At 72.7% G+C, this 56,659-nt stretch carries 50 protein-coding genes and 2 pseudogenes (2 of these 52 only partly in view); 12 read left to right on the forward strand and 40 right to left on the reverse strand.

Annotated features, from left to right (window positions below; all coding sequences use genetic code 11):
• A protein-coding gene (locus TNCT1_RS07775; protein WP_143629780.1) for an SLATT domain-containing protein crosses the window boundary here: on the forward strand, window positions 1-594 show its 3' portion. Its footprint begins 156 nt before the window's first position; the window shows 594 of its 750 coding nt (coding positions 157-750); the start codon falls outside the window, past its left edge; its stop codon occupies window positions 592-594.
• Between the two features lie 20 nt (window positions 595-614).
• Here the strand turns inward: TNCT1_RS07775 and TNCT1_RS07780 are convergent, their stop codons facing one another.
• Window positions 615-2,141 carry a substrate-binding domain-containing protein gene (locus TNCT1_RS07780; RefSeq protein WP_143629782.1) on the reverse strand — a complete coding sequence of 509 codons (1,527 nt, stop codon included), beginning with the start codon at window positions 2,139-2,141 and terminating at the stop codon, window positions 615-617.
• Between the two features lie 1,481 nt (window positions 2,142-3,622).
• Window positions 3,623-5,035: pseudogene (locus TNCT1_RS07785) on the reverse strand (serine/threonine-protein kinase); the annotation flags it as partial.
• Between the two features lie 226 nt (window positions 5,036-5,261).
• Here TNCT1_RS07785 and TNCT1_RS07790 point away from each other — a divergent pair.
• From TNCT1_RS07790 to TNCT1_RS07800, 3 genes are all read left to right on the forward strand, one after another.
• A complete protein-coding gene (locus tag TNCT1_RS07790) occupies window positions 5,262-6,617 on the forward strand; it encodes an aspartate aminotransferase family protein (protein WP_143629796.1) in 1,356 nt (451 codons plus the stop codon).
• A 109-nt stretch (window positions 6,618-6,726) separates the two neighbouring features.
• Window positions 6,727-7,419 carry a GntR family transcriptional regulator gene (locus TNCT1_RS07795; protein ID WP_143629799.1) on the forward strand — a complete coding sequence of 231 codons (693 nt, stop codon included), beginning with the start codon at window positions 6,727-6,729 and terminating at the stop codon, window positions 7,417-7,419.
• A gap of 140 nt (window positions 7,420-7,559) precedes the next feature.
• Window positions 7,560-8,210: a hypothetical protein gene (locus TNCT1_RS07800; protein WP_143629802.1), complete on the forward strand. Its 651-nt coding sequence runs from the start codon at window positions 7,560-7,562 to the stop codon at window positions 8,208-8,210.
• 91 nt (window positions 8,211-8,301) lie between these two features.
• Here TNCT1_RS07800 and TNCT1_RS07805 read toward each other — a convergent pair whose 3' ends face one another.
• A complete protein-coding gene (locus TNCT1_RS07805; RefSeq protein ID WP_143629805.1) occupies window positions 8,302-9,585 on the reverse strand; it encodes an adenylosuccinate synthase in 1,284 nt (427 codons plus the stop codon).
• 197 nt (window positions 9,586-9,782) lie between these two features.
• On the opposite strand from TNCT1_RS07805, the gene TNCT1_RS07810 reads away from it, so the two are divergent.
• The gene (locus tag TNCT1_RS07810) at window positions 9,783-10,637 is read left to right on the forward strand and encodes a diacylglycerol kinase (RefSeq protein ID WP_143629807.1); all 855 of its coding nucleotides are present in this window, start codon (window positions 9,783-9,785) and stop codon (window positions 10,635-10,637) included.
• A gap of 81 nt (window positions 10,638-10,718) precedes the next feature.
• On the opposite strand, the gene TNCT1_RS07815 is transcribed toward TNCT1_RS07810, so the two are convergent.
• Complete coding sequence (locus TNCT1_RS07815; RefSeq protein WP_143629809.1) at window positions 10,719-11,261, reverse strand: GbsR/MarR family transcriptional regulator; 543 nt, start codon at window positions 11,259-11,261, stop codon at window positions 10,719-10,721.
• Between the two features lie 114 nt (window positions 11,262-11,375).
• On the opposite strand from TNCT1_RS07815, the gene TNCT1_RS07820 reads away from it, so the two are divergent.
• Complete coding sequence (locus tag TNCT1_RS07820) at window positions 11,376-12,290, forward strand: ABC transporter ATP-binding protein (protein ID WP_143629812.1); 915 nt, start codon at window positions 11,376-11,378, stop codon at window positions 12,288-12,290.
• Complete coding sequence (locus TNCT1_RS07825) at window positions 12,287-13,888, forward strand: ABC transporter permease (protein WP_143629814.1); 1,602 nt, start codon at window positions 12,287-12,289, stop codon at window positions 13,886-13,888. Before TNCT1_RS07820 ends, TNCT1_RS07825 begins: the two co-directional genes overlap by 4 nt.
• Window positions 13,889-13,977: 89 nt before the next feature.
• Here the strand turns inward: TNCT1_RS07825 and TNCT1_RS07830 are convergent, their stop codons facing one another.
• The 16 genes from TNCT1_RS07830 to TNCT1_RS07905 all read right to left on the reverse strand — a co-directional run bounded on the left by TNCT1_RS07830 (window position 13,978) and on the right by TNCT1_RS07905 (window position 31,155).
• Window positions 13,978-15,198 (reverse strand): cytochrome P450, encoded by a 1,221-nt coding sequence (locus TNCT1_RS07830; protein WP_143629816.1) that lies wholly within the window; start codon window positions 15,196-15,198, stop codon window positions 13,978-13,980.
• A 19-nt stretch (window positions 15,199-15,217) separates the two neighbouring features.
• Window positions 15,218-15,883 (reverse strand): response regulator transcription factor, encoded by a 666-nt coding sequence (locus TNCT1_RS07835; RefSeq protein WP_143629818.1) that lies wholly within the window; start codon window positions 15,881-15,883, stop codon window positions 15,218-15,220.
• On the reverse strand, window positions 15,880-17,220 hold the full coding sequence (locus tag TNCT1_RS07840; RefSeq protein ID WP_143629820.1) for a histidine kinase: 1,341 nt from the start codon (window positions 17,218-17,220) through the stop codon (window positions 15,880-15,882). The genes TNCT1_RS07835 and TNCT1_RS07840 overlap by 4 nt, the downstream gene beginning before the upstream one ends.
• A 91-nt stretch (window positions 17,221-17,311) precedes the next feature.
• Window positions 17,312-17,992, reverse strand: coding sequence for a response regulator transcription factor (locus TNCT1_RS07845; RefSeq protein WP_143629823.1), 681 nt, complete (start codon window positions 17,990-17,992; stop codon window positions 17,312-17,314).
• Entirely contained in the window at window positions 17,989-19,371 is a 1,383-nt protein-coding gene (locus tag TNCT1_RS07850) for a sensor histidine kinase (RefSeq protein WP_235902415.1), read from the reverse strand. The genes TNCT1_RS07845 and TNCT1_RS07850 overlap by 4 nt, the downstream gene beginning before the upstream one ends.
• Before the next feature lie 10 nt (window positions 19,372-19,381).
• Window positions 19,382-20,587 (reverse strand): acyltransferase, encoded by a 1,206-nt coding sequence (locus TNCT1_RS07855; protein WP_235902462.1) that lies wholly within the window; start codon window positions 20,585-20,587, stop codon window positions 19,382-19,384.
• Window positions 20,588-20,690: 103 nt separating this feature from the next.
• Window positions 20,691-21,701 (reverse strand): alpha/beta hydrolase, encoded by a 1,011-nt coding sequence (locus TNCT1_RS07860; protein WP_143629827.1) that lies wholly within the window; start codon window positions 21,699-21,701, stop codon window positions 20,691-20,693.
• Between the two features lie 137 nt (window positions 21,702-21,838).
• Entirely contained in the window at window positions 21,839-22,744 is a 906-nt protein-coding gene (locus tag TNCT1_RS07865) for an alpha/beta hydrolase (protein ID WP_143629829.1), read from the reverse strand.
• A gap of 162 nt (window positions 22,745-22,906) precedes the next feature.
• Window positions 22,907-24,103, reverse strand: coding sequence for a kynureninase (gene kynU / locus TNCT1_RS07870; RefSeq protein ID WP_143629831.1), 1,197 nt, complete (start codon window positions 24,101-24,103; stop codon window positions 22,907-22,909).
• Window positions 24,096-24,944, reverse strand: a complete 849-nt coding sequence (locus TNCT1_RS07875) for a tryptophan 2,3-dioxygenase family protein (protein WP_143629833.1) — start codon at window positions 24,942-24,944, stop codon at window positions 24,096-24,098. The genes kynU and TNCT1_RS07875 overlap by 8 nt, the downstream gene beginning before the upstream one ends.
• Window positions 24,945-25,102: 158 nt before the next feature.
• A complete protein-coding gene (locus TNCT1_RS07880; protein ID WP_143629836.1) occupies window positions 25,103-25,516 on the reverse strand; it encodes a DUF3151 domain-containing protein in 414 nt (137 codons plus the stop codon).
• Between the two features lie 720 nt (window positions 25,517-26,236).
• On the reverse strand, window positions 26,237-27,691 hold the full coding sequence (locus TNCT1_RS07885) for an MFS transporter (RefSeq protein ID WP_143629837.1): 1,455 nt from the start codon (window positions 27,689-27,691) through the stop codon (window positions 26,237-26,239).
• 79 nt (window positions 27,692-27,770) lie between these two features.
• Complete coding sequence (gene fbaA / locus TNCT1_RS07890) at window positions 27,771-28,793, reverse strand: class II fructose-bisphosphate aldolase (protein WP_143629839.1); 1,023 nt, start codon at window positions 28,791-28,793, stop codon at window positions 27,771-27,773.
• 156 nt (window positions 28,794-28,949) lie between these two features.
• Complete coding sequence (pyrE, locus tag TNCT1_RS07895; protein WP_143629842.1) at window positions 28,950-29,498, reverse strand: orotate phosphoribosyltransferase; 549 nt, start codon at window positions 29,496-29,498, stop codon at window positions 28,950-28,952.
• Between the two features lie 10 nt (window positions 29,499-29,508).
• Complete coding sequence (locus TNCT1_RS07900) at window positions 29,509-30,297, reverse strand: aldose 1-epimerase (RefSeq protein WP_143629844.1); 789 nt, start codon at window positions 30,295-30,297, stop codon at window positions 29,509-29,511.
• A 99-nt stretch (window positions 30,298-30,396) separates the two neighbouring features.
• Entirely contained in the window at window positions 30,397-31,155 is a 759-nt protein-coding gene (locus TNCT1_RS07905; protein WP_143629846.1) for an SRPBCC domain-containing protein, read from the reverse strand.
• Between the two features lie 176 nt (window positions 31,156-31,331).
• Between TNCT1_RS07905 and TNCT1_RS07910 the strand changes: the two genes are divergently transcribed.
• Complete coding sequence (locus TNCT1_RS07910) at window positions 31,332-33,629, forward strand: SpoIIE family protein phosphatase (protein WP_235902417.1); 2,298 nt, start codon at window positions 31,332-31,334, stop codon at window positions 33,627-33,629.
• Window positions 33,630-33,822: 193 nt separating this feature from the next.
• On the opposite strand, the gene TNCT1_RS07915 is transcribed toward TNCT1_RS07910, so the two are convergent.
• The 14 genes from TNCT1_RS07915 to TNCT1_RS07980 all read right to left on the reverse strand — a co-directional run bounded on the left by TNCT1_RS07915 (window position 33,823) and on the right by TNCT1_RS07980 (window position 43,773).
• Window positions 33,823-35,460 carry a polyamine aminopropyltransferase gene (locus TNCT1_RS07915; protein WP_143629848.1) on the reverse strand — a complete coding sequence of 546 codons (1,638 nt, stop codon included), beginning with the start codon at window positions 35,458-35,460 and terminating at the stop codon, window positions 33,823-33,825.
• A gap of 148 nt (window positions 35,461-35,608) precedes the next feature.
• A complete protein-coding gene (locus TNCT1_RS07920; RefSeq protein WP_143629850.1) occupies window positions 35,609-36,133 on the reverse strand; it encodes a DUF2617 family protein in 525 nt (174 codons plus the stop codon).
• 351 nt (window positions 36,134-36,484) lie between these two features.
• On the reverse strand, window positions 36,485-36,850 hold the full coding sequence (locus TNCT1_RS07925; RefSeq protein WP_143629852.1) for a hypothetical protein: 366 nt from the start codon (window positions 36,848-36,850) through the stop codon (window positions 36,485-36,487).
• A 202-nt stretch (window positions 36,851-37,052) separates the two neighbouring features.
• Window positions 37,053-38,303, reverse strand: coding sequence for a site-specific integrase (locus TNCT1_RS07930; protein WP_143629854.1), 1,251 nt, complete (start codon window positions 38,301-38,303; stop codon window positions 37,053-37,055).
• Window positions 38,303-38,500, reverse strand: a complete 198-nt coding sequence (locus tag TNCT1_RS07935) for an AlpA family transcriptional regulator (protein ID WP_143629856.1) — start codon at window positions 38,498-38,500, stop codon at window positions 38,303-38,305. The genes TNCT1_RS07930 and TNCT1_RS07935 overlap by 1 nt, the downstream gene beginning before the upstream one ends.
• A 2-nt stretch (window positions 38,501-38,502) precedes the next feature.
• Entirely contained in the window at window positions 38,503-39,891 is a 1,389-nt protein-coding gene (gene repSA / locus TNCT1_RS07940; RefSeq protein ID WP_143629858.1) for a replication initiator protein RepSA, read from the reverse strand.
• Between the two features lie 4 nt (window positions 39,892-39,895).
• Window positions 39,896-40,102, reverse strand: a complete 207-nt coding sequence (locus tag TNCT1_RS07945; protein ID WP_143629860.1) for a hypothetical protein — start codon at window positions 40,100-40,102, stop codon at window positions 39,896-39,898.
• Window positions 40,102-40,281 carry a hypothetical protein gene (locus TNCT1_RS36180; RefSeq protein WP_143630433.1) on the reverse strand — a complete coding sequence of 60 codons (180 nt, stop codon included), beginning with the start codon at window positions 40,279-40,281 and terminating at the stop codon, window positions 40,102-40,104. Before TNCT1_RS36180 ends, TNCT1_RS07945 begins: the two co-directional genes overlap by 1 nt.
• A 94-nt stretch (window positions 40,282-40,375) precedes the next feature.
• Window positions 40,376-40,924 (reverse strand): GGDEF domain-containing protein, encoded by a 549-nt coding sequence (locus TNCT1_RS07955; protein ID WP_143629862.1) that lies wholly within the window; start codon window positions 40,922-40,924, stop codon window positions 40,376-40,378.
• 3 nt (window positions 40,925-40,927) lie between these two features.
• Window positions 40,928-41,221, reverse strand: coding sequence for a SpdD protein (locus TNCT1_RS07960; protein WP_143629864.1), 294 nt, complete (start codon window positions 41,219-41,221; stop codon window positions 40,928-40,930).
• A 16-nt stretch (window positions 41,222-41,237) separates the two neighbouring features.
• Window positions 41,238-41,423 (reverse strand): mobile element transfer protein, encoded by a 186-nt coding sequence (locus tag TNCT1_RS07965; protein WP_143629866.1) that lies wholly within the window; start codon window positions 41,421-41,423, stop codon window positions 41,238-41,240.
• A gap of 20 nt (window positions 41,424-41,443) precedes the next feature.
• On the reverse strand, window positions 41,444-42,091 hold the full coding sequence (locus tag TNCT1_RS07970; RefSeq protein WP_143629868.1) for a DUF2637 domain-containing protein: 648 nt from the start codon (window positions 42,089-42,091) through the stop codon (window positions 41,444-41,446).
• 9 nt (window positions 42,092-42,100) lie between these two features.
• Entirely contained in the window at window positions 42,101-43,441 is a 1,341-nt protein-coding gene (locus tag TNCT1_RS07975) for an FtsK/SpoIIIE domain-containing protein (RefSeq protein WP_143629870.1), read from the reverse strand.
• Window positions 43,442-43,443: 2 nt separating this feature from the next.
• Complete coding sequence (locus tag TNCT1_RS07980) at window positions 43,444-43,773, reverse strand: hypothetical protein (protein ID WP_143629872.1); 330 nt, start codon at window positions 43,771-43,773, stop codon at window positions 43,444-43,446.
• Between the two features lie 189 nt (window positions 43,774-43,962).
• Between TNCT1_RS07980 and TNCT1_RS07985 the strand changes: the two genes are divergently transcribed.
• Together TNCT1_RS07985 and TNCT1_RS07990 are read left to right on the forward strand one after the other, a co-directional pair.
• Window positions 43,963-44,721, forward strand: coding sequence for a GntR family transcriptional regulator (locus tag TNCT1_RS07985; protein ID WP_143629873.1), 759 nt, complete (start codon window positions 43,963-43,965; stop codon window positions 44,719-44,721).
• Window positions 44,722-45,272: 551 nt separating this feature from the next.
• Complete coding sequence (locus TNCT1_RS07990; RefSeq protein ID WP_143629875.1) at window positions 45,273-45,887, forward strand: hypothetical protein; 615 nt, start codon at window positions 45,273-45,275, stop codon at window positions 45,885-45,887.
• 63 nt (window positions 45,888-45,950) lie between these two features.
• Here TNCT1_RS07990 and TNCT1_RS07995 read toward each other — a convergent pair whose 3' ends face one another.
• Both TNCT1_RS07995 and TNCT1_RS08000 read right to left on the reverse strand, forming a co-directional pair.
• Window positions 45,951-47,078: an XRE family transcriptional regulator gene (locus TNCT1_RS07995; protein WP_143629877.1), complete on the reverse strand. Its 1,128-nt coding sequence runs from the start codon at window positions 47,076-47,078 to the stop codon at window positions 45,951-45,953.
• Window positions 47,044-47,733, reverse strand: coding sequence for a hypothetical protein (locus TNCT1_RS08000; RefSeq protein ID WP_143629879.1), 690 nt, complete (start codon window positions 47,731-47,733; stop codon window positions 47,044-47,046). The genes TNCT1_RS07995 and TNCT1_RS08000 overlap by 35 nt, the downstream gene beginning before the upstream one ends.
• A 582-nt stretch (window positions 47,734-48,315) precedes the next feature.
• On the opposite strand from TNCT1_RS08000, the gene TNCT1_RS08010 reads away from it, so the two are divergent.
• Window positions 48,316-49,515 (forward strand): pyridoxal phosphate-dependent aminotransferase, encoded by a 1,200-nt coding sequence (locus TNCT1_RS08010; RefSeq protein ID WP_143629881.1) that lies wholly within the window; start codon window positions 48,316-48,318, stop codon window positions 49,513-49,515.
• Between the two features lie 144 nt (window positions 49,516-49,659).
• Here the strand turns inward: TNCT1_RS08010 and TNCT1_RS08015 are convergent, their stop codons facing one another.
• Both TNCT1_RS08015 and TNCT1_RS08020 read right to left on the reverse strand, forming a co-directional pair.
• Window positions 49,660-52,734, reverse strand: coding sequence for an FG-GAP-like repeat-containing protein (locus tag TNCT1_RS08015; RefSeq protein ID WP_143629884.1), 3,075 nt, complete (start codon window positions 52,732-52,734; stop codon window positions 49,660-49,662).
• Window positions 52,735-53,205: 471 nt separating this feature from the next.
• Window positions 53,206-53,760, reverse strand: coding sequence for a Uma2 family endonuclease (locus tag TNCT1_RS08020; protein WP_143629885.1), 555 nt, complete (start codon window positions 53,758-53,760; stop codon window positions 53,206-53,208).
• A 75-nt stretch (window positions 53,761-53,835) separates the two neighbouring features.
• On the opposite strand from TNCT1_RS08020, the pseudogene TNCT1_RS36890 reads away from it, so the two are divergent.
• Window positions 53,836-53,961 (forward strand): annotated as a pseudogene (locus TNCT1_RS36890) (aminotransferase); the annotation flags it as partial.
• Between the two features lie 45 nt (window positions 53,962-54,006).
• Here the strand turns inward: TNCT1_RS36890 and TNCT1_RS08025 are convergent.
• Both TNCT1_RS08025 and clpB read right to left on the reverse strand, forming a co-directional pair.
• Window positions 54,007-54,537 carry a YbjN domain-containing protein gene (locus TNCT1_RS08025; protein ID WP_143629888.1) on the reverse strand — a complete coding sequence of 177 codons (531 nt, stop codon included), beginning with the start codon at window positions 54,535-54,537 and terminating at the stop codon, window positions 54,007-54,009.
• Window positions 54,538-54,707: 170 nt separating this feature from the next.
• Window positions 54,708-56,659: the 3' portion of an ATP-dependent chaperone ClpB gene (gene clpB / locus TNCT1_RS08030; protein WP_143629890.1), read on the reverse strand. It continues 646 nt past the right edge of the window; the window shows 1,952 of its 2,598 coding nt (coding positions 647-2,598); its start codon lies off the right edge, out of view — the gene reads right to left on this strand; the stop codon is at window positions 54,708-54,710.

Raw genomic sequence — 56,659 nt, forward strand, 5'->3', positions numbered from 1 at the left:
GAGCTCGGCGCGCTGCGGACGGCGGCCTGGTACCTGGAGGACCGGGTGTGGAAGCGGCGGGGCGCACGGGCGCTGCGGGCCGGCGCCGCGGCCGGGGCGGTCCTCGGGGCCGCGCTGCCGCTGCTGGACATGACCAGGGTGGTCGGCGGGGTCGCGCCCTGGGGGTATCTGGCGCTGCTGCTCGCGGTGGCCTGTGTCGGCGCCGACCGGTTCTTCGGGGTCACCTCCGGGTGGATAAGGGACGTGGCCACCGCGCAGGCCGTGCAGCGCCGGCTGCAGATGCTGCAGTTCGACTGGGCGTCGGAGAGCGTCCGGGAGGTGCTGGGTCCGGCGGAGGGCACGGCGAGCGAGGCCGCCGAGCGGTGCCTGGGGGTGCTGCGGCGCTTCTCGGAGGACGTGCAGGACCTGGTGCGCACGGAGACGGCCGACTGGATGGTGGCGTTCCGCACGGGGTCGGCGCCGCTCGGCATCCAGGCGGCGGTGGCGCCCGGCATGCGGGTGGAGCCCGCGGCCCCGGGCGGCCGGCACCCCTTGCCGCCCGCGAACGGCGCCCGCCCGAACATGCCCCGCCAGCGGCCGCCCGAGCCGCGGTAGCGCCCGCGGAGCGCCGCGCCTCACCGGCACAGCCGCATGCCCTCCGGCGTCCAGCACGGCACATGGCCGTGGGTGCGGATCACGTCCTGCCCGTTGCCCCGGGTCAGGTACGTCAGGAAGCTCGACGCCAGGGAGTCCGCCGGGGGCTGCCCGTAGGTGTAGGCGTACTCGATCTCGCGGTACGGGTACGTGCTGTGGCCGTGCTCGATCGCGTCCACGGAGGGGGCGCCGGAGTCGAGGGACAGTACGTGCAGGCCCTTGGCCCGGGTGGCCAGGTTGAGTTCGCTGTAGCCGACGGCGCCGGGCAGCTTCGCCACCTCGGCCAGCACCTGGTCGGTGGAGTCGAGCTCGCAGCGGGTCACCGGCGCCGTCGCGTCGTCCTTGTGGACGCAGTCGACGGAGGAGTTCGCCGGCTCGCCGCGGCCCAGTACCCGGCGCTGGAAGACCTGCCGGGTGCCGGAGCCCGCGTCCCGGCTCACCAGCCGCACCGGCACCGGACGGCCGCCCAGCCGGCTCCAGTCGGCGACGTCGCCCCGGTACAGGCGCCGCACGTCCGCCGTCGAGAGGTCCCTCAGGCCCACGTCGTCGTTCACGACCAGCGCGAAGACCGACAGCGCGACGCGGTTCTCCCGCAGCCGGGGCATGTCGGCGCTTCTGGGCCCGTCGGAGAGCGCCAGCAGCGGCGGCGAGCCGTTCTTCGCCTCGGCGCCGGCCGCCTCAAGCTCCCGCAGGCCGGCCGTCGAGCCGTGCGGGTCCACGGTGACGGCCGCGCCCTCGCAGTCCGCCTCGTACTTCCGCGCCACCTCCCGCAGCACCGGCGCGAACGCCGTCGACCCCGTGACGGTCAGCGTGCCCCGCGCGCAGCCGATCGGCGGGGGCGTGTCGTCGCGGGCCACGACGATGGTGGCGAGGGTCAGCACGGACACCGTGAGCATGATGGTGATGAACCGGGAGGCGCGGCTGAACAGCGGCGGTTTGTCGTCGGGTGTGGCGCTGCGGTTGGGGTGGACCTCGCCCTCCCTGATCCCGCCCACGACCCGGATCTCCCGGCCGACGTCCCCGCCGGACAGCAGCACGAGCAGCTTGAAGTGATCGCCCCGGTTCAGCGGGACCCGCGGGATCCGCAGGGTGTTGCCCTCGTAGCCGAAACCGCGCTCGGCGGTGAAGTGGTCCATCAGGTGGTCGGTGTCGGTGGGCTGGGTGACGGACACGCCCCGGACGGTGCGGTCGGTGAACACCGCGGTCAGGCCGTGGCGTTCGGGGCCGGTGTAGTCGTCGCGGTCGATGCCCTGCGAGCCGTCGTTCTCCAGGCGGAGCAGCACGAGGGTCGCGTCGGCCATGTCCGGCGCCTCGTCGAAGAGGCCGAGCCGGCGGTTGGCCCGGCCCGAACGGACGTCGTCGCCTATCGGGTTGTCCATCTGCACCCGGTAGCCGATCCGCTTGCGGCGCGGCACCCGGCGCTCGTACCAGACCATGCCGGCGGACGCGACGATGCCCAGCACCGCCGTGCCGACGGCCACGACGTTCTCCGCGCTCAGCCACTCCATATGGGCGCCCCCGCCACTCCCGGAGCCGTTTGGTGGGGTCACGGTACGCACGCGGAAGGGCGGGAACCGGATCCGTGCGCGGAAGTTCGCCGAACGTTCAACCACCGTGCGGAGAAGGGGATTTCAGCTCACTGACGGGTGTAGGTCAGACTCTCGCCGCCGCCCGCCTTCGCGCGCTTCAGCCGTCCGTCCGGGAGCAGGGTGACCTCGGTGGCCTCACCCGGGGAGCAGGAGGACATCGGGTCGCCGCTGGTGACGGTGGACGGGCCTATCTCCAACGGGCCCTCGCCGTGCGGCTGTTCGGCGAGGGTGGCCTCGAAGACGCAGTGGTAGGTGCCGCCGCCCTCGACGGGGCCGTCCGCGACCAGGGTGAGGACCGTGTCGCCCACGTCGCCCTGCGCGATGGTCAGCTGACGGGTGTTGGCGCCGCCGGTGTTGTCGATGGCGGTCTTCCAGGTGCCGAGGTAGGCGGCGGGGACGGCGCCGTCCGCGGCCGCGGGTGAGGCCGTGCCGGAGGGCGGGGCGGAGTTCGCCGGCGTGGGCGCCCGGGAGGCGCCGGGCGCGCTCGTGGTGCCGGCCGGCGCGGGGGCGGCCGTGTCGCCGCCGTGCCTCATCAGCGCGTACACCGAGCCGCCCGCGCCCAGCGCCACCACCAGCGCGACCACGACGAGCAGGGCGGTGGACCGGCCGCCGGGCCGCGCCGGCTCCGGCTGCCCGGCGAACGGCTGCGGCCCGTGCGGCGGGGTGGCGCCGAGCCCGCCGTACGGGGGGTACGGCTGCTGCGGGTAGCCGTACCCGGCGGAAGCGGGCTGCGGGTGGCCGTACCCGGCGGAAGCGGGCTGGGGGTGCTGCTGGGCCTGCTGCGGGTAACCGTGGCCGTACGGAGCGGGCGAGCCGTACGGGTCCGGGGCGCCGTGTCCCGGAGGGGTCTGGGAGGCTCCGGCGGGCGGGGCCTGCCCGGCCGGCGCGTCAGGCAGGTGCCCGGCGGCCGCTCCGCCACCGTCGGACCGGTCCGCCGGCCTCGGGGCGCCATCGGCCGCGAGCCCGTGCTCGGGCGACATGCCGGACCCGGCCGTCTGCCCGCCGCTCGCACCAGCACCGCCGAGAACGCCACCGGTCCCGGCGCCCGCGCCTCGGTCCGCGGGGAAGGCGACGGCTCCGGCGCCGTCGGGACGGGCACCGGCGGTCGGGCTCGCGAGGGTGGAACCCGCGCCCGCGCCTGCTCCAGCGGAAGGAACCGCGCCCTTGTCCAACAGCCCGCTCGTCCCCTTCCCACCGTGCCCGGCGGCCCGCGCACCACCGGGGCCGGAAACACCCGGGGCACCTGCCGGGTCAGCGGGACCTGCCGGGTCAGCGGGACCTGCCTCGTCGACAGAGTCGTCAGGGTCCCCCGAACCGACCGAGGCGGTCACCCCCTCCGGGTCAGCGCCCGAGGACACCCCCGCACCCTCCACCGGAGGGCGGGCACCACCAGGCCCGCCGGCACCCGAAGCACCCGGCGCATCCCCGACTCCCGAGGTACCCGAACCCGCCGGAGCCCCCGGCCACACCGGCGCGGGCGAGCCCACGGGACCGCCCGCGCCCCCAGCGCCCGGACCGCCCCCGCCCGCCGGGCCACCCGGACCCGAAGGCGCCCCCGCACCCTCCACCGGAGGGCGGGCACCACCAGGCCCGCCGGCACCCGAAGCACCGGGACCCGGCGCACCACCGACTCCCGGGGCACCCGAACCGGCCCGAGCATCCGAACCGCCGGACGCGCGCCCGCCCGCCGGGCCACCCGCACCCGGAGACGCCCCCGCAGCCTCCACCGGAGCCCCCGCACCGCCGGCGCCCGGTGCCGCCCAGCCCGCCGGCGCCCCCGGCACCGCCGACCCGGGCCCCCGCACGCCACCGGCCGCAGCAGCCCCCAGGGCCCCCAGCGCGCTCCCGCCCGCGATGCCGCTCCCCCTCGACGTGCCCGTGTCCGAGCCGCCCTGTGGGTCCTCGGTCTCCAGGAGCCGGACCGCGTGGCGGCCGAGCTGGGCCACCAGGGCGCCGGGGAGCCAGGGGTCGCGGGAGCGGCCCTCGGCCACCGTGTCCTCGGCGCCCGTCCACTCCAGGACCCGGGTCAGCGGAGGGCGGGCGGCGGGGTCCTTGCGCAGGCAGTCGCGGACCAGGTCGGCGATGCCCTCCGGCACCCGCTCCAGGTCGGGCTCCTCCTGGGCGATGCGGAACATCAGGGCGTGCGCCCCGCTGCCGGCGCCGCCGAAGGGCATGACCCCGGTCGCCGCGTAGGCCAGCACGGAGCCGAGGCAGAAGACGTCGCAGGCGGGCGTGACCCGGTCGCCGCGCACCTGTTCCGGCGCCATGAACCCGGGCGACCCCACCAGCGAACCGGTCCGGGTCAGTCCGTCCCCGGCCAGCGTCTCGAGCGCCCGTGCGATGCCGAAGTCGATCACGCGCGGTCCGTCGATCGTCACCAGCACGTTCGACGGCTTGAGGTCGCGGTGGACGATCCCGGCCGCGTGGATGTCCTGCAGCGCGTGCGCGAGTCCCGCCGCGAGGATGCGTACCGACCGCTCGGGCAGTGCCCCGTGGTCGTGCCCGACGACCTGCTGCAGGCTCGGGCCGGCGACGTACCCGGTGGCCACCCAGGGCACCGGCGCCTCGGTGTCCGCGTCCAGCACGGGCGCGGTCCAGTACCCGCCGACGCGCCGCGCGGCCCCCACCTCCTGCCGGAACCGCGCCCGGAACTCCTCGCGCGCGGCCAGCTCCTCGCGGACCAGTTTCACGGCGACGGTCCGGCCCCGGTCCGACCGCGCCAGGAACACCTGCCCCATGCCGCCCGCGCCCAGCCGCGCCAGCAGCCGGTACGCGCCGATCCGCCGCGGGTCCCCCGGTCCCAGCTTGTCCATCCCCGCGCCGCCTTCCCCCCATAGGTCTGCAACGGACCGAAGGATAGTGCGGGGGACAGTGCGGGCGTACCGGCGGCCGTGCCGGCCCGCCTCCACGGTTCGGTGACAGCCGCCGTGCCGGGCCCCGGCCGCCCCGGCCACGTCGACAACATGTCGTGGAATGCCCCCGGCCAGGGAACAGGACGCCGATGTCGCGAGCGCGGCGGGGGCCTCTACCCTCGGGCGCATGACCCCTCAGCCCAATCCCGAAGCCGGTGCCGCAGTGAAGGCCGCGGACCGTGCGCACGTCTTCCACTCCTGGTCCGCGCAGGACCTCATCGACCCGCTCGCCGTGGCCGGCGCCGAGGGGTCGTACTTCTGGGACTACGACGGCAAGCGGTACCTGGACTTCACCAGCGGGCTCGTCTACACCAACATCGGCTACCAGCACCCCAAGGTCGTCGCCGCGATACAGGAGCAGGCGGCGAGGATGACGACCTTCGCGCCCGCCTTCGCGATCGAGGCCCGCTCGGAGGCGGCCCGGCTGATCGCGGAGCGGACCCCCGGCGACCTGGACAAGATCTTCTTCACCAACGGCGGCGCGGACGCCGTCGAGCACGCGGTGCGCATGGCCCGGCTGCACACGGGCCGCCCGAAGGTGCTCTCGGCGTACCGCTCGTACCACGGCGGCACCCAGCAGGCGGTGAACATCACCGGCGACCCGCGCCGCTGGCCCTCCGACAGCGGCAGCGCCGGTGTCGTCCGCTTCTGGGCGCCGTTCCTGTACCGCTCCCGCTTCTACGCCGAGACCGAGGAGCAGGAGACCGCGCGGGCCCTGGAGCACCTGGAGACGACGATCGCCTTCGAGGGGCCGGGAACGATCGCCGCGATCATCCTGGAGACCGTCCCCGGCACCGCGGGGATCATGCTGCCCCCGCCCGGCTACCTGGCCGGCGTCCGCGAGCTGTGCGACAAGTACGGGATCGTCTTCGTCCTGGACGAGGTCATGGCCGGGTTCGGGCGGACCGGCGAGTGGTTCGCGGCCGACCTGTTCGGCGTGGTCCCCGACCTGATGACCTTCGCCAAGGGCGTGAACTCGGGATACGTGCCGCTCGGCGGCGTCGCCATCTCCGCGGAGATCGCCGAGACCTTCGGCAAGCGGCCCTACCCCGGCGGGCTCACCTACTCCGGGCATCCGCTGGCCTGCGCCGCCGCCGTCGCCACCCTCGGCGTGATGGCGGAGGAGGGCGTCGTCGAGAACGCCAAGCGGCTCGGCGAGAGCGTGGTGGGGCCGGCCCTGGCCGAGCTGGCCGCGCGGCACCCGAGCGTGGGCGAGGTCCGCGGCACCGGCATGTTCTGGGCGCTGGACCTGGTGAAGAACCGGGAGACCCGCGAGCCGCTGGTGCCGTACAACGCGGCCGGCGAGGCGAACGCCCCGATGGCCGCCTTCGCGGCCGCCGCCAAGCGGAACGGCCTGTGGCCCTTCGTGAACATGAACCGCACCCACGTGGTGCCGCCGTGCAACATCACGGAGGCCGAGCTGAAGGAGGGTCTCGCGGCCCTGGACTCGGCGCTGGGCACGGCCGACGAGTACACGGAGTAACCGCGCCACGGCTGCCGCCGGGCCGATCCGAACGCGTAAGGTGACGTGCTCGTAAAGAATGACGAATACGTGCGAGTACGTCACCCGCACGCGTGAGGAGAGGCCGACGATGCCCGGCAACGGCACCGTGACGCGCAGCACCCTGCGCCAGCAGATCGCGGACGCGCTGCGCGACGAGGTGCTGGCGGCCCGCCTCACGCCGGGCCGGGCGTTCACCGTCAAGGAGATAGCCGAGCAGTACGGCGTCTCGGCGACGCCGGTCCGCGAGGCGCTGGTCGACCTGTCCGCGCAGGGCATCCTGGAGGCCGACCAGCACCGGGGCTTCCGGGTCCCCGAGTACTCCCTGACCGACTACCGCCGCATGCTCGAGGCCCGCGGCCTGGTCACCGAAGGGATGTTCCAGGCGCTCACCCACGATCACCCTGCCTTCGCCGACATGGACAGCCCGCGGACGAAGGCGGCCCTCGCCGCCGTGCGCCGGCGCGGCGAGGAGGCGCAGCGGGCCGCCGCGGCCGGCGACCTCACCGTGCTGATCGGCTACGACCTGCGTTTCTGGCGCGAGCTGAGCGGGCTGTTCGGCAACCCGTACCTCGCCGACTTCCTGCACCGGCTGCGCGTGCAGTCCTGGGTGTGCGCGGTGCAGCACCTGCGCCGGCTGCCGGACGTCCGGGGCCGGCTGTGGGCCGGGCACACCGAACTCGTCGACGCGCTGGCCCGCCGCGAGGCCGGGGCCGCGCGGGAGATCGTGGCCGCCGCCAACGCGCACTCGCTGGCCCTGCTGGAACGACTGCCGCCGCGATGACGCGGAGCGGTGGGATCCGTGGCGGGCTCTGGGTATGGGACCCGTACGACAGGGGCTTGGCCGGTCCCGTACCGACTACCCTTCCCTGACCACCTTCCGCCGTGCGTGAGACGCGCGCCTGCCGATGCGAGGAGCTCTCTTTGGCCTGTGATCTGTGGCTGGTACCGCTGGTGGACGTGTTGTGCCACACCCCGGACAACCCGTTCGCCGAGGAACTCGCGCACTACAACGACGCGCTGGCCGCGGCCGGGCTCCCGCCGGTGCCGGTGTACCAGTACATGCCGGGCCTGTCCGGTGAGGTCGCCCCGGTGGCCGGCTTCGACTACGACGCGCTGCACTTCCTGCGCCGGGCCTACCTGCTCCAGGTATGCGGGCTGCCGGTGACCCCGGTGGACGAACTCGGCGGCGACTACGAGCAGTTGCTGGAGATGTTCGAGTCGACGGCCCAGCAGTCCCACCTGGTCTGGCACTACGACCACGCGGGCGCGTACGTCCCCGTCGACTTCCCGCACCCGCTGTCCAACGACGAACTCCTCGCCGGCGGCGGCCCGCTGGGCTCCTCGCAGAGCCTGCTGCGCGAGCTGGAGCACGTCGCCCCGTCGATCGGCATCGACCCGGCCAACCCGCCGGCGGCGCCGGAGCCACCCGCCGCCCCCACGGAGCTGGAGGAGCCGGCCGTCCCCGCGCCGTACGACCCCAGCCCGTTCGCCCGGGAGCGGCACGTGTGGCTGGGCCTGCACGCGGCGGCGACCAGGTCGCTGGCCCAGGGCTCGATGATCGTGTTCAGCTGAGGGAACCGTCACCCCGCCGGGGAGCGGACGGCCGGGCGCGGCTGCGCGCCGGCCGTCCCGCCGGAAGTCCGGGCTTCCGGGAAAGGCCCCTCTACAGGAACGAGTTGATCTCGATCGTCTCGTCCCGGCCCGGGCCCACGCCGATCGCGGAGATCGGGGCGCCGGACATCTCCTCCAGCGCCTTGACGTAGTTCTGGGCGTTCTTCGGCAGGTCGGAGAAGGACTTCGCCTTGGTGATGTCCTCGGACCAGCCGGGCAGGGTCTCGTAGACCGGCTTCGCGTGGTGGAAGTCGCTCTGCGAGTACGGGAGTTCCTCGACGCGCTTGCCGTCGATCTCGTACGCCACGCAGACCGGGATCTGCTCCCAGCCGGTGAGCACGTCCAGCTTGGTGAGGAAGAAGTCGGTCAGGCCGTTCACGCGGGTCGCGTAGCGGGCGATGACCGCGTCGAACCAGCCGCAGCGCCGGTCGCGGCCGGTGGTCACACCCCGCTCGCCGCCGATGCGGCGCAGCGCCTCGCCGTCCTCGTCGAACAGCTCCGTCGGGAAGGGGCCCGCGCCGACGCGGGTCGTGTAGGCCTTGAGGATGCCGATGACGCGGCTGATCTTCGTCGGGCCGACGCCGGCGCCCGTGCAGGCGCCGCCCGCGGTCGGGTTGCTGGAGGTGACGAACGGGTAGGTGCCGTGGTCGATGTCCAGGAGGGTGCCCTGGCCGCCCTCGAAGAGGACCACCTTGTCGTCCTCCAGCGCCTGGTTGAGGACCAGGACGGTGTCGGCGACGTACGGCTTGATCTGCTCGGCGTAGCCCAGCAGTTCCTCGACCACCTGGCCGGCGGCGATCGCGCGGCGGTTGTAGAGCTTGGTGAGGATCTGGTTCTTGGCGTCGAGGGCCGCCTCGACCTTCTGGGTCAGGATCGACTCGTCGTAGAGGTCCTGGACCCGGATGCCGACACGGTTGATCTTGTCGGCGTAGGTCGGGCCGATGCCGCGGCCGGTGGTGCCGATCTTGCGCTTGCCGAGGAAGCGTTCCGTCACCTTGTCGACGGTCACGTTGTACGGCGTGATGACGTGCGCGTTACCACTGATCAGGAGCTTTGACGTGTCGACGCCACGCTCGTTCAGACCGCTCAGCTCGGAGAGCAGGACCGACGGGTCGACGACGACACCGTTGCCGATGACCGGCGTACAGCCGGGCGAGAGGATTCCGGAAGGGAGGAGGTGGAGTGCATACTTCTGGTCGCCCACGACGACCGTGTGGCCGGCGTTGTTGCCGCCCTGGTATCGCACTACATAGTCCACCGAGCCACCGAGCAGGTCGGTCGCCTTCCCCTTGCCTTCGTCACCCCACTGAGCACCGAGCAGCACAAGTGCGGGCACGCGCGTACACCCCTTCCGGGCGGGGCATGTCCAAGGTCGGGGGCATGGGCGTAAGGTGCACCGCCGCGTACCACCGCGACCGTTGTCGGCCGCACAACCGTCGGACCGGATGCCCCGGAATAGACGAAGCCCCTGGCGCAATAGCGCAAGGGGCTCTTGCACAAAGATGCTACCCGAGGAAGCGAGGCAGGACCGAGGTGGCGACCTTCGCGACGTCCGATCAGCTGCTGGTGATCATCGATCCGACGGCACGGCAGGGGGACGGGGAGTCCGTACGGATCGCGAAAGACGTGCTCAGCGCGGGTGCGACCACCAAGGTGTGTCTGCCGGAGGGCCCGGAGGAATTCGCCCGGGCACTCGGCCGTCGGGGTTCCCGGCGGCCGGTGGTGATCGGCGACGACCGGGCGCTGGTGCGCGCGGTGGCCCTGCTGCACCGGCACCGGGAGCTCGCCGGATGCGCGCTGGCCGTGGTGCCGGTCGGGGAGGCGGCGCTGGCGGAGTCCCTCGGCGTGCCGGCCGGTCCGGTGGCGGCCGCGCGGGCCGTGCTCGAAGGGGCCGAGCGGCGCCTCGACCTGCTGGTCGACGACAGCGACGGTGTGGTGCTCGGCGCGCTGGGCATCCCGCCGGCGCCGGTCCGGACGGCCGCGGCTCAGCCGGTGGACGCCTCCGGCGGGCACCCCTGGCTGCGTACGCGCTACCGCTCCCTGGTCCGCACGCTGGCCCCGCGGCCCGCCCGGCTCGCCGCGATACCCGCGCCCGGCCCCTCCCGGCTGCGGGTGGAGGTCGACGGGGAGACGGTCGTGGACCTGGACCGGCCGGTGGAGGCGGTGTCGGTGACGCCGGGCGCCGGCGGGACGGCGGCGGTCGAGGTGCGCCCGCTGTCGGGCCCCGGCGCGGCGGCCGCGCCGCTGCTGGTCGCCGGGCGCACGGTGACGGTCGTGGGCGCGGACTTCCGCTACCGGGCGGACGCGATGGTGTCCGGGCCGGTGCGCCGGCGGACGTGGACGGTGCGTGAGGGCGCCTGGGGGCTGACCCTGCCGGTGCCGGGCTAGGTCGTGTCCGCAAAGTCCCGCCTGCCCCGCCCTCCGGGCGGACGACGGGACTTTGCGGACACGATCTAGGGACGCGGGGCGTCACGGGGAGCCGAAGAGCTCCTCCCGGCGGGCACGCCAGCGGACCATCAGCGCGGCGAGTTCGGTGTCGACGAACTCGAAGAAGGCCAGCGTCTCGGCCAGCCGGAGCCCGGCCGGGGTGGTGGCGCCGAGGCTCTCCACGCCCTCCCGCAGGGCGTGCTCCCAACGCTTGATGACGGCCTCGCGGCTGGTCAGAGCTTCGTACCACTGGTCGCCGTGCACCCGGTAGCGCTCCCGGCGCGAGCCGGGTTCGCGCTCCCGCGAGACCATGTGCACCTGCGCCAGGTAGCGCACCGCGCCGGAGACGGCCGCGGGGCTGACGCGCAGCCGCTCGCCCAGTTCGGCCGAGGTCAGGGTGCCGGAGTCGGAGGCGAGCAGCGCGGCGAAGACCCGGGCCGGCATGCGGGGCACGCCCGCCTCGACGAGCTGGGCGGCGAAGTGCTCCACGAACCGGGAGACCGCCTCCGGGTCGCGTTCCGGCGCCCGGGAGGCCTGCCGGTCCGCCGCTCCGGGCCGTTCGGCCCTGTCCGCCCGCTCCGTCATTCCCGGATCATCTCCCCTGATCAGGCCCGCCGTCGCCGCCGCGACGACCCCCAACCGCAGTTTATACGGTTTCTTAACTTCACAAGTTTGTGAAAGAAGCGTAGGTTGCGAAACATGACGAAGGCAGTCACGGTCCGCGGACTCCGCAAGTCCTTCGGCCGTACGCACGCGCTGGACGGCCTGGACCTGGACGTCGAGACCGGTGAGGTCCACGGCTTCCTCGGCCCCAACGGCGCCGGGAAGTCCACCGCCGTCCGCGTCCTGCTCGGCCTGCTGCGCGCCGACGCGGGCACCGCGCGGGTCCTCGGCCGCGACCCGTGGGCCGACGCGGTGGAGGTGCACCGCCGCATCGCCTACGTCCCCGGTGACGTGACCCTGTGGCGCAACCTGTCCGGCGGCGAGGTCATCGACCTCTACGGCCGGCTGCGCGGGGGCCTGGACCCGCGCCGGCGGGCCGAGCTGACCGAGCGGTTCGAGCTGGACCCGACGAAGAAGGGCCGCACCTACTCCAAGGGCAACCGGCAGAAGGTCGCCCTGGTCGCGGCGTTCGCCTCGGACGTGGACCTGCTGATCCTGGACGAGCCGACCTCGGGCCTCGACCCGCTGATGGAGGCGGTCTTCCGGCGGTGCGTCGAGGAGGAACGGGACCGGGGCCGTACCGTCCTGCTCTCCTCGCACATCCTCGGCGAGGTGGAGGAGCTGTGCGACCGGGTGAGCATCGTCCGGGGCGGCCGCACGGTGGAGACCGGCTCGCTGGCGGACCTGCGCCACCTCACCCGCACCAGTGTCAGCGCCGAACTCGCCGGCCCGCCGAACGGGCTGGCGGACCTCCCCGGCGTCCACGACCTCGACGTCCGGGGCCGCAGGGTCCGCCTCCAGGTGGACACCGGCAAGCTGGACGCGGTGCTGCGGCAGCTCGGGGAGTCGGGCGTGCGGTCCCTGACCTCGACCCCGCCCACGCTGGAGGAACTGTTCCTGCGGCACTACCGGGACGAGCGCGGCGAGGCGACCGGGGCGGCGGCGCGATGACCACGCTCACGACGCACACCACCGCACGGTCCCGTCATCTGGCGGGCACCGGAACCCTGTTGCGGTTCGCACTGCGCCGGGACCGGGTGACGACCCCGGTCTGGGTCGCGGCGAACGCCCTGATGGTCCTCTCCATGCCGGGCACGCTGCGCGACCTGTACGGCAGCACCGCCGAACGCGTCCGTCTGGTCGGCCAGTTGGAGGCCAACGCCTCGTTCCGGGCGCTGATCGGACCGGTCTTCGACACCTCGGTCGGCGCGCTGACCGCCTGGCGGGTGGGCGTGTACGCCGCCCTGCTGGCCGCCGCGATGAGCCTGCTGATCGTCGTACGGCACACCCGGGACGAGGAGGAGAGCGGCCGGCACGAGCTGGTGGCGTCCGGAATGGTGGGCCGCCGGGCCCCCCTCACGGCGGCGCTGCTGGCGGCGGCCGTCGCCGACGCGGCCCTCGCCCTGCTGGTCACGGCCGGTCTCGCCGGACAGGGTGCGGGCGGCGCCTTGGCCTTCGGCCTCGGGCTCGGGGGCGTCGGCATGGTGTTCGCCACGATGGCGGCGATCGTCGTCCAGCTCACCGAGAGCGCCCGGCTCGCCCGGGGCCTGACGGCGGCCGTCCTCGGGGCGGCGTTCGTGCTGCGCGCGGCGGGCGACTCGGCCGGGGACGACGGTTCCTCGCCGCTGACCTGGCTGTCGCCGCTGGGCTGGCTGGAGAACCTGCGCTCCTTCGCGGACGAACGCTGGTGGGTGCTCGCCCTGTTCGCGGCGGCGGCGGCCGCCCAGGGGGTGGTGGCCTACGCGCTCGCCGGGCGCCGGGACATCGGCATGAGCTTCCTGCCCACCCGGCCGGGCCCGGCCGCCGGCCGCCTCGGCACGGCGGGGGCGCTGGCCTGGCGGCTGCAGCGGGGCGGTGTGCTCGGCTGGTCGGCCGGCTTCTTCCTCGCGGGGGTCGTCTACGGCGGTCTCACCGACGGCGCGGCCCGCCTGGTCCGCGACAACGACGGCGCGCGGCGCGTCTTCGAGCGGATGGGCGGCGGCAACGGGCTCACGGACGCGTTCCTGGCGTCGATGACCGGCATGCTCGGCCTGATCGCGGCCCTGTACGCGGTCGCCTCGGTGCTGCGACTGCACGGCGAGGAGACCTCGGGCCGGGCGGAACCGGTGCTGGCGTGCGCGGTGGGACGGCTGCGCTGGGCCGCGGGCCACCTCACCATCGCCTTCGGCGGCTCGGTCCTGATCATGCTCCTGGCGGGCCTGGGCTTCGCCGTCGGCTACGGCAGGGAGGTCGTACCGATCCTGGGCGCCTGCCTGGTGCAGCTCCCGGCGGTGTGGGTGATCGGCGGAGCGGCGCTGCTGCTGTACGGCGCGGCCCCCCGGCTAGCACCGGCCGCCTGGGGCCTCGCGGTGGCGGCCCTCCTGATCGGCTGGGTGGGCCCCGCCCTGGACGCACCGCGGATCGTCCTGGACCTCTCCCCCTTCGGCCACCTGCCGAAGCTGCCCGGCGGCACGATGGACTGGCCCCCGGTCCTCACCCTCACCGCCCTGGCCGCGGCGCTGACCGCGGCGGGCCTGGCGGCCCTGCGACGGCGGGACCTGGCGGGCTGAGCGGATCGGTCGAAGTACTGCCCGGGGTTCCTCGGTGCCTGGTCCGCCGCCGGCCGGCGCGGGCGGGACGACCTCGTCCCGACGGGTGGTCACCCCACCGTGATGCTCAGCCCCTCCAGTCCCCGGATCACGAAGTTCGGCTTGCGCCGCGGCTCGGACGCGAGGGTGAGGGCCGGGGCCCGTTCCAGCAGGGCCGTCATCGAGGCGGCCAGCTCGATGCGGGCCAGCGGGGCGCCGATGCAGTAGTGGATGCCCGCGCTGAAGGAGATGTGCGGATTGTCCCGGCGAGTGAGGTCCAGGCGGGCGGGGTCGGCGAAGACGGCCGGGTCGTGGTTGGCGGAGCCGAAGAGCATGGCGATCTCCGCGCCCCGGGGAATCGTCGTCCCGGCGATCTCGATGTCGTCCAGGACCCAGCGTTCGAAGAGCTGGAGCGGGGTGTCGTAGCGCATCAGCTCCTCGACCGCGGACGGGACCAGGGAGTGGTCGGCGCGCAGGGCCGCCAGTTGGCCGGGGTTGCGGAACAGCGCCCACCAGCCGTTCACCGTGGCGTTCACCGTGGCCTCGTGGCCGGCGTTGAGCAGCAGCACCGCCGTGGAGATCATCTCCTGCTCGGTCAGCCGGTCGCCCTCGTCGTGCGCGGCGATCAGCCCCGAGATCAGGTCCTCGCCGGGCCGCTCGCGGCGGGCCGCGATCAGCTCCGCGAGGTAGGCGGAGAACTCCGCCGAGGCCCGGACCGCGCTCGCCGCCGTCTCCTCGGACGGGTTCAGCTCGTACATCCCGCAGATCGCCGCCGACCAGGGCCGCAGCAGCGCGCGGTCGGCTTCCGGGACGCCCAGCATCTCGGCGATCACCGCCACCGGCAGCGGCTCGGCGACGTCCGTGAGCAGATCGCCGCCGCCCGCCTCGACCAGCCCGGCCACCAGGTCGTCCGCCAGGCCGTGCACGTACGGCTTCAGCCGCTCCACCGTGCGCGGGGTGAACGCCTTGGACACCAGGCGCCGGATCCGGGTGTGGTCCGGCGGCTCCAGGTCGAGCATGCCGTGGTCGTTGAGGGTGTGGAACGGCTCGTGCTCCGGCGGGGGCGCGCTCCGGCCGAACTCCTCGTGGGTGAAGCGGTGCCGGTAGGTGCGGCCCAGGCGGCGGTCGCGCAGCAGCGCCGAGACGTCCGCGTGGTGCGGGACCAGCCACTGGTCGGTGGGCTCGTACCGGATCACCCGGCCACGCGCCCGCAGTTCGGCGTAGGCCGGGTACGGGTCGGCGACGAACCCGGGGTCCCAGGGGTCGAAAGCGAGGTCGGCGACAGTTGCCATGGAGGGACGCTAGCCCGGCTCAGCCCGGTGTGACCAGCCTCGCCTCGTACGCGAACACCGCCGCCTGGGTGCGGTCCCGCAGGCCCAGCTTCACCAGGATCCGGCTCACATGCGTCTTGATCGTCGACTCGGCCACCACCAGCCGCCCGGCAATCTCCGCGTTCGACAGGCCCTGCGCGATCAGGACCAGCACCTCCGTCTCCCGTTCGGTCAGCTCCCCGTAGGCCGCCTGTGCCGACGGCATCAGCCGCGGGGAGTCCGCGAGCCGGGAGAACTCGGTGATCAGCCGCCTGGTCACCGAGGGGGCGAGCAGTGCCTCGCCGGAGGCCACCACCCGGACCCCGTCGGCCAGCTGACGGGCCGAGGCGTCCTTCAGCAGGAACCCGGAGGCCCCGGCGCGCAGCGCTTGGTACACGTACTCGTCCAGGTCGAACGTGGTCAGCACCAGCACCTTCGCGGCGCCGTCCGCGGCGACGATCTCCCGGGTGGCCTCGATGCCGTTCAGTTCGGGCATGCGGATGTCCATCAGCACTACGTCCGGGGCGAGTTCCCGCACCCGCTCGACCGCCTCCCGGCCGTTGACGGCCTCCCCGACGACCTCGATGTCCGGCATCGCGTTCAGCAGGACCGAGAAGCCCTCGCGCACCATCATCTGGTCGTCGGCGACCAGGACCCGGATCGTCATGCCCCGTCCTCGATCACCGCGGCCGCCGGGACCGGCAGGAACACCGTCACCTCGTACCCCCCGTCGGCCGTCGGCCCCGCCGTCATCTCGCCGTTCAGCATGGCGACCCGCTCCCGCATGCCGGTGATGCCGTGGCCGGCTCCGGGGGACGGCTTCACGAGGTGGGGAGCGGGCGGCGGGCCGTTGACCACGCGCAGGCCGAGTCCGCCGAGCACGTAACCGATCTCCACCCGGGCGTCCGCGCCGGGCGCGTGCCGCAGGGAGTTGCTCAGCGCCTCCTGCACGATCCGGTACGCCGACAGCTCCACGCCCTGCGGCAGTTCGCGCACCGCGCCGGTCACCGCCTTCTCCACGCCGAGACCGGCCTGCCGCACGTTGGCCAGCAGCCGGTCGAGGTCGGCGAGGGTGGGCTGCGGGGCGTCGGGGGCCTCGTAGTCCTCCGCGCGGACGACCCCGAGGACCCGGCGCAGCTCGGTCAGCGCCGCCACCGCGTTCTCCCGGATGGTGGCGAACGCCTTCTCCAGCTCCTCCGGCGGGTTCTCCACCCGGTACGGCGCCGCCTCGGCCTGGATGGCGACCACCGACATGTGGTGCGCGACCACGTCGTGCAGCTCGCGGGCGATGGTCGTGCGCTCCTCCAGCAGGGTGCGCCGGGAGCGTTCCTCCGCGGTCACCGTCCGCTGCTCGGTGACCTCCCGCTGGGCCTGCCGGCGGGTGTGCCGGACGGTGACGACCAGCAGCACCAGCGCCGACAGGATCAGCATCGGGGCCACGTCCGTGGTGTAGCGGTCCCAGCCGAGGAGGGTGTCGGCGACGAAGCCGTAGACCGCGGTGAGCACCCACATCCAGGCCGCCGTGCGCGGGCGGGTGCGTATCGCGACGACCGTGACCACCGTCAGGTGCGAGACGAAGCTGCCCGGGCCCCACGGCCAGTCCATGCCGGTCGCCCCGCCGACGACGGAGGCGAGCGTGGTCGCGCCGAGCGAGGCCCAGAACGCGCCCACCGGCCGCACCAGGGTGAGCAGCACCGGTCCCAGCGCCAGCAGCCCGCACAGCAGCGAGGGCAGCCCGGAGCCGGCCGTGCTCGCCAGCGCGACCAGCATCGCCAGCCCGCCGAGGCCGACGACGACCGCGTGCGGTGTCCAGCCCGAGTGCCGCCCCAGGCCGCCGGGCCGGTCACCGGCCGCCGTGCGGGGCAGCGGACGGTAGGCGAAGGCGTCGTCGAACAGGTCCTGCCGCAGGCCGCGCAGGGCGTCCCCGGCGAGCCGCCACTCGGGGCTGCGCGGCCGCCCGGCCGCGCCCGCCGGGGCCGTCTGCGTGTGCGTCGTCTCGGTCACGTGGCAACGGTAGGCCGGACCGGGGCCGCGGTCGTCCCCTCACAGAGGGGTCCTCGGGCGTCCTCCTGAAGTACTACGGCTCCGCCGGGCGTCAGTGGCCGGACGGCCGCACCAGACCCGACTCGTAGGCGAAGACGGCCGCCTGGGTGCGGTCGCGCAGCCCCAGCTTCACCAGGATCCGGCCCACGTGCGTCTTCACGGTCTGCTCGGCCACCACCAGCCGGCCGGCTATCTCCGCGTTCGACAGCCCTTGCGCGATCAGCGTCAGCACCTCCGTCTCCCGTTCCGTCAGAGCGCCGACCCGCCGCATCAGCGGGCGCCGGGGCGTGCCGTCCAGGCGGGTGAACTCGGCGATCAGACGCCGGGTGATGCCCGGGGCGAGCAGCGCGTCCCCGGCCGCCACCACCCGGACCGCCTCGGCGAGCTGGTCGGCGGAGGCGTCCTTCAGCAGGAACCCGGAGGCCCCCGCGCGCAGCGCCTCGTACACGTACTCGTCCAGGTCGAACGTGGTCAGCACCAGGACCCTGACGTCCGGGTGATCGGCGGTGATGCGCCGGGTCGCCTCGATGCCGCCCAGCTCGGGCATCCGGATGTCCATCAGCACCACGTCGGGCGCCAGTTCACGGACCTTGGCGATCGCGTCCAGACCGTGCACCGCCTGGCCGACCACCTCGATGCCGGGCTTGGTGTCGAGCAGCACGGTGAAGCCCTGGCGGACCATCTGCTGGTCGTCGGCTACGAGTACGCGGATGGGGCAGGCGCCGCTGGTCATGGCGTCCGGTCTCCTGTCGTGGACGGGCGGGGCGGGCCGGGCTGTTCCGGCCGGGGCGGCGGCAGCGTGCCGTGCGGGAGGAAGGCCGTGACCGAGAAACCGCCGTCCGGAGCCGGGACGGCGGTGACGTGGCCGCCGAGCATCGCCGCCCGCTCCCGCATGCCGAGCAGCCCGTGCCCGGCCCCCGGGGAGGGCGGGACCGGTCGGCGCGGGCGGGAGTTGGTCACCGCGAGCCGCAGCCCGTCCGGGCCGTGCGCGACCTCGACCCGGACGGTCGAACCGGGCGCGTGCCGCAGGGCGTTGCTCAGCGCCTCCTGCACGATCCGGTACGCCGACAGCTCCACCCCGGGGGCGCAGGGCCGCACCACGCCCCTGACCTCGGCGGTCACGTCCAGCCCGGCCGCCCGGGTGTTCTCGATCAGCGCGCCGAGCCGGTCGAGCGTGGGCTGCGGGGCGTCCGGGGCGGCGCCGGTGCCGGGGTCGCCCAGGCCGTAGGGGTCCTCGGGGTTCTCCGAGCGCAGCACCCCGAGCACCCGGCGCAGTTCGGTGAGCGCCTCCAGCGCGTTCTGCCGTATGCCCGCGAGGTTCTCGACCAGCTCCGGTGACGGCCGCTCGACGAGGTGCGGGGCCACCTGCGCCTGGATGGAGATGACCGACATGTGGTGCGCGACCACGTCGTGCAGTTCCCGGGCGATGCGGCTGCGCTCCTCCAGCAGGGTGCGGCGGGCCCGCTCCTCGGAGGTCAGGGAGGTCTGCTCGACGAGTTCCGCGCGGGCCACGCGGCGGTCGCGCAGGGCGGCGCCGAGCACCACGACGACCGCGGACAGGACGACGGCGAGGACTCCGGTGGGCTGGTAGTGCGAGCCGCCCCACACGCCCTGCAGGAGCCAGGTGACCAGTGCGGTCAGGGCCAGCGCCTCGGCCGAGACCCGGGTGCGCACGCGCAGCGCGAGCAGCAGCAGGACGAGCAGGTGGGCGACGATGCCGGCCGCGGTCCAGGGCCAGGTGAACGTCACGCCGGGCACCAGGTCCAGCCTGCCGCGCACCGCCGCCGCGCCCACCACGGTCCCGGCCGTCGACAGCCACCAGCCCGCTACGGGCCGCCACATCGCGAGCACGATCGCGCCGCCCTGCGCCAGGGCGATCAGGAAGGCCGCTCCGGGCTGCAGGTGACCGTTGTCCCCGAGCTGCGCGCCGCCGCCGACGGTGACTCCGAACGCGGCCAGGCACAGCAGGCCGTGCGGCAGCCAGCGCAGCCACTTGGAGGCGGGCAGCGGATCCGGCCGGAAGTCCCAGAGGTCGCCGTGCAGCACCCGCAACCGGCGCCGCCACCGGTCCGCGAGCAGCACCGGGCTCCGGCGGCCCCCCGTCTCCGTCACACGGTCCACCCTAGGTCCTGTCGTCAGGGCTGAGGAGCCCGTGAGTCCGGTGGCCGGCGCCCGCCGCGCCCCGGTCCGCCGCGCGGTGCACGCGGACCACCCGGGACCGGCCGGCGGAACCGCCGCTCGCGCCGCGGCGGCGGGCGCCCTGCTCGCAGGAGCGGAACACCGCCCAGTACAGGGCGAGTACGGCGGTGAACACCGGCAGCCACAGGAGCCGGGCCACGACCCAGCGCAGGCCGTCCGGCTGGGTGTGCAGGCCGGGGAGCCGGCCGGCCGCGAGGGCGGTGACCGTGGTGGTCATCAGGGCCGTCTGGTGCCACAGGAAGACGGTCATCGCGGAGAGGTTGACCAGGGCCACGGCCGCCCAGGCGAGCGGGCGGCGCATCGCCCGGCGCAGCCGGCCGCGCAGCAGGAGGGCCAGCCCGCACTGGGCCAGACCGAAGGTCACGGCCGCCAGGGTCGGCGGGTTCAGGTTGGAGACGGCCACGCCCGGCACCCCGACCATGGACGCGGGATAGCCCGCGCACGTCACCAGCAGGACCGTGGCCGCCGTACCGCCGAGGAGCAGCAGCCGGGCCGCGTGGCGGCCGTCCAGCTCACCGCGGGTCCAGGCGGCGCCCAGGGTGTACGGGACCAGCCAGCCGGCCGCCACGTTCACCCAGCCCAGCCAGGAGGGGCCGGTGTGCAGGCCGAAGCGGAGGATGTCCACGTGCAGGACGACGGCCAGCGGCCAGAGCGGGCTGAGCCGGACGAGCAGCGGGGTGACCGCCGTGAGGGCCGCGAAGACCAGCAGGAACCACAGCGGCGACAGGGCCAGTTTGAGCAGTGTGTGCAGCGTCGCGAAGGGGACGCCGCTCAGCAGCAGGGCGGCGGCCGCCGCCGTCCACAGGGCGAGGAGCGCGAGCACCGGCCGGAGCAGCCGGGCCAGGCGGGTGCGCAGCCATGCCCCGTAGGTGATCCCCCGGGTCCGCGCCGAGGCCAGTGAGCGCGTCGCCACATGCCCGCCGACCAGGAAGAACACCGCGAGGGTCTGGAAGACCCAGGAGACGGGGGCCAGCCACGGCAGATGCCGCAGCGGGCTCGCCGTGTGCAGCGCCCCGTCCTGCGGCACCAGGGCGGTGACCAGCCAGTGGCCGAGGACCACACCGAGGATCGCGAGGGCGCGCAGCGCGTCGACCGCGCGGTCCCGGGAGGCCGGGGTGGCGGCGTCCACCCGGCGGGCGCCCCGGCGTACCGCGTGCGTCGGGCGCGGCGGGCGGGGGGCCTTCGCGGTCGCGGGGAGGGCGGGAGTCCGGCGACGGGGGCCGGGGACCGGCTCAGGCACGGGTCACCTCCGAGGGGTCTCCGAGGGTGATCCGGGCCAGGTTGGCGAGGGCGGCCGAGCCCGGGGTGAAGTAACCGCTGTGATCGGCGTCCGCGGCGTCGAAGACCCGGGCGCCGAAGGCCCGGGAGACCGGGTCGGCGCCGAAGCCGACGGTGGCGCCCGGCAGGCCGGCCCGTACGTGCGGGACGTGGGCCACCCAGTCGCGGCTGCCGCGCGCCGCCCAGACCCGGGCACGGGTGTGCAGCCCGGCGACGGTGCCGGCGCCCGTGCCCGGGCTGCCGACGAGGACGACGTCGCCGACGTCCAGGCCGTGCGCGGCCCGGCCGCAGACGACGGAGCCGTAGGAGTGGCAGAGCAGGGAGATCCGGGCCCGCGCGGGGGCGATGGCGCGCAACTGCCCGGTGAGGGCGCGGAGACGGGGCGCCGCCTCGTCGGCCCTCGCGGTCGTGGTCACCGTCGTGCTGACCGTGCCGGGGGTGCGGTAGCCGAGCCAGGCGACCACGGCGACGCGGGTGCCGGCGGGGGCGCGGCGCCTGAGCTCGTCGTACAGGGCGGCCGCCGCCCGGTGGAAGCGGGCGTAGGTGTCGATCGAGGTGTCCGAGCCGGGCACCAGGACGGCGACGCGGCCGGCCCGGCGCAGCTCGCCGAGTACCTCGGTGGCCTGGCCGGGGCCGCGGCCGTCGAAGGCGAGCAGCTCGCGGGCGGCCAGCGCCCGGTCGGCTGCGGCCCGGTGCGCGTCGCCGTGGGCGGCGGCCATGGCGGCGGCCTCGGCGGCGTCGGCCCGGTTCGCCGCGTAGACCGACGCCAGGGTCGCCGCGGTGGGCGGGGCGTGGCGGGCCGGGGGCGGGGCGGGGATCGTGGGGTGCGCGGCGGCGGTCAGGGCGACGACCGTGGCGGCGGTGAGCAGCGCCTGGCGCCAGAGCCTGTTCCGCCCCGGCCGCCACCGGCCCCGGCGGGACGGCGGCGGGTGCGGACCGGCGGTCGGCGGCGGCGCTTGCCCCATGGTGGCTTCCCTTCGCGAAGCCCGGCCATCGGGCTTGTCCAGAAGGGAAGTTAGGAGCCGGAGGGCGTCGCCGGCGTCCCGCCAGGGAGCTGTCCCGCGGGGTAGCTCTCAGGTACTACGGGTATGACCGGGGCGGCTCACCAGGCGAGTTGGGCGATCTCCTCGGCCACCACCGCACAGGCGTCGGTCGCCGGGTCGATGAGCGGGAAGTGCCCGACGTCCGCCAGCAGGGTCAGGCCCACCATCTCGCCCGCCTTCTCGGCGGCGTTCGCGTACGACTCGGCCACCGCCTGGGGCACCACCAGGTCGGCCTCGCCCTGGACCAGCGTCGTGGCGATGCCGTTCGGGAGCAGCAGCACGGGGTCCGCGTAGGGGCGGCGCTCGGCGAAGTGGTCGTGTCCGCCGAGGAGTTGCAGGGAGGCGTTGCCGCAGACGTCCAGTTTCTCCGCCACGTCGAAGTCGGCGACCGGGGCGAGGGCCACCACACCGCGCAGCGGGGCGGGGCCGTCGGTGCGCCAGGGGGCGTCGGCGGGCAGGACGTGCCGGGCCGCGGCCCACAGGGCGAGGTGGCCGCCCGCCGAGTGCCCGGTGAGCACCGTGCGACGCGCGTCGGCCTGCGGGAGCGCCTCGCGGACCAGGCCGGGCAGGGCGTCCAGGGCGGCGGCCACGTCGTCGAAGGTGTCGGGCCAGCGGCCGGCCGGCGGGGTCGCCTCGGAGGGGCCGGGCCCGGCGCCCTGTGCCTGCGCCGGGATCAGGGGCTCGCCGCCGCGCCGGTACTCGACGTTGGCCACGGCGAAGCCGGCGCGGGCCAGATGGTCCGCGAACGGGGTGACGTGGCGGCGGTCGTAGCGGGCGCGCCAGGCCCCGCCGTGCAGGACGACGACCAGGGGGGCGCCGGGGGCGCCGGTCCGCGGGGCGTAGAAGTCGATCACCTGATCGGGGTGGTCGCCGTAGGAGGCGGTGGCGTCGGGGTCGACCGCGGGGTGCGAGAAGGCCGACTCCTCTTCGGCGGCGGCGCGGGCTGCTGCGGCGTCGTCCGGCATGCTCCAACCTCTCAGCGGCGGGATGGGTTCGGCGGACCGGGCGGGTACGGGTCGGTACGCGGTGCCGGCCGTTGGCCGGGACGGTATCAGGCGGGTGACGTGCGCGGACACGGGGTCGCCGGGCGGCGGCGGGGGCCCGGGGGCGCCCCGCCGCCGTTCACGTCACCGGCTCAGCAGCTCTCCCAGCACCCGGGCCGCGCGTTCGGTGTCCGCGAAGCCCACGTACAGCGGGGTGAAGCCGAAGCGGAGCACGTCGGGGTGGCGGAAGTCGCCCACCACGCCCCGTTCGATCAGCCGCTTCATCACCTCGCCGGCGTCGGGGCAGCGCAGCGCGATCTGGCTGCCCCGCTCCGCGTGCGCCGCCGGGGTCACGCACTCGACCCGGCCCGGCTCGGTGTACGCGCCGACGCACTCCAGGAAGAAGTCCGTCAGCGCCAGCGACTTGGCGCGCACCGCCTCGACGGACACCCCGTCCCACGCCTCCAGGGCGGCCTCCAGGGCCAGCATGGAGAGGATGTCCGGGGTGCCGACCCGGCCGCGCACCGCGCCCGGCGCCGCCGCGTAGGCCGGGCTCATGGCGAAGGGCTCGGCGTGCGAGGTCCAGCCGGGCAGGGGCGAGTCGAATCGGTCCTGCAGGTCCCGGCGCACGTACAGGTACGCCGGTGAACCGGGCCCGCCGTTCAGGTACTTGTAGGTGCAGCCGACCGCCAGGTCCACCCCGTGCTCGTCCAGGCCGACCGGCAGCGCGCCCGCGCTGTGGCACAGGTCCCAGACCGCGAGGGCGCCGCGGGCGTGGACCGCGGCGGTGAGGCCGGGCAGGTCGTGCAGCCGGCCGGAGCGGTAGTCGACGTGGTTGAGCAGCACCGCCGCGGTGCGCTCGCTCAGCGCGGCGGGCACGTCCGCCGGGGTCACCGGGCGCAGCGTGCGGCCGGTCAGCCGGGCGGCCGACTCGGCGATGTAGCCGTCCGTGGGGAACGTCGTCGCGTCGACGAGGAGCTCGTCACGGCCGTCGCCCGCCATCCGGACCGCCGCCACCAGCGCCTTGAAGACGTTGACGCTCGTGGAGTCGCCCACCACGATCTGGCCCGGTGCCGCGCCGACCAGCGGGGCGATCCGGTCGCCGATCCGCTCCGGAGCCGTCCACCAGCCGTTCTCCTCCCAGGAGCGGATGCGCTGCTCGCCCCACTGCCTGCGGATCACGTCCGCCACCTGGTCCGGGACGTTCACGGGCAGGGCGCCCAGGGAGTTGCCGTCCAGGTAGACCACGTCGTCGAGGACGAAGCGCCCGCGCAGCGGGGCCAGTTCGTCGGCCGCGTCCAGTTCCTTGGCGCGCAGGGCGAGTTCGGGACGCTCAGACATGGGACCTCGCCGTCCACAGCTCGGGGAAGACGTTCTTGCGGGCGCGCTTCTCCAGCCAGGCCACGCCCGCCGAGCCGCCCGTGCCGGTCTTCGAGCCCATCGCGCGCCGGGTGGCGACCAGGTGGTCGTTGCGCCAGCGCCAGACCAGCTCGGCCACGTCGGACAGGGCCTCCCCCAGACGCACCAGCTCGGCGTCCTGGTCGCCGGAGTAGAGAGCGGCCCAGGCCGACTCGACGGCCTCCGAGGGCTCGTAGCGCTGGGTGACGTCCCGGTTCAGCACCGAGGCGGGGATCGCGTGGCCGCGGCGGGCGAGGAGCCGGAGCACCTCGTCGTACAGGCTCGGCTCGTGCAGGGCCTTCTCCAGCTCCGCGTGGGCGCGGGGGGCGCCGCGGTGCGGGACCAGCATCGACGCGGACTTCTCGCCGAGCAGGAACTCCAGCCGGCGGTACATCGCCGACTGGAATCCGGAGCCCTCGCCGAGGGCGCCGCGGTACGAGTTGAACTGCGCCGGGGTGAGCTGGCCGAGCGGCTTCCAGGAGGCGTTCAGCGCCTCCAGTTCGCGCACGGAACGCTTCAGCGCGGCGATCGCGGTCGGCACGTCGTCCTGGCGGAGGGCCTTCGCGGCCGTCTCCCACTCGTGCACGACGACGGTGAACCACAGCTCCATCACCTGGGTCGTCACCAGGAAGACCATCTCTCCGGGATCGTCGGAGAGGGTGTGCTGGAGGTGGGTGAGCACGTCCGCCCGGACATAGTCCTCGTACGGCGTCGTGCCCGCGAAGTCGAGATGCGGGGTCTCGGGCTCAGCGGCCTCGTGAGGGGGGTGAGCCGGTTGCGACATCGCTGTCTCCTGTTGTTGCTCCGGGTGGCGGTCCGCCCCTGCCGATGCCGGCACGGGGGCCCCGGTCCCCACCCCGAATCCTCCGCAATCACTCCGGTCACGGCAAGGCCCGCCTGCTGCCAGACGGGCCACACAGGTGACGCCGTGGCCGGCCCGGGTCAGCCGAGGGTCTGGGCCGCCGTGGGCGAGGAGTCCTTCAGGAACTGCGAGCAGCGCTGGTACTCCTCCTGCTCGCCGATCGCCTGGGCGGCGCGGGCGAGGCCGTGCAGGGCGCGCAGGAAGCCGCGGTTCGGCTCGTGCTCCCAGGGCACCGGGCCGTGGCCCTTCCAGCCGCTGCGGCGCAGGGCGTCCAGGCCCCGGTGGTAGCCCGTCCGGGCGTAGGCGTACGACTCCACGACCGCGCCCCGCTCGAACGCCTCGTCGGCGAGCTGGGCCCAGGCGAGGGAGGAGGTGGGGTACTTGGCGGCGACGTCCGCGGGGGCGGTGCCGGTCGCGAGGAGTTCGCGGGGCTCCGGGTCGTCGGGGAGGTGGGTGGGAGGCGGGCCGCCGAGGAGGTTCTCGTGAATCGTCATGGTCCCAGTCTGGCGCACGCCCGCTTCCACGGCGGATCAGCACCGGTCTGTGGTGCACGCCGGTGCCCGGGGCTCGCCGGGTGCGTGTGCTCGCCGGTGCGTGGTGCTTGCCGGTGCCCGGGGCTCGCCGGGTGCTTGACGGTACCCGTGCTGATGGGTGTGTGATGCTCGCTGGGTAACGGGTGCTTGACGATGCCCGTGCTGATGGGTGCCCGGTGTTGGTGGGTCCGGTGCCCGGCGCTACCGAGGTGCCCGGTGCTGATGCAGGCCGAAGGGCGTTCCGCTTGCCCGCGCTCGCGGGGTGCCTCCCCCACTCTCGGCTTCGCTCGAGCGGGGGGACCCCCACCGCCCACCCGTGCCGCCCCTAGCGGCACGCATGCCCGCAGCTAGGAGCCGACACCGGGTGCCTGAGCAGGGGCGCGGGGAACTGCGCGACCAGCCCCCACACACCCGCAGCCAAACCACACCGGACGCCACCCCAGGGGCGCGGGGAACTGCGCGACCAGCCACAACGCACCCGCAGCTAGGAGCCGACACCGGGTGCCCGAGTAGGGGCGCGAGGAACTGCGCGACCAGCCCCGACACACCCGCAGCCAAACCACACCGGACACCCCCACAGGGGCGCGGGGAACTGCGCGATCGGCCCCCACGCACCCGCAGCCGACCCGTGACCCGGCACCACCCCACCCCCACCCCCCACCCCCCGCCCCCGCCCCGCGGCTAACCGCGTCGTTCCGGCTCCAGCGGCGGAGCCGTCACGCCGCAGTGGGTGTGGCACTCCGGGTGGCGGCAGCCGGGCGGCGGCCGGCGGATCAGGGTGAACGCCAGCACCGCGCCCAGCAGCAGCACCGCCGCGCAGATGGGCATCGCCCGGGAGAACGCCGCGTCGAAGGCCGCCGGGGACCGGTACGCCTCCGGCCCCATGCCCGTCAGCAGCGGCAGCGCGGCCACCGCGACCAGGCCCGCCGCCCGGGCCGCCGCGTTGTTGATGCCGCTGGCCAGCCCCGCCCGGGCGGTGTCGACGGAGGCGAGCACGGTGGCGGTCAGCGGGGCGACCAGGGTGACCATGCCGGCGCCCATGACGAGGAGCGCGGGCAGGACGTCGGTGAGGTAGTCCGCGTGCACGCCCACCCGCAGCATCAGCAGCATCGCCGCCGCGCACAGCAGGGGCCCCACGGTGAGCGGCAGCCGCGGGCCGGTGCGGTCGGCCAGCGCGCCCGAGCGGGCCGAGAACAGCAGCATCAGGACCGTCGTCGGCAGCAGCGCCGTGCCGGCCTGGAGGGGCGAGTAGCCGGACACCACCTGGAGCTGGAGCGCGGTCAGGAAGAAGAAGCCGCCGAAGGCCGCGTACACGCACAGCGTGACCAGGTTGACCGCCGTGAACCGGCGTGAGGCGAAGATGCCGGGCGGGAGCATGGGGTCGGCGCGGTGCCTCTCGACGTACACGAAGGCCACCGCCGCGGCCAGGCCGAGGAGCGCGCTCACCACCACCCCGGCCCCGTCGCCGCCCGCCTCGATCAGGGCGTACGTGAGCAGGGCCAGGGCGAGCGCCCCGAGCCCGGCGCCGAGGACGTCGAAGCGGCCCTTGCCGGGGCCAGCCGCGGACTCCGGCACGTGCCGTACGGCGATCGGCGCACACAGCAGGGCGAGCGGCACGTTGAGCAGGAACACCCAGCGCCAGCCGGGACCGTCCACCAGCCAGCCGCCCAGGAACGGGCCGACGGCCGCGCCGACCCCGCCGAAGCCGGACCAGAGCCCGACCGCCCGGCTGCGGTCGTCCGGGTGGAAGGAGGCCTGGATGAGGGCGAGCGAGCCGGGGGTGAGCAGGGCGCCGCCGACGCCCTGCAGGGCGCGGGCGGCGATCAGCACCACCGGGTTCGGGGCGAGTCCGCAGAGCAGGGAGGCGGCCGCGAACCAGACGACGCCCAGCACGAAGATCCGCCGGCGGCCGTAGCGGTCGCCCAGCGAGCCGCCCAGCAGGATCAGGCCGGCCAGCGTGACCATGTAGGCGTTGACCGTCCACTGCAGGGCCGCGAGGCTCGCGTCCAGGTCGCGGCCGATGGTCGGCAGCGCGACGTTGACCACGGTGGAGTCCAGCATGGCCATGCTGGAACCGAGCACCGTGGTGAGCAGGATCCACTTGCCCTGGGGCGAGCCCAGCCGGACATCGGGCATGCTCCAGATATACAGCGGGCCCGGTGCCGAGGCACCGGGCCCGCCGAAGACGCGCTGGGCGACAGACGCGACGGGCGACTTACTTGATCTTGTTGCCCGCCGAGCGCAGGTTCTGCGTGGCCTCGACGACACGCGCGGCCATGCTCGCCTCGGCCAGCTTGCCCCAGGTGCGCGGGTCGTAGGTCTTCTTGTCGCCGACCTCGCCGTCGACCTTCAGGACGCCGTCGTAGTTCTTGAACATGTGGGCGGCGACCGGCCGGGTGAAGGCGTACTGGGTGTCCGTGTCGATGTTCATCTTCACCACGCCGTTGTCGAGCGCGGTCAGGATCTCCTGCTCGGTGGAGCCGGAGCCGCCGTGGAAGACGAAGTCGAACGGGGCGGCCTTGCCGAACTTGGCGGAGACGCCGTCGGCCAGTTCCTTCAGCAGCTCGGGGCGGAGCACGACGTTGCCCGGCTTGTAGACGCCGTGCACGTTGCCGAAGGAGGCGGCCAGCAGGTAGCGGCCCTTCTCGCCCAGGCCCAGGGCCTCGGCGGTGCGGATCGCGTCCTCGACCGTGGTGTAGAGGGAGTCGTTGATCTCGTGCGAGACGCCGTCCTCCTCGCCGCCGGTCGGGGTGATCTCCACCTCGAGGATGATCTTCGCGGCGCGGGCCTGCTCCAGCAGCTCCTGCGCGATCTCCAGGTTGTCGGCGAGGGTCTCGGCGGAGCCGTCCCACATGTGCGACTGGAACAGCGGGGCGAGGCCGGCCTCGACGCGCTTGCGGGAGAGCGCCAGCAGCGGACGCACGTACCCGTCGAGCTTGTCCTTCGGGCAGTGGTCGGTGTGCAGCGCGATGTTGACCGGGTACTTCTCGGCGATGATGTGCGCGTACTCGGCGAGCGCGACGGCGCCGGTCACCATGTCCTTGCTGTACTGGCCGCCCAGGAACTCGGCGCCACCCGTGGAGATCTGGACGATGCCGTCGCTCTCCGCCTCCGCGAAGCCGCGCAGGGCGGCGTTCAGGGTCTGGCTCGAGGTGACGTTGATGGCCGGGTAGGCGAACTTGCCTGCCTTCGCCCGGTCGAGCATCTCGTTGTAGACCTCGGGGGTTGCGATGGGCATGGTCCGCTCCTTGGAGTGTGCGGGTTGGGGTTCTGCGTACTACGGCCCTGACCTAGACCTTGGGTGTGACGTCATCGTCGTCCCCATCTTTCCAGACATGACCCGGTGCGAGGCGCTCCGGTCAAGCCACGGGCAAGTCCAGGTCAATTCCGGGCGTCAGTCCAGACCCAGTTCATCCTTCGAGAAGGCGAACCGGTACGGAACGCCCGCGCCGGCCTCGATCTTCTCCGCCGCGCCGGTGGCCCGGTCGACGATGGTCGCGACGGCGACGACCTCGGCGCCCGCCTCGCGCACGGCCTCGACGGCGGTGAGCGGCGAGCCGCCGGTGGTGGAGGTGTCCTCCACGACGAGCACCCGCCGGCCCGCGATCTCCGGTCCCTCCACGCGCCGTTGCAGGCCGTGCGCCTTGGCGGCCTTGCGGACGACGAACGCGTCCAGCCGCCTGCCGCGCGCGGCGGCCGCGTGCAGCATGGCGGCCGCCACCGGGTCGGCGCCCATGGTGAGGCCGCCCACCGCGTCGAACTCCAGGTCGGCGGTCAGGTCCAGCAGCACCTGGCCGACCAGCGGGGCGGCCTCGCCGTCGAGGGTGACGCGGCGCAGGTCGACGTAGTAGTCGGCCTCGAGACCCGAAGACAGGGTCACCTTGCCGTGCACCACGGCCTTGTCCTTGATCTGCTGCAGCAGCGCGCCGCGTGTGTCCGTCATGCCGCCCAGCTTAGAGGCGTCGCCAGGTCCAGGTGGTCGTCGCCTCCAGCGGCTCCAGCGGGGTGACCAGGCGCGGGAGGGTGTTGAGGCCGTTGGGCGGGCCGGTCTGCGGCTCGACGCACACCGCCTCGGCCTGCTCGTCGTAGACGACCACCCACTCCTCGCGGCTGGTCACCTTCAGCTCCAGCTGCCCGGGCCAGGTGAGGGTGACGTCGACGCCGCCGGGCATGCCGAAGCAGTCGTCCCAGGGGCCGGGCCCGGGGTCGACGCGGTTGCCGGTGGGCAGGTGGTCGGCGCCGCGCTCCTCCTGCCAGGCGGGCTTGAAGTCGAGCAGCACGTCGGCGCCGCCGAGGCTGCGGTGGAACCAGGGGTGCCAGCCGATCTGCGCCGGGAAGGAGTCGTCGTACGCCTCCACGGACATGGTCAGGGTCAGACTGTCCCCGGTCAGCGAGACCACCTGGGTCACGCGGCCGCGGTGCGGCCAGGGGTCGGTCAGGTCGTAGGTGATGACAGCCTCGTCCGCCGACGCCCGGGCGGTGCGCCAGGCGCCGTCGCGCGCGGTGCCGTGGATGGCGTGCGGCGGGGAGTTGAGGGGCATCTGGCGGACGGTGGCGCCGTCCAGGAAGCGGCCCTCGCGGACCCGGCCGCACCAGGGCACCATCGGGAAGCAGCCGTAGCGCTCGCCCTGGCGCAGCAGCTCCACGCCGCCGATCCGCAGCCCACCGATACGGCCGCCGTTGCCGGGCCGCACGCTCACCTCCGCGTCACCCGCGGTCAGCGTGATGTCTTCGTTACTCACGGGACGACCCTACTGGGGCGATCAAGAGGGCGTCCGCCGCACGCACGGGTCCGCCCGGTCCGGCCCGTGCCCAGGCCCTGCTGGGCCGTCGGGCAGGCCCTACCGGCGGCGGCGCAGGGCGCGGTTCACCACGATCGCGGAGGCCAGGGCCAGGGCGGCCGCGGGGGCCGCCCAGCGCAGGATCTGGTTGCCGGCGACGGTCTGGGGGGCCGGGACGGGGGCGTAACGGCCGCGCGGCGGCGCGTGGTCGACCTCCTCCGCGCTGCGGCCGATCATCGTCCGGCGCGCGTGCGCGGCCTCGGCGGGCGGTTCGCCCGTGGCGGCGAAGTCGTCCGCCGTGGCGTCGGCGGCGTCCGCGGCCGGGTCGAGGGAGGGCGGCGGGACCTCGGTCTCGAAGAGGGAGGCGGCCTCGGGACCGGGCGCCCGGTCCGGATTGTCCGGGCTCGCCGCCAGGCTCTCCACGAAGCGGTTCAGCAGCCGGGTGACCGCCGAGCTGACCGCCTCCGCCGGCAGCTCCGCGATGCGCCCGTCGGCGTCCGCGGTGCCCTCGACCGTGACGGTGGTGCCGTCCTGGCTGCCCGCGAGGCGCAGGGTGAGCGCGACCTTGGCGGTGCCGCTGCCGCGGGCCTCGCCGGCCTCGCCGTCGACGGCGTAACTGCCGTCCTCGCGGGGCGTGATGCGCAACGCCCCGCGGTAGGTGACGGAGTGTCCGCCGACCCGCAGCTTGAGCCGTCCCGCGACGGGTTCGGCACCGGCGTCCTGCTGGAGTCCGGGGACCGCCCGGGCGACCCGGGCGGGCTCGGCGAGCGCCTCCCTGAGCCGGTCGGCCGGAACCGGGACGAAGACCTGGTGCTCCATGTCGGCTGAGCCTACCCAGTCCCGGCCGGAACGCACCCTCCCGCGCGCGGAAGCCGTGAACCCGCTGCCGCGGGCCGCCCGCGAGCCCGGGAGTGCCCCGTACGGCGGCAGCTTGCCGGGATCGGGCCGGGCCGGTGCGCGACGCGGGCATGCATGGGGGCGGAGGTGGTGCCTTGATGCCCAGCGACGACCGGCTCATGCGTCTCGACGAGGCCGGCCGGGTGCTCGAGTGGCACCGTGCGGCCCAGGAGGCGTTCGGCCGGTCCGCCGAGGAGGCCGTCGGACGGACCGCGGTGTCACTGCTGCGCGAGATCACCGCGGGCGGCCCGGCCGGCCGCGCCCGCCCGGAGGCGATGCGGCCCCTGCTGGTCAGGCCCGTGCTCACGGACGGGACGCTGGAGTGGGAGGTGAGCGCCACGGCGGAGGCCGCGTCCGGGGAGGACCTCGCCATCCTGCGGGCGATGTTCGCCCACTCGCCGGTGGGCCTGCACGTCCTGGACGACCGGCTGCGCATCGTCCGCGTCAACACCGCCACCCGCACGCTGCGCGGCACGGCGGTCGACCGGCTGCCGGGCCGGGTCTTCTCCCGGGCGTACGGCCTGGCCGACCCCGCGCAGGAGGAGGCGGCGGCGCGCCGGGTGCTGGAGACCGGCCGGGCGGAGCTGAACCGGATCGTGCGGGTGACGCCGGGTGCGGCCGGCGGTGAGCACAGGATCTACTCCGTCTCCTACGTGCGCCTGGAGAACGCGGGCGGCGACGTCCTCGGCCTGGTCGCCTCGGCCGTCGACGTGACCGAGCGCGAACACGCCCTGTGGCGGCTCTCCGTGGTGGACGAGGTGCGGCGCCGGGTCGGCGGGCGGCTGGACGTGCTGTCCACCTGCCAGGAGTTCGTGGACGCCGTCGTGCCGCGGTTCTCCGGCATCGCCGTGGTCGAGGTGGTCGAGGAGGTGGTGCGCGGGGAGGCTCCGCCGGTGGTCCCGGTCGGCCGCGAGGTGCCGCTGCGCCGGGCCGCTTTCCGGGGCGTGGTGTCGGCGTACCCGCTGGGCGAGGTGCGGCGGCTGCCCTACGGCACGCCGTTCTCCCGGGTGCTCACCGACCTGCGGCCGCGGCTCGTCCGGGTCGCGGAGGACAGCCTGTGGCTCGCGGCCGATCCGCCCCGGGCGGACGCCATCCGGGCCTCCGGCGCCCACTCCCTGATCGTCGCCCCGCTGGCGCTGCGCGGCGCCGCGCTCGGCGTGGCCAGCTTCTACCGGCACCGCGACGAGGAACCCTTCCAGGACGCGGACGTCGCCCTCGCCGCCGACGTCTGCGCGCACGCCGCGCTCTGCATCGACAACGCCCGGCGCTACGCGAGGGAGCGGACCATCGCGGCGACCGTGCAGCGCAGACTGCTCCCCCAGCGGCCGCCGGCGCAGGCCACCGTCGAACCGGCCCACCTGCACCTGCCCGCCCCCGAGGGCGGCGGCGCCTGGTTCGACGTCATCGGCATGGCGGGCGCCCGGACCGCGCTGGTCGTCGGCGAGGTGGCCGGCCACGGCATGGCCGCCGCGACCACGATGGGGCAGCTCCGTACGGTGATCCAGTCGCTGGCGGCCCTGGACCTGGCGCCGGACGAGCTGATGGCCCGGCTGAGCGACACCGCGGCCCGGCTCGCCGCGGAGCGCGCCGCCCTGCCCGCGGGCGACCCGCTGCACCGGGAGCCGCTGACCGCGAGCTGCCTGATCGCCGTCTACGACCCGATCGACCTGACCTGCACCTTCGTGCGGGCGGGTCTCTCGGAGCCGGTCGTGGTCCCGCCCGACGGCGCACCGAAGGTGGTCCCGGTGCCCGCGGGACCGCTGCTCGCCGGCCCCGGCAACGCCCCGTTCCCGGCCACCACGGTCGACCTGCCGGCCGGGAGCACGGTGGCGATCGGCACCCGCGTCGTGGCGCAGGACGTCCTCGCGCCCTCCGCGCGGCTGCGCGCCCTGTTCGACGAGCACGCCCACCGGCCGCTGCCGGATCTGTGCGACGCCATCGCCTACGCCGTCAGCGACGGGCGGCGCACGGAGGACGCGCTGCTGCTGCTCGGGCGCACCTCCGCGCTGCCCGCCGACCGGGTCTTCGGCTGTGCGCTGCCGCCAGGCCCCGAGGCCGGGCCGTTCGCGCGCGCGGAGGCCCGGCGCCGGCTGCGGGAGTGGGGGGTGGACCAGGAGGTCGCGTTCACCTCGGAGCTGATCGTCAGCGAACTGGTGGGCAACGCGGTGCGCTACGGGGAGCCGCCGATGCGCCTGCGCCTGATCTGCAACGGCATGCTGACGTGCGAGGTCAGCGACAGCGCGATGTCCGCGCCGCACGTCCAGCACGCCCGCACCAGCGACGAGACCGGGCGCGGGCTGTTCATCGTCGCCGCCCTGGCCGACGACTGGGGCATCCGGTACCAGGCCGAGGGCAAGACCGTGTGGGCCCAGCAGTCCGTCGACGGCTGCCCGTGAGCCACGGGCAGCCGGGGTCGATGCCGCCCGGGTCAGTAGCGCGGGCGCGGGGGTCGGTGCCGCCCGGTCGGTGCCGCGCCAGCCGGGGCCGGTGCAGCGCACGCCGGGGTCGGTGCCGCGGGCGCCGGGGCCAGTGGCCCGGGTGCCCGGATCAGCGGCGCGGGCGCCGGGACCAGTACCCCGGACGCCCGGGTCAGTAGCGCGGGTGCACCAGCGTCGAGGCCGGCAGCCCCGCGATCCGGGTGGCGGCCGCCGCGCGCGCGTCGGATGCCAGGTCGTCCTCGGTGAGGGTGCGCGGCCGGGGTCCCCGCGGGTCGAGCCGCAGCCGCGGCGCCGTAGCGCCGGGAGCCGCCAGCAGGAACCCCCAGTCGTCCGGGGCCCGGGCGGCGTCGGCCGGGCGGCCGGGGGCGGCCGGGAACCCGGGGTCCCGGCCGGGGACCCGGTAGGGGGTGGTGGCGAAGCCGGCCGCCCGCAGGGTCGCGGCCACCGTCCAGAAGGCGCGGGGGCGGGCGGTGACCGGGCCGGCGTGCACCACGAGCCGCCCGTCGGCCGCGAGGGCGCGGCGGGCCAGGCCGTAGAACTCCTGGGAGTACAGCTTGGCGCCGGCGGTGACGCCCGGGTCGGGCAGGTCCGCGATCAGGACGTCGTACGCCCCCGCCGGCGCCCCGCGCAGCCAGGTGAACGCGTCCTGCGTCGTCAGGCGCAGGCGGGGGTCCGCGTAGGCGTGGCCGTTGAGGCGGGACAGGCCGGGGTCGCGGCGGGCCAGGCGGGTGAGGCCGGCGTCGGGCTCGACCAGGTCGACGCGGCGCACGTCGCGGTGGCGCAGGACCTCGCGGGCGGCCAGGCCGTCGCCGCCGCCGAGGATCAGCACGCGCGCGTGCTGGCCGCTCAGCGCGGGCTGGACGAGGGCCTCGGGACGGCGCAGCGCGTCGCGGCCGCCGGCCCGGAGCCGGCCGTCCAGGTAGAGGTACAGGGGCCGGCCCCCCGTGCCGCCGGCGAGGACCACCTCCTGCCCGCCGGTCCGCACGGCGACCCGCACGTCCCCGCCGTACACCGCGTGCCGGGCGGCGCGTTCGAAGTCGCCGGCGAGGGCGGCCGCGCAGCCGAGGACGCCGAGCACGGCGAGGCCGGCCGGCAGCAGGGTCCAGCGGGCGCGGCGGCTCAGGTCGCGGCGGAACAGGCCGAGCACCAGGGCGCCCCCGGCGAGCACGTTGACCGCGCCGGTGAGCAGCGCCCCGGTCAACTGGCCGAGGAACGGCAGCAGCAGGAACGGGAAGGCGAGACCGCCGACCAGCGCGCCCACGTAGTCGGCGGCGAACAGGTCGGCGACCGCGCCGCCCGCGTCCTGGCGGCGGATGCGCTGGATCAGCTCCATCAGCAGCGGCACCTCTGCGCCCACGAGCAGGCCGATGGCGAGCGAGAAGGCGACCAGCAGACAGCGCGGGCCGTCCGCCCAGATCCCGCCCCAGCCGCCGGTCCAGGCGAAGACCGCGTACAGCGCCATCGCGCTGCAGCCGCCGACCAGGGCGAGCGCGATCTCGATCGCGCCGAACCCGGCGGCCGCGTGCCAGCGCAGCCGTTTGGCCGCGAGGGAGCCGACGCCCATCGCGAACACCATCACGGACAGCACCACGGACGCCTGGGTGACCGAGTCGCCGATCAGGTACGAGGCGAAGGCCACGAGTTCGAGTTCGTACACCAGCCCGCAGGCGGCGCAGACGAAGACGCACGCGAGGACCAGGAACCGCCCGGTGCGGGGCCGCACCGGCAGCCGTACGGGGGCCGTCCAGGGCGAGGCCCCCGGGCGAGCGGGAGCGTGCGGTTCGATCACGCTGCGACGTTACGTCACGCACTCGGTACGCTTCGTCACCCGCACGGGTGGAACTCCGGGCAGTTGTCGCATTGCCGGTTTGGAACACACGGGAAGCGTGCGGCCCGGCGGGTCCCCGGCGGACCCGCGCCACGCCCCCCGGCGGGCGTCAGCCCGCCCGGCCGGCCGGGATGCGCGCACCGACCCGGGTCCGGGTCGCGACCAGTTGTCCGTCCTGCGGGTAGGCGTGCCAGGTGCGCCAGTGGACCTGGCCCTGGTGCCACTGGGCCAGCAGCGCGGTGAAGGCGTGCGGACTGCCGGGGAAGACACCGGCGAGGCCGTGCGGGTGGTCGGAGACGAGGGCCAGCAGCTCCTGGGCGCGACCCGCGAAGGAGCCCGGCGTGAGCACCTCGACGCGCGCCGCGAACTCGTACTCCCAGTCGTCGACCCGCTTGGCCACGCCCAGCGGCAGCGGGGTGCTGGATCCGGGGATGCACGCGACCGTCTCCGAACATCGCCCCCGCTCCTCCTCCAGCAGCACCTGATGGGACGCGCCGAGGAGCCGCAACTGCAGGCTGAGTCCGCCCAGTTCGAGGTCGAGGGTGGCCAGGGCGGGCAGCGGCTCGCGGCCCAGGGCCCAGGCGAGGTCGGCGGCACGGGTGTCGGTGTAGGCGGTGTTCAGGGTCGTGAGCATGGGTCGGCTCCGCTAACGAACAAGGAGAGGGGAGTTCGGCCTTGTCAGCCCAGTCGGCCCGGCCGGTGGGGGCGACTGCGGGAGTCCGAGGGCTGTGTCGGTGAGCAGGGCGGCCGTATCGGTGAATAAGAGGGAATCATGAACAGTGGTGCCACCACAGCGTTTTTACCCAAGTTCGTGCGGTTTCCATCCCTCAGAGGGCTCCACAGCTCAACTGTTCAACTACGGCGTGCGCGGGGCGCGCGGCCGGGAAACAGCCGGGCGCCCGCCGGACCGGTGCCTTCCGGCGGGCGCCCGGGGCCCGGGTGAGGCGGCCGCCCCGTGCCGGCCGCCTCCCCCGTCCCCGTCGCGTCAGTTACCCCCGCCGCAGCCGCCGCCACCGCCACCGCACGAGGAGCCCCCGCCGCAGGACGAGCCGCCACCGCAGGAGGAGCCACCGCCGCACGAGGAGGAGTGCCCTCCCCCGCAGGAGTGATGGCCGCCGTGATGGCCGCCGGACGACGATCCGCTGTCCGCCGCGCCCGCGGCCCACCAGCTGTTGCCGCTGTTGTACGACGACGAGGACCTGGTGCGGGACGAGCGGGCCCGGCCGGCCGGGCGGGACCTGCCCTTGGCGAGGCCCGGGCCCTTCCCGCCGGCCCGCTTCCTGCGCGCGCGGCCCGCCGTCCCCGCGATGATCAGCAGCGCGAGCAGAGCCAGACCGATACCGATCTCCATGGCGCCGCCCTCCTTCCTTTCCCCCGAAGCGGCCCCCCGTGGGCGCCTCGCTGTCACCGCCTTGCGTGCGGTGACCGGGGGATGCCCGGCCGCCGGACACGTCAAAGCGGAGTTGAGGAAGTTCAGAGGGTTCTTCCACGCCAACGGCCCCTGACCTGCGGAAAAGGGCAGATCAGGGACCGCCGCTGTCTTCCAGGGCCGTCTAGGGGCCGTGATCTTCTCGCGAGGCACCCCACAGCACGGAGTCGATGGCACGCCGGGCACGCTCGCGGCTGTCGGGCATCAGGTGGGCGTACACCCGCAGCGTCAGAGCCGGGTCGGCATGCCCCATGTACTCGCTGACGGCCTTGATGTTCTCGCCGGCGTCCAGCAGCGCGGAGGCGTAGAAGTGCCGGAGGGCATGCATCCCGTGCTCGCGCGCCGACTCGTACTTGCCGTCACCGTCAGCTTCCGGGATGAGGCCCGCGGCTGCGAGAGCGGGCTTCCACTCCTTGCCGTTGAAGTTGCTCCGCCACACCATGCCCCCTTGCTCAGCCGTGAAGATCAGCCGGGCGGAGACCTTCGGCCCTTCCGGCACGTCCCACGGCAACGTGATCTCTACGGGCTTGTAGGCGTCCATGTGCGCCCGGAGGGTATGCCCCACGGAGTCGGGCAACGGCACATCCCGCCTCTTGCCGCCCTTGGGGAGCGCGAAGACCGGGTGCCCTTCCACATGCTTGATCTGCCGCACGACACGGAGTGTGCAACCGTCAGCGGCAATGGCGTCTTCAGCCAGTCCGAACACCTCACCCTGACGCAGGCCGCATCCGGCACCAACGTCGACCATTGCTCGGTACCGCTCCAGAAGGGCCGCTCGAACAGCGAACACCTGAGCGGGTGCCCACGGAACCACAGGATGCGCCTCGGGCCTGGGTCGCCGGACACTCCGTGCGCTGCACGGATTACGCGACAACAACGAGTCATCGACAGCCGCCGACATGACCGACTGCACGTCCGCGAAGATGTTTCGGGCGTAGGAAGGGCCGATCCCGGGCTTCGCCTCCAGGGCGGCGAGGAATGCCCTGATGTGCTCAGGCCGGAAGGTCCCGACCGGTCGGGAGCCGAGCACCGGGTAGGCATGCAGCCGCAGACGCCGGCCGAGTTCCTTCCTGGCGGTCGCACTGGGCGTCTTGCTGTCCAACCACTTCTCCGCGTACTGGCGGAACGTGATCTGCATGGACTTGGGATCGGTGTACTGCCCGCGTGTCATGTCCGTCTCGATGGCGCTGAGCCACTTTTCGGCGAGACGCTTCTTGCCGTCGGGGAAGCTCTTGGACTTCTCAGCACCGTCAGGGCCGACGTACCGGGCCCGGTAGCGCATGCCCTTGCCATGACGGTCGGTCTTGACCTTGACGGGCTTGCCATTGGGCCCGGTCTCGGACCTGTACCAACGGTCTTGGATGTGACCGGCCATCAGGCAGCCTCCCCGATTCGAGAGTCCACCCAGGCGCGCACATCGCTGGGGTCGAAGCGCAGGTGCCGGCCGACACGGAAGCCGCGGGGACCGGTGTGCTTGCGGCGCCACTGGTACACCGTCTCGACGCTGGGCAGTTCGAACATCTCGACCAGGTCCTCAGGGGTCAGGAACCGGTTCGGCAGGTCTGATGCCATGGTCAACAGTTCCTTTCGTCGGCGAGCAGTGTGGGGAGTTCTTCGCGGGCGGTCTCGCGGTTGTGCTGGATGTCGCGGCGGATGTTGGCGGCGAGCCAGGATTCGCCGGGGGTGTGGCCGTGGCCGGCATAGGCCCAATGGGCGAGGGTCAGGGTGGTTGCTTCTTCGTCGTCTGGGTCGGGCAGGCCGAGGGCGGCGCGTTGCTGGGTGGCGCGGTAGTCGGCGCGGACCTGGCGGAGCGCGCCGAGGGTGGTGGAGTAGCGGCGGGACTTGGTGGAGAAGTGGCCGCGGAAGCCGAGCATGTGAGCCCAGTCCCGTAACTTCCGGTCCGGGTAGAGCGGGTGGAGGTCGAGACATGCGGCGATGAGCCGGGCCGGGTGCTCGGGCACCTCGAGGAGGGCCAGGGCCTCTTTGTTGCCGATGCGGCCGTCTACGGTGCCGGTGGTCTCGGCAGCCTTGGTGGCGTACTTGGCGACGTAGGAGGCGACGGCCTGTTCGGTGATCTCGGCACCGTCCCCGAAGGCCCGGATCGGGCGTACGTCGATCTGCTCGCCCCAGCGGAGCAGGCGGGCCGGTTGGTCCCCGGCCGGGGGCACGTCAACCGCGACGCGGGCAGCAGCAGCGCGGATCGCGTCGTCGAGGAGTTCGCCCGTGGCCCAGGCCGGCGGGGGATCATCCGGGCCGTCGGGGCCGTCGAAGCGGATCACTGCGTGAAAGTGCACGGCACCGCGCTTCTGGTACTCCGCGACCTTGCCGAAGGAGACGCGGGACTGTTCGCGGGCTTCCTTCTGTGTGAGACCGGCCCGCTTGGCGATCTCGCGGCGGAGGTAGATCGTGAAGTAGCGCCACAGGTCGGAGGCGTGGTTGTTCCACAGCACCGCGCCCGCGTAGTCGTAGGACTCCGGGTCGAGCGGGGTGCCCAGCTCGGGCGCGTCCTCCTGATGGTGGGTGCCGCAGCGGCAGGGCCGGGTGCCGGGCCGGTTGTGGACCGGGCCGAACGAGGGCGCGGTGAGGGTGGCGAACACCCGCGGGTGGTCGCGGATCGTGTCGGGGGTGCCCTTGGCGGGGTCTCCGACGAGGCCGGCGCGGATGAGGTGGTAGGTGTCCCCGGCGTAGGTCCAGGCGCAGGCCGGGCACCGTGAGGCCCGCCGGTTGCCACAAGCCACGCGGAGGACGCCGCCGGGTTCGCTGTCTGTCGAGTAGGAGTGCAGGACATGGCCGGTGGCCGCGTCGCGGGTGACAGTCGCGCCCGACAGGCGAATCGGGTCGGTGCAGCCACCGGTGCGGCGGATCTGGTCTTGGATGCGGTCGAAGCCGGTAGACCCGGCCAGCCTCAGCACGTCGGCGAGGGTGGCCGGGTCCAGGCCCGCCATGGTGGCGGTGTCGGTCATGTGGTCACCGGCCCCAACGCCGCTTCTTCGGCGTGCTGGCATCGCTGCTGGTCGGCCCGGACAGGTCCGTGCGGCCAGGCCGGGACGACTTCGTGTCCCGCTGGCCGTCGTGCAGCTCGTGCGCCTTGGCGGTCTTCTTCAAGCGGTCGTAGTCGCCGTCGATGCCTTCGTAGTGGATGCGGTCGACTCCACGGCTCCAGTTGCGAGGCATCAGGCGGTCACCTCCTGCGGGTGCCCGTGGCGAGCGGTGCCGGTGCCCTTGCAGGCCGGGCAGGTCACTCGGAGGGTCACGCGGGTGCCATCGCGGTGCCGAGTGCCGGTGGTGATGTGGGCGGCGGCGTGGCCGTCGCAGTCGCGGCAGACACGCATACCGCGGGTGTGCTGGGGCATCATGAGGACTTCCCTTTCGGGTCCGTTGGATCTGGAAGTGGTGCAGGCGCCCGGAGCGGCGGAAGTTTGGCGACCGAGGCCGCTCCGGGGGCCGTCATGGGCGGGTGTTGCGCCTGCCGTGCCCCTTGGCCGCGTACATCGCGGAGTCGGCGGCAGCCAGGGCGTCAGTGAGGGCCGGCACTGAGAGCTGCGAGCAGAAGCAGCGGCCGACCGAGGCCGAGACCGGCAAGGTCCTTCCGTCGTGGTCGAGCGGTACGTTCAGGGCGAGTTGCAGGGCCTCAAGGCCGGGGGTGCGGCCGGGGTCGGTGACGATGGCGGCGAACTCGTCACCGCCGAGGCGGGCGGCGATGCCGTAGCGTCCGCACCAGGTGTTCAGACGGCGGGCGGTGGCGGTGAGGACGGCGTCTCCGGCGGCGTGGCCGTGGGTGTCGTTGGTGGCCTTGAAGTCGTCCAGGTCGACGAGGAGGACCAGGGCGCCGGGGTGCTTGGCCAGCAGGTGTTCGGCGCGAGTGGTCCATCCGGCGCGGGTGTGCAGGCCGGTCAGCGGGTCTCGGCGGGCGGTGGCCAGGCGGCGCACGAGGAGGCCGCCGTGGACGGCCCAGCCGAGCGTCGGTAACGCGGCGGCGATCACGTGGGTGTCCATTGTTCAGTGCCCCTTGCGCAGGTCGGTGATGAGGAAGCGGAGCACGACGGCGGTGACGGCGACGGAGACGGCGGTGATGGCGACCGCGAGGAGCATCGAGACCAGGACCGCGCCGACGACCAGGACCACAGCCCCACCACCGGCAGTCAGGGCGAGCGCGCTGCCGGGGGTGAGCTGTATGGCCGGCCGCTGGGAGACCGACGCGGGGACGACCGGGACCGGGGCGTGGACCGCAGGGACCTGAGCCGGTGCTGGCGCGGCAGCGGTGTCCTGGGGCGGGTACTTCGGTGCGAACACGGGAGCTTCCCTTCTGTCAGGCGTTGCAGCGGTGGGTGCGGGCGGCAAGTTCGGCGGCGGAGCGGTCGCGGTGTTCGGTGGAGAAGCCGCAGCCGGGGGCGGTGCAGGCGGCGGTGTGCTTGGTCTGGCCCCGGCCGTTGTTGTAGGTGCCGACCTCGACCGGGCCGACGCGGATCACGTCGTAGAAGCGGTTCGGACGCACAGACTGACCTCCTTCCGGTGTCAGGTGAGATGGAGTTCGGCGGCGATGGCTTGGCAGGTCAGTGCGGGCAGGCCGAGCCGGACGGTGAGCGCGTCGGCGGTGATCTGCTCGCCGGTGCTGTTGCGGTGGGCGTCCGCGATCGAGCGGGCGTGGTCGAGCAGTGCCGGTGGAACGGCCGGGGACTTCACGGGCGCCTGGGTCAGTTCCGCCGCTGGGACCGGGGCCGGGGGCACCGGTTCGGGTGTGTCGGTGCGGTGCATCTCGACTTCCGCCGCCGGTTCCTCATCGGCCACCGGGGCCTGGGTGTCCGGGGTGGGGGCGTGGACGAGAAGGGTTCCGCCGAGGAAGGCGAGGGCGGGCCATCCGGCGACGAGGATGCGCAGCCAGGCGGGCACCTGGTGCAGGTCGAGCAGTCCGGCGGTGGCGACGTTGGCGCCGAGCGAGGCCGCCAGGGCGATGGCGAACCAGGTCCAGGAGGAGCGGTCTCGGCCGGCGCGCAGCCGACGCCAGGCGGCGACCAGGAGCAGGTCGACCGAGACCGGGTAGGCCCATGCCTTCCATCCGGACTGTCCGGCCGCCGCCGCCAGGTCGTGCAGGTGCGCGAAGGACAGGGCGCCGGCGATCACGGCTTGGATGAGGACGGCATCAGGGCGCAGCGAGCGGTTCACGGCGGCCCCTTACTCCGTGGCCGGTCGTGGCTTGACCAGCGACGGACCCGTCTCCGGGGCGTCGGCGGGCACGTGCGGCCGGAACCGCTCCAGGGCGGGAAGGTCCGGGACCAGGTGGGCGAAGTCCCGGCACGCTGCCTTCGCCTCATCCCGGGACGTGTGCGGGGTGCGGATCTTTGCCCAGCCACCGGAGGAGTCGGCCGCCACAGCGGTGCCGGGGCGTTCCGCGGGGATGAGGGAGGCGGCTGCGACGGCATCCGGGGCGACGTCGGCGAGGCCCATTTCGGCGGTCTGTTTGTCGTTGACCCGGTGCACCACGCGGCCCGTGAGCTGGGCGCGCAGCATGGTCGCGCCCTTGCCCAGTTCGGAGCCGAAGCGCTGCCCGCACACCTCCAGGTAGATCCCGACCGCGCGGGCCATCTGCGCCAGCCGGATCAACGCGGTCACGATCCGCTCCCGCCGCTCCTCATCCTTCTTCGAGGAGATCAAGAACAGCTCCGCCACCTCGTCCACCAGGACGACGACGGGCACCGGCCGTAACCGCTCGGGCAGGTCCCACATGTCCGAGACGCCGTGCGCGCTCAGCAGGTCGAAGCGGGACTCCATCTCTCCCACCAGCACATCCAGCAGTGAGGCGGAGTCGTCCGGGGTGGTTACCAGGGCCGACAGCCGGGGCGCGTAGGCGGAGTGCTCGACACCGCGCTTGCAGTCGATCCCGACCAGCGCCACCGGCAGCCGCGCCAAGCCCTTGATCAGATTCCGCTGATAGACCGACTTGCCCGAGCTGTTCGCGCCGAGCGTCAGCGCCATAGGCACCTGCCGGTAGTCACGGACGAACGCCGTCCCGTCCTCCCGCAGCGCCACCGGCACCACCAGACCCTCAGGGCGAGCCCCGCGCGGCATCCGGACCTGACGCAGCACGTCATAGCCCGTCATGCGCAACTCGACATACCCCGGCTTGGTCTCCGCGATCGTCACCGCGTGCACGCCCCAGGCATGCCGCAGTCGCTCCGAGGCCGCCATCAGGTCGGCCGGTTCCAGGCCGGCGGGAAGCCGCAGCGTCACCCGCAACCCCGTCGACGTTCCCCGGACCCGGCGCACCTTCGGCGGGACCGGCAGCACCTCACGCCGGGCCACGTTCCGCGCGATGAAGGCCCGCATGCGCGACGGCTGCACCGTCAGCCCGCACACGTCCATCGTGGAGCGGTAGGAGAGGGTGAACCGGCCCCAGGTGACCGGCAGCCCGACCAGCGACCAGTACACGCGCGGAGCGCGGACCTTCGCGTAGCCGAGACCGCCGACCCCCGCGAGGACTCCGGTCGTCTCCACGACCACGGACAGGTCGGCCATGGTCAGGCCACCGAGGTGATCGCGACCGCGCGGAACGAGATGCCGTGCCGCTTCTGGCCGTTGAACTCGTTCTCCCAGTCCCGTGCCTTCAGCCCGACCACCTTCACCGGCATGCCCGGCGCCAGGCCCTCCGGGTAACCGGTCTCGGGGACGGTGACCTGGTAGAGGTTCCCCTCCCCCTCGTCCGAGACCAGCAGGCCCACCGTCGACAGCGGCGCCCCGGTCTCCCGGTCCATCGCACGCTCACCGGTCTTGGCATTGGCCAGCTTCGGCGTCGGCGCGGTCGCCACGAACACCACAGCGGTCGACGTGTCGATCTTGAAAGACGGCATGAGCACATCCCTCGTTCAGGAGGCCGCCCGGTGCGACCTCTCTAGACATCTTCACTTTGACTGCGGATCTCTAGAGATGTCAAGCAGGATGTCTAGAGAGGTTGCGAGTGGAAGATCGCGGCAACACGGCAGAGAGCGAGCGCCATACCCATGGCCTAGGCTGTCTAGAGAAGAGAGGAGGGCTCCGGAATGGCCAACACCGACGACGACCGTCGGCCGAAGTACCAGCGGATCGCGGACTCCCTGCGCGAGGCGATCCAGTCGGGCGAGTACGGCCCCGGTGATCGCCTCCCCGGAGAGAACGAGCTGATGGCCGCGCACGGCGTGGCCCGCATGACGGCCCGGCAGGCGTTGAGCGTGCTCCGAGACGAAGGCGTCGCCGAGGCCCGCAAGGGTGCCGGCGTGTTCGTCCGAGAGTTCCGCCCCCTTCGGCGCCGAGGCATCCAGCGGCTATCCCAGCAGCAGTGGGGCAGCGGTCGTTCCATCTGGTCCGCGGACATCGAGAACCGCGCGCTCGAGGTGGACCAGGTCACCGTGTCCGAGGAGGCCGCGCCCGACCGCATCAGCGCGGTTCTGGAACTGGCCGACGACGAGACGGTGTGCGTGAGGCGCCGGCGCTTCGTCTTGGAGGGGAAGCCCGTCCTGCTCGCGACGAGCTATCTGCCTACGTCAGTGGTTGCCGGGTCCGCCATCACGCAGGAGGACACGGGGCCCGGAGGGACGTACGCCAGGCTTGCCGAACTCGGCTACAAGCCTGTGCACTTCCGTGAGGAGATCCGCTCACGCATGCCGTCGAAGGATGAGGCGGCACGGTTGAGCATGTCCTCGGGCACGCCGGTCATCCTCATCTGCCGTACCGCGTTCGCGGACGAGGGCCGCCCCGTCGAGATCAACGAGATGACGCTCGACGCCGCCTCGTACATCCTGGAGTACGACTTCGACGCGTGACCTGGGTTGTTACAGGTTTCTCTACCTCATCAAGCCCCGGCTGCGCTCCGCTCCGCCGGGCGCGCTCACGGCTCCGCTCGGGGCGCCGCTCCTGCCTCCGGCCCGCTCCGCCCCGGCTGCGCCTCTGCGCGCCCACAGATGGATAGGGCCGGCGGCCATGAGCCGATCACCGCATAGCGCGGCCACGGTCAGAACAGTGCCTCCGGCAGGGGATCGGCCGGCACCGGGATGGAGGGGGCACCGTCGCCGCCCGCAGGTCCATCGTGGCGGATGCGGGGGCTCCCATCCCGCACACCATCGACCCAGGCAGAGCCGAGCAGACGCGGCCCCTGGCGTCCAGGTCGTTCGTACAGTGGCGCGCTCCACCTGGACGCCAGGAACCACGCCCGCTCCACGGTGTGTGGGTCGACGGCGTACGGGATGGGAGCTGGGGAGAGTAGCGAGCTGAGGCTTGAGCAAAGCCGAGCGTCATTGGGTAATCGACCCGTTCACCTGCGCGGCAGTCGGGCTTTCTGCCATGATCAGTCTGGTTTTGGGAGCATGGAGGAAACGTGAGAGCACAGGAGTCCCGCATATCCGTGGCACTGGTAAGCGACCTATGCCACTACCCGCATGAAGTCTGGGATCTCGGACTCGATCAACTTGACATGTTCACCGAGGAAGTTCTTGAGGAACTGCATACGATTGCGTGGGCCGAGGGGAACGAGTACCCCAACCACAGCACGATGTCTGCAAAGACGGGCCAGCATAACTGGGGAGCCTCAGGGTCCTTCTCCGAGATCATCATGGAGGTCAGCTCGAATGCCGGCGGAGGCGTCGGCGCCGTAGCCCTCACGGCAGCGATCAAGAGTGTCTACGAGAAGCTGAGGAGTCGAGCGTACGGCGACGTATGGCGATCGCTTCCGTCTGCCGACCAAGCGGTTGAGATAGCGAAGTCAGCCCTTCGTCGACATTACGACGTGGCCGACGCCAGACTCACCGTGATCCGGTCGGAAATGGATGCGGAGGCTCAGCGGCACTACATTGAGTTCAGCCACGAAGACGGCCGAAAGTTCGGCGCGACTGTAGGCGCCATTAAGGGGATGCCTTCCTGTACGCGCGTATGGGCTGAGGGCGCCGACTTGGTACCACGCCCCATTCCCGATCCGTCGACCCACGCGAACTAAAGACGGACGCCGACCGGGACAGCCCCCCACCCGGCGGAGAACCTCGGCCGCTCGTCGGGGTCTCTACTTGACGACAGACAAATGACCATGACTTGCTGGGCCACCTTGGCCACCGCCTGGAAGGGCTGCAATCGACAACCCGAAAACCAACGCATCCAAATCTCGACTATTATCATTGAGTTCTTCGGCGATTCGACGCGAATTCCAGCCGTCTTCCCTAGCGAGTCGGAACACTTCGGTAAAGAGTTGAGATGTTTCCGGAATAATTCCGTCAGGCTCTGATGTCCTGTATCCACGTTGGGACAAATCGATCATCCATTGACGACGATTCCATTCGGAGATCAGCTCCAATTGATAGAGCCGCTCCACCATGGCTACTGCGGATACCTTCCAGTAGCTCTTTAGCTTGAACACGTCTTCCAGTCGCAGCCGACCCACGACTTGCGCGAATAGCCCATCAGCCGGGATCAAAAAGCTCGACGCAAAGTCATGCGCCTCCTGCTCTGTCGCGCGAGATCGGTTCCTTTTGGATCCCTGGTGCAGAACAAGGTGACCCAGCTCATGCGCTAGGTCGAAGCGCATGCGTTCAGCGGTCTTTGCTGTGTTCAGGAAGGCGAAAGGTCGCCCTTCGTACAAGAATGAGAACGCGTCGATTTCCCGATCGCTTATGGGCAGCGAGAAGACGCGGATGCCCTTCCGCTCGGCCAGGGAAAGCATATTCTTCACCGGCTTCTGGTGCAGGCCCCATGCTGATCGCAGTTGCTCTGCAGCGGCGACGGGAGTTAGGCCGGCAGTTTCCGAGAAGTCGGGAAGCTCAGGAATCGGAGTGCCGTAATGTTTATCCACCCAGGCGCTCAGAAGGACTGCCAATGAGCTGATGGAAAGAACCCGGTGCACTTGCCTAGCCGTCATGGACGAGAGGGCACGGAAACTGACCCACTCTTCTTCGACGCAGGGAGCGTCGTCAGCCTGGAAATAACTTTCGGGCAAGTCGAGTACACGCGAAAGCAAGTCGAGAGGTGGATTGTCCACCTCCCCGGCTTCCCAGGCTGATACGGCTCGACGCGACACACCGCAAAGCTCAGCGAGACCTTGTTTGGTCAGTCCCCTGCGCTCGCGCGCCATCGTGAGGCGTGTGTGGTTGAACGAAGGATAGTCAAGCCGTCCTTGTGACCATCGGTTCTCCGTCATCGTCGTCGTCCTCGCCCGGCTCAATTGGTGCGACCGCCCCAGAGGTGGGGATGGGGTCGATCAGGATCCTTTCGACCCACTCCCCAACGAACCCATCTTTAACATCAACCGGAAGCGAAACTTCCATACGGATGTGGTCATCGTCCGCATAGACGACGAGGAACCACGTCGAGCAGGCTTCGTCGGGCGGCAGCTCATTGGCTAGCACTGGTAGGTCGATTTCAAACGCAAGCTGCTGGTATTCAGCGTTCCTGTCGACTCGCTCCTTCGTCTTAGGTCCACGCTTCCGGGTCAGGCGAGGAGGCCGGGCACCGTCGAGGCCTGTGAACCGATCTCCTGCGACTACCGCGAAGGCGAGGCGTCGCTCTGCCGAGTAGACCGTCTCATAGTTCCCAGTCTGGCCGATTCGCCACCCCTGCCGAACTTTGAGGAGTTCTCTGCGAAGTGCGGCCAGCGTCTCCGCCCACATCGTGACCCCAGGGAAGTTCCGAGGGTAGTAGCGGAGAGACACACGACTTCGGGCGTCGTCGCCAGTGGTGACACTGTTGCGGATCTTAGCAACCGAGAGGCCCATTTCAGCCAGGCGGGCGTCTGCATCCTCTGGTCGAACGATCTTGCTGGGGCGAGCAGGGGTCTGCTCGTGGAACTGGCTCACAGCACCTCCGAGGTCCCAACTTCCTCAAATGCTACCTCATCTGAGGTGAATTTTGAGGAAGATCGATCAGCGGCCGGCCAACGGGCTGGTCTGACACATGCAACACCATGGGTCTGACAACGCTCAGGCACCCGGGGCGCCGGACAGTCGTGCAGCGGTCGCGTTCAACAGCACAGTGGTGTTGCTAGCGGTTCGGGGTGGCCATAGGGAGCCGTAGCACGACTGATGCCGTCACCGATCGATCCGCAGAGACAGTGAGAGCCCCCGGTTCACGAGGGCCCTCACAAGCGGACGCTGAGCCAATCAGCCCAGGTCAAAGCGCTTCCTTGTTCTCCCTGGGCGCCTCGCCCGACTTATGCACTGGAGGCGAAACACTCCAAGGTGAGGTGATCCACTTGTGGACCGCCCTAGAGCACGGGGTTCGTCGGCTGGGCCGTCTCTGGGCCGTCCGACAGCAGCCACCGACAACCAGCGTCGACAGTTGACAGCAGATCTCTCACAGCTCAGAGGGGGTCCGCGAGGCATCGCCGCAGCTCCCAACCCTCGAACGTAGGTTGAGGAAGTCCAGAGCTTGGGCGCAGGATGGCCGGCATGACCTCCAGCGCACGCCCGTACCTCAACCGCCGCCTGGCGGAGTTCGGCACGACGATCTTCGCCGAGATGTCCGCCCTCGCCGCGTCGACCGGGGCGATCAACCTGGGGCAGGGTTTCCCCGACACCGACGGCCCCGAGGAGATCCGGGAGGCCGCGGTGCGCGCGCTGCGCGACGGGCGCGGCAACCAGTACCCGCCGGGGCCGGGCGTCCCCGAGCTGCGCTCGGCGATCGCCGCGCACCAGCTGCGGCGCTACGGGCTGTCGTGGGACCCCGACACCGAGGTGCTGGTGACGGCCGGCGCCACGGAGGCGATCGCGGCGTCCCTGCTGGCACTGCTGGAGCCGGGCGACGAGGTGGTGGCCCTCGAGCCGTACTACGACTCCTACGCGGCGAGCATCGCGATGGCGGGCGGCCGCCGGGTGCCGGTGACGCTCCGCCCGCACGAGGGCGCCTTCCGCCTGGACCTCGACGAGCTGCGCGCGGCCGTCACGGACCGCACCCGTCTGCTGCTGATCAACACCCCGCACAACCCGACCGGCACGGTCCTCACCCGGGCCGAGCTGGCGGCGGTCGCCGAGCTGGCGGTGGAGCGCGACCTGCTGGTGGTGACGGACGAGGTCTACGAGCACCTGGTCTTCGACGACGCCGAGCACACACCGCTGGCCACGTTCCCCGGGATGCGCGAGCGCACGGTGACGATCGGCTCGGCCGGCAAGACCTACTCGTTCACCGGCTGGAAGGTCGGCTGGGTGACGGGCACGCCGGAACTGGTCACCGCGGTGCGCTCGGCGAAGCAGTTCCTGACGTACGTCGCCTCGGGCCCCTTCCAGTACGCGGTCGCGGAGGCCCTCGCGCTCCCCGACGCGTACTTCGAGGCGTTCCGCCAGGACATGCAGACCAAGCGGGACATCCTCGCGGCGGGGCTGGCGGAGGCGGGCTTCAAGGTCTACGACACCGCCGGCACGTACTTCATCACCACCGACATCCGGCCGCTGGGCGAGACCGACGGCTTCGCCTTCTGCCGCTCCCTGCCGGAACGGGCGGGGGTCGTCGCCATCCCGAACGCGGTCTTCTACGACCACCGCGAGGCGGGCGCACCGTTCGTGCGGTTCGCGTTCTGCAAGCGGGCGAGCGTGCTGGAGGAAGCGGCCTCCCGGCTCAGGACGGCGGCCGCGGCGCGTGGATGACGAAGGGCCACGGGGTGGCGCGGTGGAGCGACTGCCGGTCCGCCGTCCTCGCCGGTCTCCGCCGCGAGCGCGACCTGCTCGAAACGGCCTGCGGGCAGCCGGGTCCGAGGTCGGCCGGCCCCGCGGCACGTCTTTCGTCGCCGCTCAGAAGATCCCCTTGAACCCCCGCCACCCGGTGGCGATCTTCGTGCGGGCGCCGAACGCCCCCTTGCCGTTGCCGTTGTTGCGCCACAGGTTGCCGGAGGTGTCGCGGGACAGGAGGTCGGCCTTGCCGTCGCCGGTGAGGTCGCCGACGCCGATGACGGTGTCGTACGAGCCGCCCCAGGCGGAGTACAGCTTCACGCGGGCGGAGAAGGTGCCGTTGCCCTTGCCGTAGTAGCGGTAGAGGTTGTTGGACTTGTCCTGGGCGACCAGGTCGCCGATGCCGTCGCCGTTGAGGTCGCCGACGCCCACGATCTTCTTGTACGTCTTCCAGTCGGCGTAGAGCTTCACGCGCGCGGAGAGCTTTCCGGTACTCGTCCCCTTGTAGAGGTAGACCGCGCCGGTGGCGGAGTTGCGGGCGATGAGATCGGGACGGCCGTCGCCGCTGATGTCGCCGGGCGAGGTGAGGACGTCGTACTGGTTCCAGCCCTTGCCCAGCGAGGTGTGCGGGGTGTCGGTGATGAACGCCTGACCGAGCATGGTCCGGTACACCCGCAGTTCGCCGCTGCTGAACCGGACGAGGATGTCGTTGCGCCGGTCACCGTCGAGGTCGCCGAGCGGGACGAGCTTCACGGAGGTGGGCCAGCCAGAGGCGGGCATGGCCTTGCCCAGGGTGCCCGTACCGGTGCCCGGCCGGTAGCTGACGGTGCCGGAGGAGTTGAGGGTCAGGATGTCGCCGGTTCCGTCGGGCGCCCAGGAACCTCCATTGGTGAAGTCGTGGCGTACGGCGGCCCCGTCGGACACCTTCACCGTCTGCGACACGGTCAGCGCGCGTCCCGAGCCGTCGGCGGGCGGGATCGTCACCGTGAAGGCGTAGGTGCCGTTGGGGACGAACGAGCCCCTGGCGTCGCGGATGTCCCACCGGACGGTCAGGTCGCCCTGCACTGTCCCGCCGGAGAGGGTGCGCACGACGGCACCGGTGGCCTTGCTGGTGAGAGTGGCCGTCCAGGAGGCGGCGGGCTTGGAGAGAAGTCCGCGCCACTGCCACCACGGGGCGCCGGCCGCGCTGCTCTCTCCGGCGTTGCCGCTCGTCTCGGACTCGACGACGGAGAGCGGCTGGGTGGCGACCCCGCTGGGCACCAGGTGGATCCGGTTGTCCGCGTCGACGTAGGCGACGGGCCCGCCGAACTTGTCCACGGTCCAGGTCGTCCCGCGCCCGCCGGACGTGGCCGCCGGGAGGTCGGCTATCGCACGGGTGGCCGCGGTGCCGTCGGCGAAGTCGGTGAGGAGGAGCGTCCCGGTCGTCGTGTCCTGCCGGACGAGGTATCCGTCGCCGAGTTGGACCTGGCCGGAGGGGACGGGGATGTTCTTCTTCGCCGTACGGTCCCAGACGCCGGCCGTCCCGCCCGTCCCGCAGGACCAGTAGATCCAGCGGCTCACCACTTGGAGCTCCTTGGGGACGCACGGCGCGCCGGTGCTGACGGTGGTGGCGATCGCGCCGGTCTTGAGGTTCCTGGCGCTGACGACACCGTTGCCGGAACCCGGCGTCCACAGGCTGGTCCCCCAGACGGAGGCGGCTGTGACGGAGCGGGTGAGGACGGGCTGCAGGTCGGTGTAGACACCGAGGTCGCCGACGTACTGTTTGCTGGGGGAGGAACCGTTGACGACCGCGTAGCGGCCGGTGATGTCGAGGACGGTGCCGGAGGCCGAGGGCAGGTAGAAGAAGCCGGCCTGGTCGTCGCTGTCGACGGACTGCACGTACGAGCCGACCGGGTCGGAGCCGGCGGTGAACGTCACGGCGCGGCCGTCCCCGGTGGCGTACGGCCCCGAACCGAGGAGGTCCCACTTCCGCCAGGTCCGGGTGCCGGGTGTGCCGTCCGCGGCGACCGGCCGGGTGTAGTACGCACCCATGAAGCTGCTGTCGGCCTCGTCGGTGGCCAGGGTGCCGTTCTCCAGCGACAACCGCGTGATCTTCGCCGCCATCGGGGGTACGGCGGTCAGTTCGGTCGGTACCGGGGTGCCCGCGCCTGTGCCGGTGACCCGGCGTACCGCCCAGTGCCCGGCGTCGGTGCCGCCGACGACCAGCAGGCTGCCGTCGGGAGCGGGTACGACGGAGCTTTTCGCGTGCCGGAGCAGCGTGACCGGGGTGCCGCCCGTGACGGGGACGGCCATGAGCCGCTCGCCGGACTCGTCGGCCAGATCGGAGGGATCCGACGGCACGGTACGGGCCACCACCAGCCAGCCCCCGGTGATGCCGACCGACGGGGTGCCCTCGGTGCCGGGAAGAGTCACCGTCGTCCCGGGGGAGGTGAGGTCACCGCGGTCCAGGACGTGTGCCTTCGGCGTGGTACCGGACGGGTACCAGACCAACCGGTCCGTGCTCAGCGCGACGGCTGCCGGAGCCGCGGACAGGGTCACGTCGCCGGTGACCTTCGCTGCGGCCAGGTCCACCAGCGCCAGGTGCTGCACGCCTCCCAGCGCGTAGCCGACGACGGCGGTGCCGCTGTCGCCGCCGAGCACCCGGAAGTTCGATGTGATCCCGGCCGGCCACCCGTCGACGAGGGTGCCTTCGGCGGGGGCGCCGCCGCCGTAGAGCCACAGCGTGCGGTTGCCGTCCGTGTCCTGGGCCTGGGTCAGCACATGGGTGCCGTAGGTGGCCATGTATGTGCCGTGGGTGAGGGTGACATCGGTACTGGTGGCGGCGGAGAGGTCACGGAGGACGACCTTCTGGGTGGGCGAGACGACGTCGGTCACGATGTCGGACGACGAGCCCAGGTAGCCGGCGAGTTCGAGTCGGGACAGCTCGCCCAGTTCGGTCGTCGCCCCGGTGGCGTACGACGTCCACAGATAGCCGGAGCGCCCCTCCTGGGCATGCAGGTAGCCGTCGGCACCGGCGCTGTAGAGCCGGTCGGCGCGGGGCTGGTAACGGTCGGACTGGAAGACCTTCTCGGTCGCGAGTGCGGTGCTCCCGGTGCCGTCGCCCGCATCGGCCGTGCCGACGAGCGGACCGGGAGCGGCGACAACGGCCAGGACTGCCAGCGCGGCGACGACGCCACGGGCGGTGGTACGACGAGCCATCGTCGCCTCCTGAGGGGCTTCCGGCGGAAAGAGGTGTGACGGAGATCGACGGTCGGTAAGACGTGTGTTGATGCTGCCGCGAACTATCCGCTCCCCGAACTTCCCCTCACACGGGGCGAGTTGAGGATAACAATGGCCACAGGTCTCCCTGAGGCACCGGTAGGACGAGATCCTGATCGTCTTCGCGACGGCCACCGGGCCGGCACCCCCGGACCCCTTCTCGGCGCACCTGCAGTGCCGCTACCACTACGAGAGGCGCACCTGCAGTGCCGCTACCACTACGAGAGCTGACCGGTGAACCGCGGCGTTCCACCGGTCCCGTCCCATCCGCACGGTGCGTTCAGTCGCACGGCGAAGAGCGGCGGACTTCTCAGCCCGCGCCTCGGCCGGCGACGGCCGCCCCTGGTGGGCCCGGTGCCTGAGGGGCAGCCGGTTCTGCCCGGTCAGCGGCGCCGCTTGCGGCCGCTCTCGTCAGTGGGTGTCCCTCTCGGGCTCCGGACGTGAGAGTTCGTCGAGGTCGAGGGTGAAGGTGCGGCCGTCGGCCAGGGGGATGGGGAGCTTACCCGTGCCGTACGCGTGGGTGTGTGCCGCGATGTAACCGGTGGCGGTCGGCTGGGTGTGAAGGACGACTTCCTGGGCGTAGGGGTCCACGACCAGGTAGACCGGGATTCCGTAGCGGCCGTACTTCGCGGTGCAGTCGTCGTAGTCCTTGCGCGCGGAAGAGGTCGAGACGACGTCGGAGATCAGCAGGACGTCCTCGAAGCTGTAGCGCTTGCCTTCCTTGCGTGCGTCCTCGCGCAGGATCGCGAGGTCGGGGGCGGAGTTCTCGTCGGCGGGGAAGTCGATGTAGACATCGGAGGTGACCTTCGCGTGACGGCCGAGGGCAAGAGCGGAGTCGATCTGCATCGACCTGATGGTGCTGGAGTGCTCTTCGCTCTGCGGGGTCATGATCACCTTTCCGTCGGCCCCGAACAGGACCGTGTACCCCTTGGGGAACTCGGTGTGCACGATCGCGTCGACGCTCATGGACGGCTCCTTCCCGCGTGTGGTCAGGATACGACGGACAGTGCCGCGTCACCGAGCCCGTCGGTACGGCCGGCAGACCGGTCCGGACAGGTTGTGCGGCCCGCTGACGACCGCGAGGCGGGCGCGCCGTTCGTGCGGTTCGCGTTCTGCAGGCGCGAGGACGTGCTGCGGGAGGCCGCGGAGCGGCTGCGGCGCATGTGAGGGCGGGGTCCGGGGGCCGTGCCCCCGGACCGGCCGGGGACGGGGTTACTCCCCGTCCTCCTCGGGCTTCTCCGCTTCGTTCACTTCCTCTTCCAGACCGAGCTGCTCCACCAGCCACTTGTCGAACTCGATCGCGGCCCGCACCCAGCTGACCGTGGAGGAGACGAAGTGGTTGAGGTCGACGCCGGTGCCGACCAGCATCTGCGCCTCGCCGATGAGGCGGACGGTGCCGTCGTCGTGGGTGTGGGTGTACACCTTGGGCCACAGCGTGCGGCGGTTCCAGTCGTCGACGGACTCCAGCAGCTGCGGCTTCTCGTCGATCTTGTGGGGGCGGTCGTAGAAGGTCCGGACCGAGAAGACCGCCTGCTCATCCTCCCCGCGGAACATGAAGTACGTGCGGAACTGCTCCCAGGGCGCCGCGAGGTCTCCCTCCTCGTCGACGACGTACTTCAGCTCCATCTGGTCGAGGAGCTGCTTCACGAGGTCCTGATCCGGGACGACGGGGCCCACCGGTCCCTGGGGCTGCGGTTCTGGCTGGCCCCCGAAGTTCGGAATCGAGGACGGGTCGATGCTCACCGTGTTTTTCCCTTCATTGGATCCCGCCATCCTCCCCCATGCGGGGAGGGGGGTGGCAAGCCCCGACGCGGCCTGTCAGCCCAGGGCTGACATGATCCGGCCGGACGGGCGGCACGGCGCCCGCCGGGCGGCCGGGGGCGGGCGCCGCCCCGGCCGTCCGGCCGTCCGGCTCAGAGCGTCTTGCCCGTCGCCGGGCCCACGATCAGGCCCTCCTCGAAGCGGTCCACACGGACCGTGTCGCCGTCCTTGACCTCGCCGGAGAGGATCTCCTTGGCAAGGCGGTCGCCGATCGTGGTCTGCACCAGCCGGCGCAGCGGACGGGCGCCGTAGGCCGGGTCCAGGCCCTCCTCGGCGAGCCAGGCCAGCGCCTCGGGCGTGATGTCCAGGCTCAGCCGGCGCTCGGCCAGCCGCCTGGCCAGCCGGTCGATCTGGAGCTGGGCGATCCGCTCCAGCTCGGACCTGGTCAGCGCGGTGAAGACCACCAGGTCGTCGAGCCGGTTGAGGAACTCCGGCTTGAAGGAGGCGCGTACGACCTCCAGCACCTGCTCCCGCTTCTCCGCCTCGCTGGTCACCGGGTCGACCAGGTACTGGCTGCCCAGGTTGGAGGTGAGCACCAGGATGGTGTTGCGGAAGTCCACCGTGCGGCCCTGGCCGTCCGTCAGCCGGCCGTCGTCCAGCACCTGCAGCAGGACGTCGAAGACCTCGGGGTGGGCCTTCTCCACCTCGTCCAGCAGCACCACGCTGTACGGGCGCCGCCGGACCGCCTCGGTGAGCTGGCCGCCCTCCTCGTAGCCGACGTAACCGGGAGGCGCGCCGACCAGCCGGGCCACGCTGTGCTTCTCGCCGTACTCCGACATGTCGATGCGGACCATGGCCCGCTCGTCGTCGAACAGGAAGTCGGCGAGCGCCTTGGCCAGTTCGGTCTTGCCGACACCGGTCGGGCCCAGGAAGAGGAAGGAGCCGGTGGGGCGGTCGGGGTCGGCGATGCCGGCCCGCGAGCGCCGCACGGCGTCGCTCACCGCGCGCACGGCCTCGGTCTGGCCGATGAGGCGCCGGCCCAGCTCGTCCTCCATGCGCAGCAGCTTCTGCGTCTCGCCCTCCAGCAGCCGCCCGGCGGGGATGCCGGTCCAGGCGCCGACGACATCGGCGATGTCGTCCGCGCCGACCTCCTCCTTGACCATGGTGTCCCGGGCGACCTCCTCCTCGGCCTCGGAGGCGGCCTCCAGCTCCTTCTCCAGCTCCGGGATCCGGCCGTAGAGCAGCTTGGCCGCGGTGTCGAAGTCACCGTCGCGCTGGGCGCGTTCGGCCTGGCCGCGCAGGTCGTCCAGGCGCTCCTTCAGCTCACCGACCCGGTTGAGGGACTGCTTCTCCTTCTCCCAGCGGGCGGTCAGTCCGCGCAGCTCCTCCTCCTTGTCGGCGAGGTCGCGGCGCAGCTTCTCCAGACGCTCCCGGGAGGCCGGGTCGGTCTCCTTGGCGATCGCCAGCTCCTCCATCTTCAGCCGGTCGACGGAGCGCTGGAGCTCGTCGATCTCCACCGGGGAGGAGTCGATCTCCATGCGCAGCCGGGAGGCCGCCTCGTCGACCAGGTCGATGGCCTTGTCGGGCAGGAAGCGGGAGGTGATGTACCGGTCGGAGAGGGTGGCGGCGGCCACCAGGGCGCTGTCCGCGATCTGCACCTTGTGGTGGGCCTCGTAGCGGCCCTTGAGCCCGCGCAGGATGGCGATGGTGTCCTCGACGGTCGGCTCGGCGACCAGCACCTGCTGGAAGCGGCGCTCCAGGGCGGGATCCTTCTCGATCCGCTCCCGGTACTCGTCCAGGGTCGTGGCGCCGACCATGCGCAGCTCACCGCGGGCCAGCATCGGCTTGAGCATGTTGCCCGCGTCCATGGCGGAGTCGCCGCCCGCGCCGGCGCCCACCACGGTGTGCAGCTCGTCGATGAAGGTGATGACCTGGCCGTCGGACTCCTTGATCTCGGCGAGCACGGACTTCAGCCGCTCCTCGAACTCGCCGCGGTACTTGGCGCCGGCCACCATCGCGCCGAGGTCCAGCGCGACCAGCCGCTTGTCCTTCAGCGACTCGGGCACGTCGCCCTTCACGATCCGCTGGGCGAGCCCCTCCACGA

The sequence above is a fragment of the Streptomyces sp. 1-11 genome (assembly GCF_007176755.1).
Classification (GTDB): domain Bacteria; phylum Actinomycetota; class Actinomycetes; order Streptomycetales; family Streptomycetaceae; genus Streptomyces.

Bases quoted from the DNA above. Each gene is read 5' to 3' on its own strand.
- TNCT1_RS07845 (WP_143629823.1), bottom strand. From the start codon at position 17,992: ATGACCAGCGGCGCCTGCCCCATCCGCGTACTCGTAGCCGACGACCAG.
- TNCT1_RS07820 (WP_143629812.1), top strand. From the start codon at position 11,376: ATGACGAAGGCAGTCACGGTCCGCGGACTCCGCAAGTCCTTCGGCCGT.
- TNCT1_RS07995 (WP_143629877.1), bottom strand. From the start codon at position 47,078: ATGACGGAGAACCGATGGTCACAAGGACGGCTTGACTATCCTTCGTTC.
- TNCT1_RS07880 (WP_143629836.1), bottom strand. From the start codon at position 25,516: ATGACGATTCACGAGAACCTCCTCGGCGGCCCGCCTCCCACCCACCTC.
- TNCT1_RS07920 (WP_143629850.1), bottom strand. From the start codon at position 36,133: ATGCTCACGACCCTGAACACCGCCTACACCGACACCCGTGCCGCCGAC.
- TNCT1_RS07935 (WP_143629856.1), bottom strand. From the start codon at position 38,500: ATGGCATCAGACCTGCCGAACCGGTTCCTGACCCCTGAGGACCTGGTC.
- TNCT1_RS07955 (WP_143629862.1), bottom strand. From the start codon at position 40,924: ATGGACACCCACGTGATCGCCGCCGCGTTACCGACGCTCGGCTGGGCC.
- TNCT1_RS36180 (WP_143630433.1), bottom strand. From the start codon at position 40,281: ATGCCCCAGCACACCCGCGGTATGCGTGTCTGCCGCGACTGCGACGGC.
- repSA (WP_143629858.1), bottom strand. From the start codon at position 39,891: ATGACCGACACCGCCACCATGGCGGGCCTGGACCCGGCCACCCTCGCC.
- TNCT1_RS07795 (WP_143629799.1), top strand. From the start codon at position 6,727: ATGCCCGGCAACGGCACCGTGACGCGCAGCACCCTGCGCCAGCAGATC.
- TNCT1_RS07830 (WP_143629816.1), bottom strand. From the start codon at position 15,198: ATGGCAACTGTCGCCGACCTCGCTTTCGACCCCTGGGACCCCGGGTTC.
- TNCT1_RS07975 (WP_143629870.1), bottom strand. From the start codon at position 43,441: ATGGCCGACCTGTCCGTGGTCGTGGAGACGACCGGAGTCCTCGCGGGG.
- TNCT1_RS07860 (WP_143629827.1), bottom strand. From the start codon at position 21,701: ATGGGGCAAGCGCCGCCGCCGACCGCCGGTCCGCACCCGCCGCCGTCC.
- TNCT1_RS07780 (WP_143629782.1), bottom strand. From the start codon at position 2,141: ATGGAGTGGCTGAGCGCGGAGAACGTCGTGGCCGTCGGCACGGCGGTG.
- TNCT1_RS07825 (WP_143629814.1), top strand. From the start codon at position 12,287: ATGACCACGCTCACGACGCACACCACCGCACGGTCCCGTCATCTGGCG.
- TNCT1_RS07905 (WP_143629846.1), bottom strand. From the start codon at position 31,155: ATGGAGCACCAGGTCTTCGTCCCGGTTCCGGCCGACCGGCTCAGGGAG.
- TNCT1_RS07865 (WP_143629829.1), bottom strand. From the start codon at position 22,744: ATGCCGGACGACGCCGCAGCAGCCCGCGCCGCCGCCGAAGAGGAGTCG.
- TNCT1_RS07985 (WP_143629873.1), top strand. From the start codon at position 43,963: ATGGCCAACACCGACGACGACCGTCGGCCGAAGTACCAGCGGATCGCG.
- TNCT1_RS07945 (WP_143629860.1), bottom strand. From the start codon at position 40,102: ATGCCTCGCAACTGGAGCCGTGGAGTCGACCGCATCCACTACGAAGGC.
- TNCT1_RS07790 (WP_143629796.1), top strand. From the start codon at position 5,262: ATGACCCCTCAGCCCAATCCCGAAGCCGGTGCCGCAGTGAAGGCCGCG.
- TNCT1_RS08015 (WP_143629884.1), bottom strand. From the start codon at position 52,734: ATGGCTCGTCGTACCACCGCCCGTGGCGTCGTCGCCGCGCTGGCAGTC.
- pyrE (WP_143629842.1), bottom strand. From the start codon at position 29,498: ATGACGGACACACGCGGCGCGCTGCTGCAGCAGATCAAGGACAAGGCC.
- TNCT1_RS07980 (WP_143629872.1), bottom strand. From the start codon at position 43,773: ATGCCGTCTTTCAAGATCGACACGTCGACCGCTGTGGTGTTCGTGGCG.
- TNCT1_RS07885 (WP_143629837.1), bottom strand. From the start codon at position 27,691: ATGCCCGATGTCCGGCTGGGCTCGCCCCAGGGCAAGTGGATCCTGCTC.
- TNCT1_RS07910 (WP_235902417.1), top strand. From the start codon at position 31,332: ATGCCCAGCGACGACCGGCTCATGCGTCTCGACGAGGCCGGCCGGGTG.
- TNCT1_RS07835 (WP_143629818.1), bottom strand. From the start codon at position 15,883: ATGACGATCCGGGTCCTGGTCGCCGACGACCAGATGATGGTGCGCGAG.
- TNCT1_RS08010 (WP_143629881.1), top strand. From the start codon at position 48,316: ATGGCCGGCATGACCTCCAGCGCACGCCCGTACCTCAACCGCCGCCTG.
- fbaA (WP_143629839.1), bottom strand. From the start codon at position 28,793: ATGCCCATCGCAACCCCCGAGGTCTACAACGAGATGCTCGACCGGGCG.
- TNCT1_RS07930 (WP_143629854.1), bottom strand. From the start codon at position 38,303: ATGGCCGGTCACATCCAAGACCGTTGGTACAGGTCCGAGACCGGGCCC.
- TNCT1_RS08020 (WP_143629885.1), bottom strand. From the start codon at position 53,760: ATGAGCGTCGACGCGATCGTGCACACCGAGTTCCCCAAGGGGTACACG.
- TNCT1_RS07925 (WP_143629852.1), bottom strand. From the start codon at position 36,850: ATGGAGATCGGTATCGGTCTGGCTCTGCTCGCGCTGCTGATCATCGCG.
- TNCT1_RS07875 (WP_143629833.1), bottom strand. From the start codon at position 24,944: ATGTCGCAACCGGCTCACCCCCCTCACGAGGCCGCTGAGCCCGAGACC.
- kynU (WP_143629831.1), bottom strand. From the start codon at position 24,103: ATGTCTGAGCGTCCCGAACTCGCCCTGCGCGCCAAGGAACTGGACGCG.
- TNCT1_RS07815 (WP_143629809.1), bottom strand. From the start codon at position 11,261: ATGACGGAGCGGGCGGACAGGGCCGAACGGCCCGGAGCGGCGGACCGG.